The following is a 57478-nucleotide window of genomic DNA, read 5'->3' as shown; positions in this document are numbered from 1 at the left end:
GATTGCCCGACCTGAACCGCTCCTGGTCCATCACCGCCGCCAGGAAGGGCACGTTGTGGCCCAGGCCCGACAGGTGGGTGTCCTCCAGGGCGCGGGCCATGCCCTCGACCGCCGCCTCGCGCGTCGCGCCCCAGGCGCACAGTTTTGCGATCATGGGGTCGTAGAACATGCTGATCTCGTCGCCCTCGCGGACGCCGGAATCGTTGCGGACCACATAGCCGTCCTGCTCGCCCTCCTCCGGCTGCTCGTAGCGGACCAGTCGCCCGATGGAGGGCAGGAAGCCGCGATAGGGATCCTCAGCGTAGATGCGGCTCTCGATGGCCCAGCCGTCGATCTTCAGGTCGTCCTGTTTGAACGCCAGATGCTCGCCCCAGGCCGAACGGATCATCTGTTCGACCAGATCGACCCCGGTGATCAGCTCCGTCACCGGATGTTCGACCTGTAGACGCGTGTTCATCTCCAGGAAATAAAACGACTTGTCCTGACCCGCGACGAACTCGACCGTGCCCGCGGAGTCATAGTTCACGGCCTGGGCCAGGGCGACGGCCTGCGCCCCCATGGCGGCGCGGGTAGCCTCGTCCAGCAGGGGCGACGGCGCCTCTTCGATGACCTTCTGGTTGCGGCGCTGGATCGAGCATTCGCGCTCGAACAGGTGGACGACATTGCCGTGCTTGTCGCCCAGCACCTGAATCTCGATGTGGCGCGGGTCGACGATGAACTTCTCCAGGAAGACCCGGTCGTCGCCGAAGGCGTTCAGCGCCTCGGCCTTCACCGCCGCGAACCCCTCGGCCATGTCGGCGTCCGAATGGGCCACGCGGATGCCCTTGCCGCCGCCGCCGGCCGAGGCTTTGATCATGATCGGATAGCCGATCTGGTTGGCGATCCTGACCGCCTCCTCCGGCGTCTCGATCAGGCCCATATGCCCCGGCACGGTCGAGACCCCGGCCTCGGCCGCCAGCTTCTTGGAGCTGATCTTGTCGCCCATGGCCTCGATGGCCTCGGGATTCGGCCCGATGAAGGCGATCCCCTCGTCCCTCAGCCGCCGCGCGAACCCGGCGTTCTCGCTCAGGAACCCGAACCCCGGATGCACGGCTTGCGCCCCCGTCTGGCGCACCGCCTCGACGATCTTGTCCGTCAGCAGATAGGACTGCGCCGCCGGCGCCGGCCCGATCAGCACCGCCTCGTCGGCCATCTCGACCGCCAGCGATCCGGCGTCGGCCTCCGAATAGACCTGCACGGTCTGGATGCCCATGCGGCGGCAGGTCTTGATGATCCGAACCGCGATCTCGCCCCGGTTGGCGATGAGGATTTTGGAGAACATGTCTGGACCTACAGCGGAATATTGTCGTGCTTCTTCCAGGGGTTCTCCTGGACCTTGTTCTTCAGCGTCCGCAGCGCCTTCACCAGCCGCCGCCGCGTGCCGTGCGGCATGATGACGTCGTCGATATAGCCCAGGCCCGCCGCCACGAACGGATTGGCGAAGCGGTCCTTGTATTCGGCCTCGCGCGCCGCCAGCGCCTCGGGATCGCCGGCCTCCTTGCGGAAGATGATCTCGACCGCGCCCTTGGCGCCCATGACCGCGATCTCGGCGGTGGGCCAGGCGTAGTTGACGTCGCCGCGCAGGTGTTTGGAGCTCATCACGTCATAGGCGCCGCCATAGGCCTTGCGGGTGATCAGGGTCAGTTTCGGCACGGTCGCCTCGGCGTAGGCGAACAGCAGCTTGGCGCCGTGACGGATCAGGCCGCCGTACTCCTGCTTGGTTCCCGGCATGAAGCCCGGCACGTCCACCAGCGTCACCAGCGGAATGCCGAAGGCGTCGCAGAAGCGCACGAAGCGCGCGGCCTTGCGGCTTGAATCGATGTCCAGCACGCCCGCCAGCACCTGCGGCTGGTTGGCGACGATGCCGACCGTCTGGCCGTCCAGCCGGCCGAAGCCGCAGATGATGTTCTTGGCGAAGTCGGCGCCGATCTCGAAGAAGTCGGCCTCGTCGACCGTCTTCAGGATCAGCTCCTTCATGTCATAGGGCTGGTTCGGATTGGCCGGGACCAGGGTGTCCAGGCTGGGCTCGTCCCGCTCCGGCTCGTCGTAGCTTTCGCGCACGGGCGGCTTTTCGCGGTTCGACAGCGGCAGGAAGCCGATCAGGCGGCGCACCTCCGAAAGGGCCTCCAGGTCGTTCTCGAACGCCCCGTCCGCCACGCCCGACTTGCCGGCATGGACGCGGGCGCCGCCCAGGTCCTCGTGGCTGACGACCTCGTTGGTGACCGTCTTCACCACGTCGGGGCCGGTCACGTACATGTAGGACGTGTCCTTCACCATGAAAATGAAGTCGGTGATGGCCGGGGAATAGACGTCGCCGCCCGCGCACGGCCCCATGATCACGCTGATCTGGGGAATGACGCCACTGGCCAGGGTGTTCTGCAGGAAGATGTCGGCGTAGCCCGCCAGGCTCTCCACCCCCTCCTGGATGCGCGCGCCGCCCGCGTCGAACAGGCCGATGATCGGCGCGCCGGTCGTGAGAGCCATCTTCTGCAGCTTGACAATCTTGGCCGCGTGGGCGCCCGACAGCGAGCCGCCGAAGACGGTGAAGTCCTTGGAGAAGACATAGACCAGACGGCCGCCGATGGTCCCGCGCCCCGTCACCACCCCGTCGCCGGGGATGCGCTGCGTCTCCATGCCGAACTCGTGGCTGCGGTGCTCCACGAACATGTCGGTCTCTTCAAAGGAGCCTTCGTCCAGCAGCACGTCGATGCGTTCGCGCGCGGTCAGCTTGCCTTTGGCGTGCTGGGCGGCGATGCGTTTGTCGCCCCCGCCCTGTTTCGCGGCGGCGCGGCGGCGCTCCAGTTCCTCGAGGATGGCTTGGCTCATCGGTCGGCGGACCTCTCTCTATTCGTCGCCCCTGGATTGGCGCGTTGATCGCAACAAGGCAAACGCAACTTTGCAAATCGTGCGGACCTGTGCGCACTAGCAAAGCGACACCGCTCGATCTGCAAAACTGCGAATGGCCGAAAAACTCTTTCTGGGCGCCAAGCTGCGCAAGCTCCGCGAGGCGCGCGGCTGGACGCTGGAGGCCTGCGCCGAGCGTCTGGGCCTGTCGCCCTCCTACCTTTCGCAACTGGAGACGAACCAGCGGCCCGCGACGGCGCGCGTGCTGATCGCCCTGACGCGCGCCTTCCACGTCGACGCCAGCCTGTTCGATCTGGAAGGGGACGCCCGGCTGATCGCCGACCTGCGCGAGGCGACCACCGACATCGCCGGCCCCATCAGCGGCCAGGCCGAGCCGCCCACCGCCGCCGAACTGAAGCAGGCGGTCGCCAATACCCCGCGCCTGGCGCGCCAGTTCCTGGCCCTGCACCAGGCCTTCCGCCAGCTGGACGAACGGGTAAAGGCGCTGGACGACACCCTGGGTCGCGATGAACTGGGCGCCAGCGTCGCCCTGCTGCCGTACGAGGAAGTCCGCGACTTCTTCCATTACCGCGACAACTATATCGACACGCTGGATACGGCAGCCGAGGCGCTTGCGGCGACGCTGCCGAACGACGGCCAGATCGAACGGGCGCTGGAGGCCATGCTGGGCGACCGGCACGGCGTGCGCACCGCCTATGTCGCGGGTCAGGAGGCGCTGCGCCGCTACGATCCCGTCAGCCGCGTGCTGACGCTGGACGCCTGGCGGCCCGGCGCGACCCGGTCGTTCCAGTTGGCGCACCAGCTGGCCCTGCTGTCCTTCCACGATCTTATCGAGAGCGAGCTGGATCAGGCCGCCTTTCGCACCCAGGCGGCGCGCGACGTGGCGCGTGTCGGGCTGGCCAACTACGCCGCCGGCGCGCTGCTGCTGCCCTATCGCGCCTTCCTGGATGCCGCCCGGGCGGAAAAGCACGATATCGACCGGCTGCGGACGCGGTTTCAGGTCAGCTTCGAACAGGTCTGCCACCGGCTGTCGAACCTGCAGCGGCCGGGCTGGCGCGGCGTGCCCTTCTATTTCGCCCGCGTCGACATGGCGGGCAACATCACCAAGCGGCATAGCGCGACGCGCTTCCAGTTCGCCCGCTTCGGCGGCGCCTGCCCGCTGTGGAACGTGCACGAGGCCTTCGCCACGCCCGACCGGATCGGCGTCCAACTGGCCGAGATGCCCGACGGCTCGCGCTACATCTCCATCGCGCGCAGCGTGTCCAAGCCCAGCGGATCGTATCTGGCCAACGACCGCCGCTACGCCCTGTCCCTGGGTTGCGAGGTCGAGCACGCCGGCGCGCTGGTCTATGCCGCCGGTCTGGACCTGAACGGCCCCGCCGCCCGGATCGGCGTCAGCTGCCGGATCTGCGAACGCACCGACTGCACCCAGCGCGCCTTCCCGCCCATCGATCGCGCGCTGCAGGTGCCCAGAAACGAGCGTGACGTCGTACCCTACAGGATCGGTGGCGCAGCGAACGCCCTTTGACAAACGCCCGCTGTCGGCTAACGGTGCTCGCCAAGTGCGGAACGCTGTATTCCGTTGATCTTAAGTCAGATTTCGACATTGACGGCGGTCGTGCGGCATCTGAACCACGCTTGAGCACGTACACGCCGAATGTCCTCGACCCTGCTCGTCCTTCATGTCGACGACGACGCAGAAATGCGCCACGTCACGGCCCTGTGTCTTTTCGGGGCTCCCGACATCCGCGTGACATCAGCCGAGTCGGGACAGCAGGCTCTCCAGCTTCTCGAAGATGGCCTGCGGCCCCACCTGATCCTGCTCGATGTCACCATGCCGGAGATGGACGGGCCCGCCACGCTGACCGCCATACGAGCGCTGGACGGGCTGGCGGACACCCCCGTCGTCTTTCTGACGGGACGAGCCTCGGAACAGGAGCGCCAGCGTTACAGCGCCCTGGGGGCGGCCGGGGTGATCGTGAAGCCGTTCGATCCGGCGCAACTGGCCGATCACGTCCGTCTGCACGCGGCCTGACGCTGGCGCGCGCTGGCGCAGCCGCCTAGTCTCCAGCTTCAGGCGGGAGAATGGCATGCGACGGGTCGGATTGGCGGCGGTTTTGGCGGCGATGATGCTGGGCGGCGGCGCGGCGGCCCAGACCTCTCAAACGCCGTTCGACGCCGTTGATCCCTTCATCGGTACGGCGGGCAAGGGCCACACCTTTCCCGGCGCCGTCGCCCCCTTCGGCATGGTGCAACTCAGCCCCGACACCGACATCAAATATTTCCGCCAATCGTACGACTGGGCCTCGGGCTATCGCCACGACGACCCGACCATCCTAGGCTTTTCCCACACCCACTTCTCCGGCTCGGGGCATTCGGACCTGGGCGACGTCCTGCTAACGCCCCTGTCGGGCGAGGTCAAATGGGAGCCAGGCGAGGCGAATCAGCCCGGCTCGGGCTATCGCTCGCGCTTCGACAAGACGACCGAGACCGCCGAGCCTGGCTATTACGCTGTCAGCCTGATCGATTCCGGCGTCCGCGCCGAACTGACGGCGGGCACCCGCGTCGGCCTACATCGCTACAGCTTCCCGGCCGGACAGCCGGCCCATGTGCTGCTCGATTTCCGCCGCTCCATCTACGACTATCCGGGCAAGGTCCTGTGGTCGCGCATCCGCGTGCGGCCGGACGGCGTGGTCACGGGGTTCCGCGAGACGCGCGGCTGGGCCCCGGCGCGCCAGCTCTATTTCGCGATGCGCTTCTCCCAGCCCATGACCGGCCACGCGATCCGGAACGCCGAGACCGACGTCCCCTACAACGGCTTCAAGCAGCCGGGCAGGACGCCAGAGGAGAAGAGGGTGCTGGAGGGCCGGGCGCTCGAGGCCGCCTTCGACTTCGGCCCGCTGGACGGCCCGCTGCTGGTCAAGGTCGCCATCTCAACCGTGGACGAGGAGGGCGCAATCCGGAACCTGGACAGTGAGGGCGGCGATTTCGACTTCGACAGCCTGCGCGCCTCGACCCGGACCGCTTGGGAACAGGCCCTGGGCGCGATCGAAATCGAGGCGTCGCCGGACATGAAGACCAGCCTCTACACCGCCCTCTATCACGCGCTGATCGCCCCCAGCGTCTCGGGCGACGTGGACGGCCGCTATCGCGGGCCGGACAACCAGGTCCACACGGCCGAGGGCTTCACCTTCCACTCGTCCTTCTCGCTGTGGGACACCTTCCGCGCCGAACACCCGCTGCTGACCCTGGTCCAGCCGGAGTCCAGGAATGTGGACATGATCCAGTCCCTGCTGGCGTCCCAGGAGGCCAGCCCGCACGGCGTCCTGCCCGTCTGGCAGTTCGCCGGCCAGGAGACCTGGACCATGATCGGCTACCACGCCGTGCCGGTCATCGCCGACGCCTGGATGAAGGGGCTGCGCAGCTTTGATGGAAACGCCGCCCTGGACGCCATGATCTCCAGCGCCACCTATCGCCCCTACGGCGGTCTGGGCGACTATATGGACCTCGGCTACGTCCCCATCGACCGCGAGCCCGAGGCGGCGTCCAAGACGGTCGAATACGCCTATGACGACTGGACCATCGCCCGCATGGCCCGCGCGCTGGGCCGCCACGACGTGGCCGAGACGTTCGAGCAGCGGGCCGGCTTCTGGCGCAACACCTTCGATCCGGCCACAGGCTTCGTGCGCGCTCGCAAGGCCGACGGCGCCTTCCGCGAACCGTTCGATCCGGTCGCGATCAACTACGGCTCGGACTACACCGAGGGCAACGCCTGGCAATATTCCTGGTTCGCGCCCCAGGATCTGGGCGGCCTGGTCGGGGCCATGGGCGGCGACGCGGCCACGGTCGCCAAGCTGGACGCCATGTTCGACTACGACAACACGGGCCTGGACTATTCCCACGCCGAGGACATCGCCGGCCTGATCGGCCAGTACATCCACGGCAACGAGCCCAGCCACCACACGGCCTACATGTACGTCTATGCGGGCCAGCCGTGGCGCACCCAGGAGCGGCTGAAGCAGATCATCGAGACCCAGTACAGGACCACGCCCGACGGCTTGGCCGGCAACGACGACCTGGGCCAGATGTCGGCCTGGCTGATGTTCACCGCGCTGGGTTTCTATCCGGTGACGCCGGGGTCGAACGAATACGTCATCGGTCGGCCGTTCGTGGAGCGCGCCACGCTGAACCTGCCCAACGGCCGCAAGTTCATCATCCGCACCGAGGGCCTGTCGGACGCCCACCCCTACGTCGGCTCCGTCACCCTGAACGGCCGCCCCTTGGAGCGCTCTGTCGTGACGCACGAGCAGATATTGGCGGGCGGCGAACTCACATTCGTCATGAGCGCCGAACCCAACCGGGCGTGGGCGACGGACGTCGAGGCGCGGCCCTATTCGATGACGCCCTTCGGCCGCTGATCCCTGCTTTTCCTCATCCTCCGGCTCGCGCAGCAAGACCGGCGGATCGCGTGAGGCGCGGAGAGACGGCAGGCGCGGGTCGGCCGTCAGACCAACTCGACGCCCATGGCCGTGGCCTCGCCGCCCCCGATGCACAGGGCGGCCATGCCCCTGGTCTTGCCCTGCGCCTTAAGCGCCGACAGCAGGGTGGTCAGCACGCGCGCCCCGGACGCGCCCAGCGGGTGACCCAGGGCGCAGGCGCCGCCGTTGACGTTGATCTTGTCGTGCGGAATGCCGAGTTCCTGCATGGCGATCATCGGCACCACGGCGAAGGCCTCGTTGACCTCCCACAGGTCGACGTCGTCAGCGGACCAGCCTGCCTTCTCCAGCGCCTTGCGCAGCGCGAACACCGGGGCGGTGGTGAACAGGCTGGGCTCGTGCGCGTGCGCCGCCTGGCTGACCACGCGGGCGACGGGCGTCATGCCCAGCGCCTCGGCGGTCGACTGGCGCATCATGACAAGGGCGGCGGCGCCGTCCGAGATCGAGGCGGCCGAGGCGGCGGTGATCGTGCCGTCCTTGCCGAATGCGGGCTTCAGGTTCGGGATCTTGGACGGATCGGACTTGGTCGGCTGTTCATCGCGGTCGACGGTGACCACCCCCTTTCGCGTCTTCACCTCGACCGGAACGATCTCGGCGTCGAAGCCGCCGGACTCCTGCGCCGCCTTGGCGCGGGCGGCGCTGGCGGTTGCATAGGCGTCCTGCTGCTCACGGGTGAACTGATAGACCTGCGCCGTGTCCTCGGCGAACTGGCCCATCAGCTTGCCCGGATTATAGGCGTCCTCCAATCCGTCCAGATACATGCTGTCGGAGATGACGTCGTGACCGATGCGCGCGCCGCCGCGATGCTTCTGCATCAGGTACGGGGCATTGGTCATGGACTCCATGCCGCCCGCCACGATGACGTCGGCGGAACCCGCCAGCAGGGCGTCGCGCGCCATCATGGCCGCCTGCATGCCCGAGCCGCACATCTTGTTGATGGTGGTCGCCTCGGTCGAGACGGGCAGGCCCGCGCCCATCCCCGCCTGGCGCGCCGGCGCCTGGCCCAGGCCGGCGGGCAGGACGCAGCCCATGATGATCTGCTGGACCTTTTCAGGCTCCACGCCGGCCCGATCCAACGCCGCCTTCACAGCCGCCGCGCCCAGCTCGGTCGCCTTGGCGTCCGACAGCGCGCCCTGAAAACCGCCCATCGGCGTGCGGGCGTAGGATACGATGACGACGGGATCGGACGCGGACATGACGGTTTCCTCTTGGTCTTTCGCGGACAGTTAGGACGCGTAAGGCGTCATGAACAGGGCGGTCAGGCGAAGTGCAGCCGCCGATACTTGCCCCGGAAATAGAGCAGCGGATCGCGACGCGGCTCGAACCGCGCCCGCAGCACACGGCCGATGAAGACCAGATGGTCGCCGGCTTCGACCACTTCGTGGGTGGCGCATTCGAAACTGGCCAAGGAGCCCGACAGGATCGGCGCGCCGGTGTCCCAGCTCTCCCACGCGACGTCCTGGAACCGATCCTCGGTCGAGCGGGCGAAGACGCCGGAGGTCGGTTGCTGGCCGATGTGCAGAACATTGATGGCGAAGTGTTCGGCGGCCCGGAACCGAGCCAGATTGCTCGAGCTCTTGGCCAGGCAGAACAGGATCAGGGGCGGATCCAGCGACACGGCGCTGAAGGAGTTGGCGGTCAGGCCGATCGGCGACCCGGCGCCGTCGCGGGTCGTCACCACCGTCACGCCCGTGGCGAAGCAGCCCAAGGCATCGCGCAGCGTGCGGGCGTCCGAACCGGAATGATAGACCACCGCCTCGCGCGGCGCGTTCTTCTCCAGAAAACCCACCAGCGCGGTGTCGAACGCCTCGACCGGATCGGGACCGTCAAAGGGATCGATCGCCATGGCGGGCGCCCCGAAAGTCTCGACGATGTCGACGGCGCCGCCGACAACGATCACGGCCGCAGCCAGCGGCGGCCCCTTGGCGGCCAGAGCATGCGACAGCAGATCGACGGCCTGGGCGGCGCAGAGCACCGAGGGGCGTGAAGACATCTCCGCCAGCAGCCGGCGGAGCGCGACGACGGCGAGGTCCGGCTCGATCGGCGACAGCTCGGGCGCGATGACATGCCGGCCGGCCTCGACCAGGGCCTTCACGGAGGCGCGCCAGTCCGCCGACAGTCGGTCTCGCGGCCCCACCAGGACCACGACGGGATCATCCGCGTCGCCCCAGGATTCAACGTCCAGTTCGATGATGGCCAACGACGAAGACATGAAGGGGCGGGCGTCCCGGATCGGTGAAAAGGTCCGCCCTATTAAGGCGCTTCGACAGGCCTGCGCCAGCCGTGGGGTCAGCGCCCCTTGAAGTCGGGCTTCCGCTTTTCGACGAAGGCGGACATGCCTTCCTTCTGGTCTTCGAAGGCGAACAGACTGTGGAAGAGGCGACGTTCAAATCGCACGCCCTCGGCCAGGGTCGTCTCCAGCGCGACGTTGACCATCTCCTTGTTCATCATCACTGCCAGCGGGCTTTGCGACGCGATTTTCGCCGCCGCCGCGCGCGCTTCGTCCAGCAGCGCTTCGGGGGCCACCACGCGGCTGACCAGACCGGCCCGCTCGGCTTCGGCCGCATCCATCATCCGCGCGGTCAGGATCATGTCCATGGCCTTGGACTTGCCGACCAGCCGCGTCAGCCGCTGCGACCCGCCGATGCCGGGCGCGACGCCCAGGTTGATCTCCGGCTGGCCGAACTTGGCCGTCTCGGAAGCGATGATGAAGTCGCACAGCATGGCCAGTTCGCACCCGCCGCCCAGGGCATAGCCAGACACCGCCGCGATGATCGGTTTCCTGAACCGGGTGATCCGGTCGTGGCCCAGGGCGAAGAAGTTGCCCTTGAACATGTCGGCGTAGGACTGGTCCGCCATCTCCTTGATGTCGGCCCCGGCCGCGAACGCCTTGGCCGATCCGGTCAGGATCAGGCAGCGCACGCTGTCGTCGCCCTCGACCGCATCCAGGAACGCCGCCAGTTCACCGAAAAGGGTCGAGTTCAGCGCATTCAGCGCCTCGGGCCGGTTCAGGGTCACCACGGCATATCCGTCGGCGTGGCGTTCGATCAGCAGGGTCGAATAGGCGTCGGCCATCATTTGGTCTCCAGCGTCGAAAGTTGACCGCGCAGCATCTGCAGCATGGCGGAGAAATCACGTCCGCCATGACCCAGCCCGTCGAAAAGGGCGTACATGGCCTCGGCCTGGGCGCCGAGCGGGGTCGAGGCGCCGCTTTTGGCCGCCGCGTCCTGCGCCAGCTTCAGGTCCTTCAGCATCATGGCCGTGGCGAACCCGCCCTGATAGTCGCGGTTCGACGGCGCCGTCGGCACCGGGCCGGGCCAGGGATAATAGCTGCTGACGCTCCAGCACTGCCCCGAGGATTTAGAGGCGATCTCGAAGAAGCGCTCGGGGTCCAGCCCCAGCTTCTCGGCCAGGGCGATGGCCTCACAGGTGCCCATCATGCTGATCCCCAGCAGCATGTTGTTGCAGATCTTGGCCGCCTGCCCCGCCCCATGGTCGCCAGCGCGGATCGTGATGCGGCTCATCGGCTCCAGCGCCGCCTCGACCCGCGCGAAGTCACCCTCGTCGCAGCCGACCATGAAGGCCAGCGTGCCGGCCTCTGCCGCCGCCGTGCCGCCCGACACCGGCGCGTCGGCGAAGGCGTAGCCGGCGTCCCGCGCCAGGCCCGCGACCTTGCGCGCGGTCTCCACGTCGATGGTCGAACAGTCGAGCAGCAGGGCGCTGGACGGCGCCGCGCCGATGATCTGCTCCGAATAGACCTTCAGCACATGGGGTCCGGCGGGCAGCATGGTGATGACCACCTCGGCGTCCCTCACCGCCTCGGCGACCGATGCGACCGGCGTGCAGCCCGCGCCCCCCGCCCGCTCCAGGGCCTCGGCCGACAGGTCGAAGGCCGCGACCGCATGGCCCGCCTTCGCCTGGTTCGCGGCCATTCCGCCGCCCATGTTGCCCAAGCCGATGAAGGCGATCTTGGTCATGGTCATTCTCCCTTGGTCGGCGCCGTGGTCAGGCCAGCGGCGTCCATTCTTCAGTGTCCGGCAGCGGGGCGAACAGATTGTCCACCATGGCGTCGGTCACGCCCTCCAGGGTCGCGGGCGACCATTTCGGCGCATTGTCCTTGTCCACGATCACGGCGCGAACGCCTTCCTGGAAGTCGTGGGTCCGCACAACCCGGCCGCCCAACGCATATTCCATCGCCATATTCTGCGCGAAGCTGTCCAGCGTCCCCCCGGTCCGCAACTGGCGCAGGGTGACCTTCAGCGACTGCGGCGACTTGGTCTTCAGCGCCGCCAGCTGCGCCATCGCCCAATCCGACCCGTCGGCCTCCAGAGCGGCGAAGATCTCCTCGACCGTATCGAAGGCGAACAGCCGGTCGATCGCCTCGCGATGCGCGCCCAGAGGCGCCGTCCCTGCGTCGCCGGACATCCTGTCCGCCACAGCCTCAGGATCGGCCGGCGCGGCCAGCAGTTCCTCGGTCAGGGCGCCGATCGCCCCGCTGTCGACGAAATGCGTATGGATGCCCAGCGCCACGGTGTCCGCAGCCTTCAGACGCGCCCCCGTTAGCGCCAGCCAGACGCCCGTCTGTCCCGGCAGGCGCGGCAGGAACCAGCCCCCGCCCACGTCGGGGAACAGACCGATGCCCGTCTCCGGCATGGCGTAGGTCGTTCGCTCGGTCGCGATCCGCACCCTGGCCGGCTCCGAGATGCCGACGCCGCCGCCCATGACGATGCCGTCCACGATGGCGGTGATCGGCTTGGGGTAGTCGAACATCAGATGGTTCAGCCGATACTCGGCCAGGAAGAAGGCCTTGGCCTCTGACGCATCCCCCGCCCCGCTCTCGGCGATCATGCGGATGTCGCCGCCCGCGCAGAAGCCCCGCTCGCCTGCATGGTCGATCAGCACGGACTTCACGGCCTCGTCCCCGCGCCAGCCCAGCAGAGCCTGGGTCATGATCTCGCACATCGACCGGTTCAACGCATGGATCGCCTTGGGCCGGTTCAGCGTGATCCGACCGACGCCGTTCTCGATGCGGGTCAGGACTTCGGCTTCACTCATCCTCGCGCCATCTCCCGCGCGATGATCACGCGCATGATCTCGTTCGTGCCTTCCAGGATGCGGTGGACCCGGAGGTCGCGCACGATCCGCTCCAAGGGATAGTCCTTCAGATAGCCGTAGCCGCCGTGCAGTTGCAGGGCCTCGTCGGCGATCTGGAAGCAGGCGTCGGTGGCCATTCGCTTGGCCATGGCGCACCATTTGGTCTTTTCCGGATGATCGGTGTCGATCGCCCAGGCGCCCCGCAGCACTATCAGCCGCGCCGTCTCCAGATCCGTCGCCATGTCGGCCAGGCGGAACTGCAGCGCCTGGAACTCGCCGATCGGCCGGCCGAACTGTTTCCTGGTCGCGACGTATGCCTGCGCCGTCTCCAGCGCCAGCCGCGCCCCGCCCAGCGAACAGGCCGCGATGTTCAGCCGCCCCCCGTCCAGCCCAGCCATGGCGTAGCGGAAGCCCGCCCCCTCTTCGCCCAGCAAATTCGCCACCGGCACGCGGCAGTCGTCGAACTGGACGATGGCGGTCGGCTGGGCGTTCCAGCCCATCTTCCGCTCTTGTGCGCCAAACGACAGCCCCGGCGTGCCGGCCTCGACGACGAGGGCGCTGACGCCTTTCGGCCCCTCCCCGCCCGTGCGCACCATGACGACATAGACGTCGGACGTCCCTGCGCCGGAGATAAAGGCCTTGGAGCCGTTCAGCACATAGTGGTCGCCGTCGCGCACGGCCGTGGTCCGCAGAGCCGCCGCGTCCGACCCCGAGCCTGGCTCGGTCAGGCAGTAGGAGGCGATCTTCTCCATCGTCACCAGCGAGGGCACGAACCGCCCGCGCAGATCGTCCGAGCCGAACCGGTCGATCATCCACGTCGCCATGTTGTGGATCGAGATGAAGGCCGCCGTCGCCACGTCGCCGCGCGACAACTCCTCGAAGATCACCGCCGCCTCGACGCGGCCCAGGGCCATGCCGCCGTGCTCCTCTCCGGTGTAGATGCCGCAGAAGCCCATTTCGGCCGCCTGCTTCATCACATCGATGGGGAAATGCTTATCCTCGTCCCAGCGCGCCGAATGGGGGGCCAGTTCGGCGTCGGCGAAGGCGCGGGCCGCGTCCTGAATGGCGCGCTGGTCATCGTTGAGGGCGAAATCCATGACGACCTCAGCGCATCGTCGGAATGACGAAGGAGCTGTCCGAATGCTCCAGCGCCGAGTCGGGCCAGCGGGCGGTGACGGTCTTGGTCTTGGTCCAGAAGCGGACGCCCTCCATGCCGTGCTGGTTGATGTCGCCGAAAGCCGACCGCTTCCATCCGCCGAAGGTGTGATAGGCGACCGGCACCGGGATCGGCACATTGATCCCGACCATGCCGACATTGACGCGGGCGGCGAAGTCGCGGGCCGCGCGACCGTTCTGGGTGAAGATGGCGACGCCGTTGCCGTACTGGTGGTTCGACGGGAGGGCCAGCGCCTCCTCGAAGGTCTCGGCGCGGACGATCTGCAGCACCGGTCCGAAGATCTCCTCCTGATAGGAAGACATCTCGGGCTTCACATGGTCGAACAGCGATGGTCCGATGAAATAGCCCTTCTCGTGCCCCTGCAGGCTGAAGTCGCGGCCGTCGACGACCAGCTCGGCGCCTTCCTGCACACCCTTCTCGATCCAGCCGGCGATCCGGTCGCGGTGCTGGGCCGTGACGACGGGACCGTAGTGGGCGCCCGCGTCGGTCGAGACGCCGACCCGCATCGACGGGATTTCCGCCACCATCCGCTCGCGCAGTTCATCGGCCGTCTTCTTGCCGACCGGCACCACCACCGGCAGGGCCATGCAGCGCTCGCCGGCCGAACCATAGGCGGCGCCCGAAAGGTCCTTGATGACCTGGTCCATGTCGGCGTCGGGCAGGACGATCCCGTGGTTCTTGGCCCCGCCCATGGCCTGGACCCGCTTATGGTTGGCGGCGCCCGTCTGATAGACATAGTGGGCGATGTCGGACGAGCCCACGAAGCTGACGGCATGGACCAGCGGATGGGTCAGGATGGCGTCCACGGCCGTCTTGTCGCCGTGCACGACGTTCAGCACGCCGTTGGGCGCCCCGGCCTCGAGCATCAGTTCGGCAAGACGCACCGGCACCGACGGATCGCGTTCCGACGGCTTCAGCACGAAGGTGTTGCCCACCGCGATGGCGACCCCGAACATCCACATCGGGCTCATGGCGGGGAAGTTGAACGGGGTGATGCCCGCCACGACGCCCAACGGCTGGCGCATCGAATAGACGTCGATGCCGGGGCCGGCGCCCTGGGTGTATTCGCCCTTCAGCGCGTGGGGGATGCCGCAGGCGAACTCGATCACTTCCAGCCCGCGCTGGATGTCGCCCTTGGAGTCGGCGATGACCTTGCCGTGCTCGCTGGACAGCAGCTCGGCCAGTTCGTCCATGCGCGCCTCGACCAGGCGCTTGAACTCGAACATGACCCGGGCGCGACGCTGGGGATTGGTGCTGGCCCAGCCGTCGAAAGCGTTCTGGGCGGCCTGGACCGCGCGGTCGACCTCGCCCGTCGTCGCCAGTTGCACGCGCGCCTGCACCTCGCCGGTGTTCGGGTTGAAGACGTCGCCGAACCGGCCCGAGGCGCCGTCGAAGGCCGCGCCGTCGATGAAGTGGCGGATGTCGCGCATGGTTTCCTCCTTGTTTTGCCCAGACTCTAGCAGTCCCGTCGCCGACAGAGGAAGCCGGGCACCAAGAATTTTGCCGGAACCGCCGTTCGACGGCTCAATCTTCCCAAGGTGGGCGATCGCCGTAGAGTTCGGCCAGATAGGCGATGAAGGCCACGACCGAGGCCGGAACCAAATCCGAACGCGGATGCACGGCGTAAAGCCCCACCGATTGCGCGCCTTCGTGATCAGGCAGCACCACCTGCAACCGACCCGCGGCCAGATCCTCGTGAATGTCCCAGGTCGAGCGAAGCGCAATGCCCGCGCCGGCCACGGCCAGTTCGCGCACCACCTCGCTGGAGTTGGTGGCCACCCGGCTGTCGACCGTCACCGACACCGCGCCGTTGGGCCCGTGCAGCCGCCACGGCGACTGTCCCATCGCCGCCAGCAGCCGATGGTCTGAGAGGTCTCGCAGCGTCCGGGGCTCACCGTGTTCGGCGACATAGCCGGGACTGGCGCACAGCACCCGTCGGTTGGACGCCAGCCGCACCCCGACCATGGAGGACTCCACCCGCTGGCCGATGCGGATCGCCAGGTCGTAGCGTTCGCCCATCAGATCGACGTAGGCGTCCGACAGGTCCAGCCGCAGCGCCACCCGGGGGTGACGATCCAGAAAGCCCTTCAGATGGGGCGCGACGTGCATCCGCCCGAAGGAGGTCGGCGCGGTGATCCTGAGCGGCCCGGCCGCCATGCGCGCGCCGCCCGCGACCAGCGCCTCAGCCTCCCGCGAGGCCGCCAGTATCTCCACGACGCGGCGATAGAAGACCGCCCCCGCCTCGGTCGGGCTTTGGCGGCGGGTGGTGCGGTTCAGCAGCCGGGCGCCCAGCCGGTCCTCCAGCCGCGCCAGCCGACGCGACGCCATTGCCGGCGACAGGCGCAACGCCCGCGCCGCCGCCGACAGGCTGCCGTGCTCTACGACGGCGGCGAAAAGGGCGTATTCGTCGTCCATGGCTGATCTTTGCATAATCAGCACAACAGATCACTAATCTTTGCGTCTGGTGTTCGCGCCCCAGCCCCTTAGGATGACTTCGAAAGTGAGGACGCCCATGAGCACCGTCGACCGCGCCGGCCTATCCGTTGCCCAGGAACTGGCCGCCTTCGTGGAAGGCGAGGCCCTGCTCGGGCTGGGGCTGGACGGGGACGCCTTCTGGCGCGGGTTCGCCGCCCTGCTGGACCGGTTCACGCCCGAGAACCTGGCCCTGCTGGCTGAGCGTGATCGCATTCAGGCGCGGATCGACGCCTGGCACGACGCCAATCCCGGTCCCGTCGACGGCGCAACCTACGCCGAGTTCCTGACCGAAATCGGCTATCTGGTCCCCGAGCCCGCGCCGTTCCGGGTCGAAAGCGAGAAGGTCGACGCCGAGCTGATCGCCGCAGGGCCGCAGCTGGTCGTGCCGGTTCTGAACGCCCGCTTCCTGCTGAACGCCGCCAACGCGCGCTGGGGCAGCCTGTACGACGCGCTGTACGGCACGGACGCCATCGCACCGGCCCTGGCGGCGGGCGGCGGGTACGACCCGGCGCGCGGCGCCCATGTCATCGCCTGGGCTAAGGCCTTTCTGGACGAGGCCGTTCCCCTGGCCAACGGCTCGCACGCCGAGGTGTCCGGCTGGGCGGTCGAGGACGGCGCCCTGTCGCCCGCGCTGGCGGACCCGTCCGCCTTCGTGGGCTATCGCGGTAGTCCGGCAGCGCCAGAGGCGGTGCTGCTGCGCCACCACGGCCTGCATATCGAACTGGTGATCGACCGCGCCCATCCGATCGGCGCGACCAATCCCGCGGGCCTGGCCGACGTGGTGCTGGAATCGGCCCTGTCCACCATCGTCGATCTGGAGGACTCGGTCGCGGCCGTCGACGCCGCCGACAAGGTCGCGGCCTATCGCAACTGGCTGGGCCTGATGAAGGGCGATCTTTCGGCCGACTTCGAAAAGGGCGGCAAGACCCAGACCCGGCGTCTGGCGGACGACCGCGCCTATGCCGCCCCGGACGGCGCGCCCTTCGCCCTACCCGGCCGCAGCCTGCTGTTCGTCCGCAACGTCGGCCACCTGATGACCACGCCCGCCATTCACCTGTCGGACGGGTCAGAGGCGCCGGAAGGCCTGGTCGACGCCGTCCTCACCACCCTGGTCGCCAAGCACGACCTGGACGGCGCGGGCCGCTTCCGCAACAGCCGCGAAGGCTCGGTCTATATCGTCAAGCCCAAGATGCACGGCCCGGCCGAGGCCGCCTTCACCAACCGCGTCTTCGACGCGGTCGAGGACCTGCTGGGTCTAACGCGCCACACGATCAAGGTCGGGGTGATGGACGAGGAGCGCCGCACCTCCGCCAACCTGGCCGCCGTAATGGCCGAGGTCCGGCGCCGGATCGTCTTCGTCAACACCGGCTTCCTGGATCGCACGGGCGACGAGATACACACCTCCATGCGCGCCGGCCCCATGGTGCGAAAGGCCGAGATGAAGGCCTCGGCCTGGATCCAGGCCTATGAAGCCCGCAACGTCGCCATCGCCCTGACCGCCGGCCTGGCCGGGCGTGGTCAGATCGGCAAGGGCATGTGGGCCGCGCCAGACCGCATGGCCGCCATGCTGAAGGAAAAGATCGGCCACCCCCAGGCCGGGGCCAACACCGCCTGGACGCCCAGCCCGACGGCGGCGACCCTCCATGCAGTCCACTATCACAAGGTCGACGTCGCCGCGCAGCAGCGCGAACTGACCGGCCGGGAGCCCCCGCCCCTCTCCGACCTGCTGACAATCCCGCTGGCCACCAACACCAACTGGTCGCCCGACGAGGTCGCGCGCGAGCTGGACAACAACTGCCAGGGCATCCTGGGCTATGTCGTGCGTTGGATCGAACAGGGCGTCGGCTGCTCCAAGGTGCCCGATATCGACGACGTGGGCTTGATGGAGGACCGGGCGACCCTGCGGATATCGGCCCAGCATCTGGCCAACTGGCTGATGCACGGCGTCTGTACGCCCGAGCAGGTGGACGACGCCCTGGTCCGCATGGCCGCGAAGGTGGATACCCAGAATGCGGGCGACCCCGCCTATCGCCCCATGGCGCCGTCGCCCGCCGACAGCCTGGCCTTCCAGGCCGCCCGCGCCCTGATCTTCGAAGGCGCGAACCAGCCCAACGGCTATACCGAGCCGCTGCTTCACGCCTTCCGGGCCCGAGCCAAGCAGGCGTCAGGCTGAGGTCGTGCTAGACAGGCGGCGGAATCGTTCCGCCGCCCGAAGGCTTCGCCCATGTCCGTTCCCGTCCGTCTGAACCGCTCCCAGCTCTCGGTCCCGGCGTCTTCGATGCGGTTCATCGAAAAGGCGGCGACCAGCGATGCGGACGTCGTTTTTCTGGACCTGGAAGATTCGGTCGCCGCCGGCGACAAGGCCGAGGCGCGCGCCAATGCCGCCCGCGCCCCTTCGTCATTCGACTGGGGCGCCAAGACGCTGTCGATCCGCGTCAACGCCTGGGACACGCCCTGGACCTTTCGCGACGTGGTCGCCGTGCTGGAGGGCGAAGGGGAACGGCTGGACCTGCTGATGCTGCCCAAGGTCCATCGCCCGGCCGATGTTCATGCGCTGGAGGCCCTGGTCGCCCAGGTCGAGCTTGAACAGGGCCGCAAGAAGCGGGTCGGCCTGGAGCTGATCATCGAAAGCGCCGAGGGCGTGAGCAACGTCGACGCCATCGCGGCCGCCTCGTCGCGCGTGGAGGCCCTGCACTACGGCCCAGGCGATTACGCCGCCTCGACCGGCGCGCGCACCACCGCCATCGGCGAGCAGGATCCGGCCTATCCCGGTGATCTGTGGCACTATCCGATGTCGCGCATTCTGGTCGCCGCCCGCGCGAACGGCCTGCGCGCGCTGGACGGTCCCTGGTCGCGCCATGCAGATCTGGAGGGCCTCGAGGCCGCCGCCCGACGCACGGCGGCGATGGGCTTCGATGGCAAATGGGCCATCCATCCCGGCCAGATCGAGACCATCAACACCGTCTTCACCCCTCCGCAGGCCGAGGTCGAGCACGCCCGGCGCATCCTTGCCGCGATGGAAGAGGCGGCGATCGCAAAGCGGGGCGCCGCCACGCTCGACGGCCGGATGATCGACGTCGCCTCCATCCGCCAGGCTGAAGGCCTGGTCGCCCGAGCCGACCGGATCGCGGGCCGCTGAGCGAGACGATGGAGGTCGGGCTGTTCGCGGCCCTACCCGATCAATGAACATCGACTGAGAGTAATCAGGCGGTCCGTCCGGGCATCCCCCGATCTCCGAACGAACCGCCGCATCGCAGGGCGCGAAGCCGCAGCGTCCCCCAACGCCTTGGCTAACGAAGTCCTAACGCCTCGCGGATCTGCATCTGACGCCGCGACCCGGCCCGTGTCGAGAGGGTGCCTCCGTGCTCTCAAGAAATTGGGCGAGACTGTGTCTTTCACGCCGCGACCCGTCGTGTCGGGTGGCTCAGCGGCGGCCGAACGGCACCACCTTGTTGTCGCCGTCATGACCGATGTCGGCCAGGCCGAGGTAGGGAATGCCGGAACGACGGCACCAATAGCGCACGATGTCCTCCGGCGTCTGGCCGAAGTCCGGATCGTTCGCCGGCACGTCGGAGACGCGACCCAGCCGGATGCCGGCGACCCGGCGGATCGACGCCTGACTGGTCAGGTGGAACATCATTCGATCCACGCGGTAGAGGGCCTCTGACACCTCCTCCAGCATCAGGACGTGGCCGGTCAGGTCCGGCTCCAGCGGGGTGCCGAGCAACTGGTCGATGATGGTCAGGTTGAACGCCACGGCCGGACGCGGATCGTTCAGAAGCGACGGCTCAAGCGACGCGGGGTCGCCCTTGAGGAACCAGTTCAGCGCGCGATACGCGGTCGCGTCGCTGCGCACGGCGTCCGACGCCATGGGCCCGTGTGCGAGGTGCGCGAAGCCGGCCTTGTAAAGCATCGCCAGCAGACTGCCCGCGTCGGAGTACCCCATGTATTTCTTCTTGCGGGCCACGGCGGTCAGGCGCGGCGCTATGGCCTCGGCGATCCGGCAGGCGCCGTAGCCGCCCCGGCCGAACCAGACGGCGTCCAGCCGCGGATCGTTGGCGAAGTCCACGAAGGCGTCGGCGCGCGCCTTGTCGTCACCGGCGAAATGGCCAGACTTCAGGAAACACGACGGATGAAAGACGACCGAGACCGAGCGGTCCGGGAAATGAGCCGCCATCCAGGCGTCCACGGCGTGGGCGCGCTCTGGGGCGAATCGGCTGCTGGCGACGACGACGCCGATCTTCATGACAACTTCCGTCTGGCCCCTCGCCGCGCCCGTGCTAGTCAGGCCGTCCAGTCCTTCCCGGTTTCGCCTCCATGAATCAAGACAGCTCCTACTTCTTCTGCGGCGTCGGCGGCTCGGGCATGCTGCCGCTGGCCCTGATCGTCCAGGCGCGGGGGAACCGGATTGAAGGCTCGGATCGGGCGCTGGACCAGGGGCGCACGCCCGAGAAGTTCGACTGGCTTCGCGCGCACGGAGTGACGCTGCACCCTCAGGACGGATCGGGCGTGACCCGCCCCGACCAGATCGTGGTGGCGACCGGCGCGGTCGAAGAGACGGTGCCCGACATCGGCGCGGCGCGGCGCGTCGGGGCGATCATCAAGACCCGGCCGGAGCTGCTTAGCGAACTGTTCAATGAAGCCGGGACCTCCGTCGGCGTGGCGGGAACTAGCGGCAAGTCCACCATCACAGGCATGGTCGCCTGGATCCTGCACCACGCGGGACGGAAACCCACCGTGATGAACGGGGCGGTGATGCGGAACTTCGTGGACGCCGATCACCCCTTCGCCAGCGCCCTGATCGGCGACCCGAGCCTGTTCGTCGCAGAGGTCGACGAATCTGACGGTTCGATCGCCCGCTATGACCCGACGGTGGCGGTCGTTTCGAACATCTCGCTGGATCACAAGTCGATGGAGGAACTGCGCGATCTGTTCGGCGGCTTCGTCGCCCGCGCGCAGACGGCGGTGCTGAATCTGGACAATCCGGAGACGGCGGCGCTGGCCCAGACCCTGCCTCCCGGCACGGCCATCACCTTCGGCCTGGGCGAGGAGGCGGCGGACCTGTCGGCCCACGACCTGGAGGCGCTGCCCGCGGGCATGCGCTTCACCTTGGAGGCTGACGGGACGCGGCGGCCCGTGACGCTGAACGTCCCGGGCGCGCACAATGTCGCCAACGCCCTGGCCGCCCTCGGGGCCGTGCGGGCGCTGGGCGTTCCGACGGACCAGGCGGTCGCCGCGCTGGAGACCTTCGCCGGCATCCGTCGACGCATGGAAGTGGTCGGCAGCGCCAACGGGATCGCCGTCCTCGACGACTTCGCCCACAACCCGGACAAGATCGCCGCCACGCTGAAGACCCTGCACGCCTTCCCCGGCCGGCTGCTGATCCTGTTCCAGCCGCACGGCTTCGGTCCGCTTAAGCTGATGAAGGACGACTTCATCGACGGCTTCGTGGGCCTGATGCGCGAGGATGACGTGCTGCTTATGCCCGAGCCTGTCTACTACGGGGGCACCACGGACCGCAGCGTCGGATCGGACGACATAGCCTCGGGCGTGCGCGCGGCGGGCCGCCGGGCGGAAGCGCTTGCGGACCGGGCGGCCTGCGGCGACCGCATCGTGGAACTGGCGCGACCGGGCGACCGGATCGTCGTCATGGGCGCCCGCGACGACACCCTGTCCACCTTCGCGGCCGAACTGCTGGCGCGCCTGGGTCAGTCGGCCGGCTGATAGACACGCACGTAATCGACTTCCATCCGCTGGGGCAGCGCGGCGTCGTCGATCCCCTCGGCCCCGCCCCAGAAGCCGCCGACGGCGATGTTCAGGATAAGGTGGAAGGGCTTGTCGAACGGCCAGGTGGCGCTGTTCCCCGTCCCGTCGTTGGCGAAGCGGTGGTAGGGCGCGTCGTCGACCAGGAAGACGATCTCGTCCGGCGTCCAGCGCACCTGGTAGCGGTGGAAGGCCGTGCAAGCGTCCGGTGTTTCGATCGTCGCCGTGCTCTGGGTTCCCTTGACGTGGTTGTAGGCCTCGGTGTGGATCGAGGCGTGGACGACGCCGGGGCGGTGGCCGACGTGCTCCATGATGTCGATCTCGCCGCCCGCCGGCCAGTCGGACGCGTCGCGCGGCAGCATCCAGATGGCCGGCCAGGTTCCCCGCCCGCACGGCAGCTTGGCCCGGGCCTCGATGAAGCCCTCGTCCCAGGCGGCCGTCGAGACCATCCGCGCCGAGGTGTAGGCCTGTCCACCCCAGTCCGCGGGCGCTGGGTCCATCGTCTCGCGCCGGGCCTCGATGATCAGAACGCCGTCTTCGATCCGCGCGTTCTCCGGGCGTGCGGCGGCATAGTACTGGGCCTCTTCATTGTACCAGCCGGTGCGGTTGGCGTGGGTGTCGTAGGTCCATTTGGAGGCGTCCGGCAGGCCGTCCGCTTCGAACTCATCGGCCCAGGCGAGCACATGACCGGCGGGCGCCGGGTCAACCGTGGCCAGCGCCGCCGTCAGCAGCATGGAAAGCATCGGATCCTCCTCGTTTTCAACATTGATGGCAGGAAGTCCCGGCGGACGGCAGCCCTAATAGACGTCGCGGCGGTAACGACCGGTTTCGAGCAGATCCAGCACGGCGTCGGCGCCCAGCGCCTGCTCAAGGGCCGCATGGACGCCCTGGGACATCCCCTCCAGACTGCCGCACACCAGGATTGTGGCGCCGCGGGCGACCCAGTCGCGGATGTCGTTGCGACCGGCCGCGACCATCTCTTGGACATAGCGGCCGTCGCCGGGATCGCGGGAGAAGCAGCGATCCAGCCGCGTGACGACGCCTGCGGCCAGCCACGCCTGCAGTTCGGCGTTGAAGAAGGCGTCGTGAGCCCGGGTGCGCTCTCCGAACAGCATCCAGGCGCCGCCGCCCGAAGCGCTGCGCGACTTCAGATGAGCGCGCAGGCCGGCGATGCCGGTGCCGTTGCCGATCAAGATCAGCGGCGTCGCGTCATCGGGGCCATGGAAGCCGCGATTGACGCGCACGCGAAGGCCGACCGTACCGCCGATTGGCACCTCCCCGGTCAGCCAGCCGGACGCCAGACCCGGCGTGCCGTCCGGTCGGCGCATCAGGCGCACCAGCAATTCCAGCCGACCGTCTGACGGCAGGGAAGCGATGGAATACTCGCGCGAGCCGGGCGTGACGCCGTCGCGATCCGGCAAGCTGATCTCGGCGATGTCGCCTGCCGCCCAGTCCGGCAGAGCGCCGACCGGCTCGAACGCCAGCCGCCAGGCCTCTCCGCCCGGGCTTCCCGGGTTGATCAGAGTGCGCGCGACCAGGCGCCAGGGCTCGTGGGCGGGCGGAGTCCAGTCCGGCGTGGAGACAGCGCCTGTGATCTGGTTCAGCTGGTGCTGCCAGTGGCGGACGGCTCCGGCGTCCCCGTCGTCGACCTCGACCGTGTCGAACAGGGGCTTGGCCCCCGAGCGACGCAGCCAGCCGTCCACCGCGTGGCCGAAGCCGCAGAAACGGTCGTAGCTGCGGTCGCCCAGCGCCAGCAGGCCGTAGCGCAGCCCCTCCAACTTCGCCGGCGCCCCCATCAGCCGGCGCACGAAACGGGCCGCAGGATCGGGCGGATCCCCCTCGCCGGTCGTGGACACGATCAGCAGGGCGCGGCCGGCGTTCTTCAACATACCCAGATCAAGGTCGGCGAAGGACAGGACACGCGCGCCGACGCCGCCTTCGCTCAGCGCCCTGGCCGTCATCCAGGCCAGCGCCTCGCCAAAGCCCGTCTGGCTGGCGAAGGCGACAAGCACGGCCTGCCCCTCCCCCGCCAGCGTCGCCGACTGGGCCCGCGCGGCGGCGCTGGCTTGCCGTAGGCGCCAGACGATGACGGCGATCAGGGCCAGCCACAGGGCGACGGCCCCGGCGGCCCAAAGCCAGCGGATCGGGTCGGTCGTCACCCGGGGTTTTCATCCATCATGGCGCGCCAGGCGGGGGTCATGATCTCGACCAGACCGCGCTCGGTGCGGTGGACGAAGTGCGCGGCCAGGCCGATCGCCTCCGCGAACTCCGGCCCCTCATACGGTCCCATCACGGTCAGGGCGGTCGCGTAGGCGTCGGCCCGCAGACCCAGCGGATGCAGCACGCTGACCGAGGCCAGGCCGTTGTCGACCGGCCGACCCGTGGAGCCGTCGATGGTGTGCGAATAGCGCCGGCCCTGGTGCACGAAGGCGCGGCGGTAATCGCCGCTGGTGGCCAGGGCCAGATCGTACAGGGCCACGACCGTGCGCGGCGCCGGGCTGTCGTCGACCCGCTCGATCTCCGCCCACCACGGCTGGGCGTCCGGCTTGACGCCTCGGCCCTTCAACTCGCCGCCGATCTCGACCAGATGCGAGGTCGCGCCCATCGCGGCTAGTCGATCCGAGACACGGTCCACGGCGTGGCCCTTGGCCAGGCCCGAGAAGTCCAGCTTCATGCCCCCCATCTGCATCGCCGCGCCCGCCTCGCGGTTGGTCCGCAGCTTCTGCCAGCCGGACACCTTCAAGGCGTCGACGACTTCTTCGTCGGAGGGCGTGGGCAGCAGGGGCGAACGCGGGCCAGGGGGGCCAAAGCCCCAAAGGTCCACCAGGGCGCCCAGGGTCGGATCAACCGCGCCGTTTGTTTCGTCGCCCAAATCCATCGTGGCGTCCAGGAACGCCCAGAACGGCTTCGACAGCGCCCACATTCCCTCGGGCGCGGCGTTGAAGCGGCTGACCTCGCTGGCGCGCTCCCATGGGCTGAACAGTCGGACGATCTCGGCCAGTTCGGCCTCGATCGCCGACTGGAAGTCGGCCTGGTCGGCGCCCGGCGGGGCGATCACCCGCGCGTTCCAGGTCGTGCCCATGGTCGGACCGCCCAGCGACCAGACGATGTCGCTGGGCGGACGCGGCGGAGCGCCCTCGATCACGGGAACCAGCACGCGGTTGTCGGCGCGGTCGGCCAGAGGAACCGCGTCCCCCAGGGTGACGGCGGGCGGAGCGGCGCGGGAGCCGCGTTGGAAAGGACTGTCGTTCATCCGATCCGCTTAAGGCAGGACTTCGACCACCGCCACGTACTGCGCGTTCGAGGCGATGGTTTCGCCCTGGGCCGGCGTCCGGAGCGAGGCGTTCAGCCAGTACATGCCTGGCTCCGGCCAGGTTACGGTGAAGGATCCATCGGCGCCGGTGGTGACCGTCGATTCCTCGGGATTGTCGCGATACCGCAAGCCGCCGCGCGCGACCGTGACCTCGACGCCCGCCGCGGGCGCGCCGTCGTTCGACAGCTTGAAGGTCGCCGCCTCGCCCGCCACCAGATCGTTGGGGTGGGTGACCGGGATCATCTCCAGGCCGCTGGCGGAGTTGGTGAAGACCGTGTCGGTCGGATTGTTCAGGGTGACGAAGGTCTCGATCCTGTTCGAGGTCCGGGTCGCGACGACATCGCTCGCGCCCTGCGGCAGGGCGCCCGGGAACTCCGCCGCCTGCCCGCGCCAGCGCTTCTGTTCCCCGTTCAGCGTGTAGCTGGCCATGACGCCGCTCATGACGTTGGCGATCTTGTACGTGCCGTTCTGCGTCAAGTGCAGGTCGAAGGTCGAACGGTACTGGCCGCGCATGACGTTCTCCGGCTGGGCGGTGGAACCATCCGGCGCGGTGATGACCAGGCCTTCCAGGCGCATGGCGGCGTGGTCGGGAATGAACACGCCGTTCGACATGCCGCCATCGAAACCGACCCAGGCGTCCGTGCCCGACAGGACGGTCGAAGTCGGCGCCAGCCAGGCGCGGTGGGCCTGGGCCGCCATCGGCGCCGCCAGGGCGGCGGTCAGGGCGATGAGGGCGATCGTCGTCTTCATGGTTCTGCTCCTTTTAACGGGTGACGTTGACGCGCACGGCGCCCAGTTCAGTGGACCCTGAAGCCTGGCCGCTGTTGGCCGCGCCCCAGCGGAAAGGCACACGCACCACCTCGCGGCCGCCCAGTTCTCGCGCCGCCTCCACGACGACGTTGTACTGCCCCGGCTGCAGGCCGTTCAGACGTGCGCCCGGCACACGGATCGTGTGGGTACCCGGCGCGCGGGTCGCGCCCGAGACGCCGTCGGCCGGAAGGGTCATGGCGCGGCCGCCCTTTCTCCACCAGGTGCGCATGTCCTTCAGCCAGTCCTTGCCGTCCCCCTCGTTGTTGCGGGTCAGCTGATACCAGACCGCCAGGGTGCGCACCGCGCTCTGGTCGGGCCGCTCGATCCAGATGGCGACATAAGGCCGGTGGTAGGAGGCGGTGTTCAGACGCGGAATGTCGACCGAGACCGACAGGTCGGCGGCGAAGGCCGGGGCGGCGGCGGCAAGACCGACGGTGGTGACGACGACGGGGAGGAGACGCATCGGAGAACTCGGTCAGTGAATGAAGATCAGGGCGATGATGACGGGGATCAGCAGGCCCAGGCCCACGAGCGGCCAGGTCGAGGGCCGGCCCCGCGCATGAAGCCACATCAGCCCCAGGCCGGTGACGGCGAAGACCACGCAGGCGACGGCGAATACGTCGATGAACCAGTACCAGACCGGACCGGCGTTCCGGCCCTTGTGCAGGTCGTTCAAGTAGGCGACCCAGCCGCGCGTGGTCTTTTCCTGGAACGCCTCGCCCGTCTGCCGGTCGATGGTCAGCCATCCGTCGCCGCCGGGCATCGGCAGTGCGACATAGATCTCGTCGGGCGTCGTCTCGGTGGGCTTGCCGGAGATATCGACGTCGAACGCGCCCGCGGCCCAGCGCGCCACGGACCCCGGCACGGGGTCAGTGGTCTCGTCAGGGAAGGCCGACAGCCGCTGCAGCAAGGGCTGCGGCAAGATCGCGGTCCGTTCGACGGTGACCGGCTCGGCCGGGATCTGGGCCGCATGGTTCAGGGTGATCCCGGTGACGGCGAACAGGATCATGCCGACCAGACTGAGCGCCGCCGAAATCCAGTGCCAGGAGTGCAGTTGCTTCAACCAGAAGGACCGCGCGCCGTTCAGCGCCGCCTTGGGCTTGGCGTGCGTTTCGGCCTGGCGCTGTGCGGCGAGATCGGTCACGGCCCCGCTGTGCCATTCTTGCGAACGGTTTTCAATAGCGATTAGTGCGACCGTTTGATCAGTAGGTGAGCCGCACCCCCGCCCGCACGGTCCGGGGCGGACCATAGCCGGCGACGCCGGTCCCCGTCTCGGCCGTTTCAACGTCTTCGTCGAACAGGTTGTCCGCCGCCAGCCACAGCATGGTCCGATGGGTAAGCGCCCACTCCGCCCGCGCGTCCAGGGTGACAGCGGCCCCCAGCGTCCGGCTGTTCAGATCGTCGTCGAACCGGGCGGATTCATAGCGGGCGGCGGCCGCCAGGGTCAGGCGGTCCGTGGCGCGCCAGTCCAGGCCGGCGGTCGCGCTCCATTCCGGCGCCTGGGCCGGGCGCAGCCCCGTCAGCTGCGGCGCTGCGGATCCGCCGTCCAGTTCAGCGTCGGTCCAGGCGACGGCGGCGTCCAGCGAAAGCGCCGGCGACAGGCGCGCCGAGCCGTTCAATTCGACGCCCCAGGCCTGGATGGTCCCCGCGTTCTGGCGCTGGCGCAGCACGCCCCCCGCAGGCACGAAGCCCGCGCGCGGGAAGGCGCCGGGGCCCTCGCCGATGGTGACGTTGACGATGGCGTCCTGGATCTCGTTGCGGAACACGGTGGCGCCCCAAGCCAGGCCCGCCTGGTCGAAGGCCAGGCCCGCCTCGATCCCTCGCAGGGTCTCGGGCTCCAGCGCCGAATTGGCTTCGGTGATGTCATCCCCGACGCGGAAGGGTCGGTGCAGTTCGTTCAACGTCGCCGGGCGAAATCCGGAATAGGCGGCGACGCGGGCGGCGTAACCTTCGCCCAGGTCACGCCGCATCGCCAGCCGCGCGCTGACGACATCGCCGTCTCGGTCGGGATCGCGCTCGTCCAGCGAGATCGCGCCGGTGGAAAGAAGATACTCCCGCCGGAAGCCCGCCGAATTGCTCCAGCGGTCCAGACGCACCCCACCGGCGGCCAGCCACGCCCCCCCAGTCCAGGAACCGTCGACATAGGCGCCCACGATCGACGTCTCGCCCCCCGCTTCCCGCCCACGTGGGGTGAAGGCCAGACCGAATCGCTCGTTCGTCTCGCCCTCGTTGAAGCGGCCGTCGGCGCCCACTTCCCATTGCAGACGCCCCCCGCCCAGGTCCTGTGCGCCGCGCCGAAGCGCCGCGTTCAGACCCCAGCCGGTCGCGGGGGTGCGATACTGGTCGTTCACCAGGGTCGTGCCCGCGCGGCCCTCGTCGACCGAGGCGGAGCTGTTGGCGAAGTTGCTGTCGATCCGCCAGGCCTGAAGACGCCAGCCGTAGCCGCCGCCTTCGGGCGCCTTGGCCGCCGTGGCGCTTAGCGCATGGCCGCTGGCGTTGGCGCGCGCCTTGTCCAGACCCGAGCCACGATCCTCCTCCCAGGTCGAGGCGCGCAGGGACAGGGTCGCGGCCCCCAGCGGCGCGTCCGCCCGGATCGCGGCGGCGCGGCTGTCGAGGTCCAACGGCGTGTCCGCCGCGCCGGCCGCCGCGCCGCGAACGGGAACGTAGCCGTCGCTGATCTCATAGAGGCCAGAGGCGGTCAGGCGCACCGGCCCGACCAGGCCCGACGCCGAACCGGACGTCCGCGCCCCGCCCCGTTCGGCGACGGAGAGGTCCAGCACTCCGCCGGAACTGCGCTCCCTCAGTTGGATGACACCGGTCAGGGCGCCAGCGCCGTAAGGGCCAGCGCCCGCGCCCCGTACCACGTCCACCCCCTCCAACCCTTCGGGCGCCGCCTGGGACCAGATGACCCAGCCGCCGAACGGGTCGTTCAGCGGCACGCCGTCAAGCGTGACCAGCGTTCGCCCCGCCCCTGACGGCCCGATGGCGCGCAGCGATATGCCCTGGGTGGTCGGATTGGCCGCCAGGCTGCTGGTGCGCCGAAACAGCGACACGGCCGGAACGCTGCGCAGCGCCTCGTCCAACCGGGTGGAGCGCTCCAGCACCTGCGGCTCCAGCCGCGTCACCGAAAAGGCCGCATCGGCGGCGGCGGGGGGCAGGCGCGCGGCGGTGACCACCACTTCGGAAACCTGGGTGGGCGGAGCGGGGGGCGGGGAATCCTGAAACATCAGGCGTAAAAATAGCCACGCTTCGATCCGGTTCACCCGCGCGCGGCGATAAAGCCTCAGCGTCGCGTGAAAGTCACACCTCGGCCCAGCGACGCAGAAGGTTGTGATAGACGCCGGTCAGTTCGATCACCGCCTGATCCTTCGGCCCCTTCTCCAGGGCGACGCGCTGGATCGCGACGTCCATGCGGAACAACGTCTCGCGATCGGCGTCGTCACGCACCAGACTCTGCAGCCACATGAAGGACGACACCCGGGCGCCGCGCGTCACCGGCGTGACCCGGTGCAGGCTCTTGGACGGATAGAGCACCAGGTCGCCGGCCGGCAGCTTGACCGTCTGCGGCCCGTACATCTCTTCGATGACCAGCTCGCCGCCGTCGTAGTCTTCCGGTTCGGACAGGAACAGGGTCGCCGACAGGTCGCTACGGATGCGCAGGGCGCCGCCGCCGCGCTGCTGGCGGATGGCGTTATCGACGTGCGTTCCGAACTCGCCCCCGCCCTCGTAGCGATTGAACAGCGGCGGGAAGACGGTGTGCGGCAGGGCGGCCGAGACGAACATCGGATTGGCGTTCAGCGCCTGGACGACCAGGGCCGAGACTTCCTTCGCCTCGGCGCTGTCCTCCGGAAGCTGCAGGTTCCGCTTGGCGGTGGCCGACTGATGCCCGGAGGTCATGTTGCCGTCGGCCCAGGGGCCGGCGTCCAGCTTGCCGCGCAGCACGGCCACCTCGTCCTTGGTGAAGACCTCGGGGATATGCAGCAACATGTCTGCCTCGCAGAGAAGACGGCCCCGCCGCAGGGACGAGGCCGTCGGAGAATAGGTCGGCGACAGGCCCTTTAGAAGCGCACGTTCAGCTTCAGGATCGCCTGGCGCGCGGGCGCCGGGTCGGCGTGGTGCACGCCGTTGGTGCGCAGGATGTATTCCTCGTCCGTGGCGTTCTGGATGTTCAGCTGCAGGCTTGCGCGGTCGGTGAGGTCATAGCTGCCGAACAGGTCGATGCGAGTGTATTCGGGCGCATAGACGCGGGCCGTTCCGCCCCCTGCCCCGCCCTGGTTGCCGCCGAAGCGGTCGGACACATAGTAGACGCCGCCGCCCAGCGTCAGGCGCGGCAGAACGCGATAGGTCGAGAACAGGCTGACGCTGTGCTCGGGCGTATTGGCCAGCGGATCGCCCACATTGACATTGTTGTAGGCGCCCCGCACCAGTTCGGAGTCCATGTAGGTGTAGCCGCCGAACACGGTCCAGGCCGGGGTGATGTTGCCCGAGACGCCCAGTTCGAGGCCGCGCACTTCGGCTTCACCGGCCTGCTCGTAGACGCCGTCCTCGACCAGGATCTGGGCGTTCTTGCGGGTGGTCTGGAACAGGGCCGCCGACAGGGACAGGCGCTCGCCGAAAAGATTGGCCTTGGCGCCGATCTCGTAGCTTTCGGTGTCCTCGGGATCGAGCACATCGCCGTTGAGGTTGCCCGAGCCGTTGGACGGCGCACCGTTCTGGTCGCCGCCGCTGATCGTCGGTGGGGTCGAGGAGGTGGCGTATGAGGCGTAGATACTGGTGTTTGCCGTGGGCTTGTAGACCAGGCCGACTTGATAGTTGACGAAGTCCCAGCTGGCGTCCGACGGGGTCGAGGTGGGGCTTTCCACCGAATAGTCGTCGTAGCGCAGGCCGAGGTTCAGCAGCCACTTCTCGCCGAATTCCATCGAGTCGAAGGCGTAGACCGCGACGGTGTCGGTGGTGTTCTCGGTCACCGCCCCCCGAGCGATCGAGCCGGTCCACGGATCGCTCGGATTAGGGTCATAGACCAGGGTGCAGTCGAAGCCGGTCAGCGGCGCCGGGCAGGCCGTTCCGCCGGTCGTGGTGATGACATAGGAGGCGTTCCGGTTCTCTTCGGTTGACAGCTCCAGGCCGATGTCGAAGTTGTGCTTGATCGCGCCGGTCTGGAACGAGCCGTACAGGTCGGTGACGTTGGCCAGCGTATTGGTCGGGTTCCAGCGCGACTTCAGGCCCCGCTTCATCCACCATTCGCCGTCGATCAGGACCGCTGTGCCGCCGTCGCCGGGGTTGGTGACGACATAGTCGTTCAGCGTCTCGGAGTAGCGGATGACGTTGCGGATCACGAGGGTGTCGCTGAAGCGGTGCTCCAGCTTCAGCGTCACGCTGTCGACCTCGTTGCGCAGATAGTCGCGCGCCTTCAAGCCGTAGAAGGTGTCATAGGGGACGTTCAGGATGCGGCTGTCCGTGGTCTGGATCGCCCAGTTCGCGTCCAGCTTGCGGTCCAGCGGGATGCCGTAGTCGGGCATCGAATCCGCCGTCAGGTGGTAATAGCTGAGGGTCGCGGTCGTGTCGGTCCCCAGGCCGGTGGCGAACGACATGGCCAGGCCGTACTTCTCGAAGTCCACGGCGTCGCGGCCGGGCACGTCGCCCTCGGTCGCCAGCAGGTTCAGGCGGAAGGCGGTGGTGTCGTTGAAACGCCAGTTGCCGTCGACGGTGGCGCGGTAGTAGCCGTCCGTCCCCGCCGCAGCCCCGACATCGACCGAGTCCGACAGGCGCGGCGCCTTGGAGCCCAGGTTGATGCTGCCGCCGCCCGAACCGCGACCGGAATAGACCGAGTCCGGCCCCTTGATGACCTCGACCTGCTCCAGGTTGAAGACCTCGCGCGATTGGCCGCCGGTGTCGCGCACGCCGTCCACGAAGATGTTGTTGGCCGAGGACTGGCCCCGGATGAAGGGGCGTTCGGCCAGCGGCTGGCCGCCCTCCCCGGCGCCGAAGGTGATGCCCGGCGAGGTGCGCAGCAGGTCCTCCAGCGAGGTGGCGGCCGTCTGCTGGATGATCTGTTCAGGGATGATGGTCACGGCCCGGGGCGTATCGACCAGCGGCGCGACGAACTCCGGAGCCTGCGGCTCCCGATTTTGGGTCTGGCCGTGCACATCGATCGTGCCGAGGTTGGCCGGCTGCGGCTGATCAGCCGTGAGGACGACCCCGTCCGCCGTGATTTCGGCGGCCACGGCGGGCGTGGCCATCAGCATGCCGGCGGCGCTGGAGGCGAAGAGGAGAGCGCGAACGGAAGAGGCGCGGGATTCGGACATTTTCGGTGCGACCTTGTGGCCTGATTTTGCGATGCGGTCGCAATAACCAGCTTCACAATGTCCCACAAGACAAATTGCGAATTAATCTCAATCGCGTCAGCTGACGATGGTCATATTCCGGGGCGCAGGCTTCAGATCCAGATCCAGCCAGGTTGGATCGGGCATGTTGCGATGGGCCGCCGCCAGCGCCTCCGACCACCGTCGGCCCAGGTCGCGGAAGTACGGATCCTCGCTGTCGATCCGCCGCTCCATCCCGACGATCTTGTCACGCGGCACGACGATCAGATCGAAAGGCGGCCCGACCGCGATGTTCGAGCGGATGGTCGAATCGAAAGAAATGAGCCCCAGTTTCACCGCCTCCGACAGCGGCGTGTTTGGTCGCAGGGCGCGGTCCAGGATCGGCTTGCCGTACTTCAGCTCACCGATCTGCAGATAGGGGGTGTCGGGACCGCACTCGATGAAGTTCCCCTGCCCGTAGATCAGGTAGAGCGCCATCTTGCCGCCGGCGATCTGGCCGCCCAGCAGCATGGACGCGCTGACGTTCAGCCCGTCCGCCGTTGGTGTGGGCGGGGTGTTTATGCTGGCGCGGACGCTGGCCAGCGCATGGCCCAGGATCTGGGCGGCGCGAAACAGGGTCGGCGCGGTCTCCAGTGTCTCGGGACCGGTCGAATCCGGCAGCTTGACGCCCTCGGCCACCAGCGACAGGGCCGTCTGCGTCACGGACAGATTGCCCGCGGTGGCGACCGCAAGGACCCGTTCGCCCGGCGTCTTGAAGACGTGCAGCTTGCGGTAGGACGAGATGTTGTCCACGCCCGCATTGGTCCGGGTGTCGGCGATCATCGCCAACCCCTCGTCAACCAGCATGCCCACGCAATAGGTCACTTCGCTCTATCCGCTCCCCGCGTTGCGAATCGCCTGACGCTAGCAGATTCGGGCGACATGACGATCAGGACCACCCCTTGGTCTGGTGTTGCTGTTGGCCCTGTTGCACAGGGCGCACATGCAGGGCGACCGTCAGGCTTTCGACCCCGCCGCCGTAGCTGGTTCCCCGGATCGGGGTGGCCCCCAGCGCGTCCAGCCCCACTGCTACGCGAACGTACTGATCCGTTGGACAGATTCCGTTGGCGGGGTCGAAGCCGACCCACCCCAGGCCGTCCACCCAGGCTTCAGCCCAGGCATGGGCGGCGTCCTGATCGTGCTGGCCGTCCAGGCGGTTCAGGTGGCCGGAAACGTAACGAGCCGGAACACCCAGCTTGCGCGCGCAGGCGATGAAGATCTGGGCATGGTCCTGACAGACGCCGCGCTTCTGGGCGAAGGCGTCTGCGGCCGTATGCGTGGCGGACGTCGAGCCGACCTCGAAAGCCACGTCCCGGTGAATCGCCCCCATCAGGCGATGCATCCGGTCCAGCGTTTCGCCCTCCGGAATGGCCTTGGCGAAGTCCACAATGCCGCCGTCGGCGTGGGTCAGCGGCGTATCGCGCAGATAGACCGTCGGGGGGAGCCTTTCGTTCTGCCCCCGGATCACGCCGCCGGTGTCGACCGTCGCCACCTCGCCCGTCACGCGGATGGTCAGGGCGTCGGTCGGCCGTTCGGTGTACAGGCTGTGGACCACATTGCCGAAGGCGTCCTCTCCCCGTCGCAGTCGCGCGTCCACGTCCGTTTCGATGCGCCAATCCCGCACCTGCTGGCTCTCGCATGACTTGGGCGTAAGGCGCAGCATCTGCACGATGAACCGGGCCGGGCGGGCGTAGGCGTATCGGGTGGAGTGATCGATCCGGATCCGCATGGTCACACCAGATACTGTTCGTGCACGGCGGCGGCCAAGGCGTTGTTCTCACTCAGAAAGCCTTGGATGTACTCGTGCAGGCCGGACTGGAAGATGTCCTCGATCCGCGCCTCGTTGAACTGGGTCAGGCGGTTGGAGGCCAGCCTCTGGGCGGGCCCGCGCCGGCCATAGTCGGTCGCCAGACGCTCCAGATAGCTCACGATCATCCCCTGGCATGACGCCAGCGACCGCGGCATCTGTCGGTTCAACACCAGCAGGTCCGCCACCAACCAGGGTCGTACGGATTCGCGATAGACCCAGCGATAGGCGGTCAGCGCCGAGACCTCGCGCAGCAGCGTCGTCCACTGGAAATAGTCCAGTTGCCCCCCCACCCGCTCGCCCGGCGGCAGAAGCAGGTGATATTTGACGTCCAGCAGGCGCGCGGTGTTGTCGGCCCGCTCGATCGCCATGCCCAGGCGCAGGAACCAGTAGGCGTCGTTGCGCAGCATCGTCCGCGACGAGGCGCCCTCGACCGCCAGCGACGTCGATTTCACGAAGTCGAGAAAGTTGGTGAAGTCGTCGCGCCGGGTCGGCTCCCCCAGTTCGTTCAGACCATTCCAGGCCCCGTTGATGGCCTCCCAAAGTTCGATCGTCAGGGCCGTCCGCACCGAGCGGGCGTTGGTCCGCGCCTTGGTGATGCAGGCCTTGATCGAGGTCGGGTTGTCGTAGCCGAAGGCCAGGTATTCCCGGACCGACTTCTCCGAGATCGTCCGCCCCGAGGCGTCGAACCCGCTCTTGACCCCCGATGAGGCGATGGCGCCCGCCCAGGCCGTGACCGTCGCCTGGTCCTTGGCAGGCAGGGCGGCCAGCCGGATGGCGGCCTCAAGGATGCGGGCGAGGAAGTCCGCCCGCTCCATGTAGCGGCCGGTCCAGTACAGGCTGTCTGCGGTGCGAGAAAGCATCAGTTGTCCAGCACCCAGGTGTCCTTGGTTCCGCCGCCCTGGCTGGAGTTGACCACCAGCGACCCCTCCTTCAGCGCCACGCGCGTCAGGCCGCCGGGCGCGACCCGCACGCCGGCGGGGCTGGACAGGACGAACGGGCGCAGATCGACGTGACGGGGCGAAAGGTCGCCGCCGTTCAGCGTCGGCGCTGTCGACAGGCTCAGCGTGGGTTGGGCGATGAAGTCGTCCGGGTCCGCGATCAGCTTGGCCCGGAAAGCCTCTATTTCGGCCTTGGTCGAGGTCGGGCCGACCAGCATGCCGTAACCGCCCGATCCGCCGACCTCCTTGACCACCAGCTCGTCCAGCCTGCCCAGGACCTCCTTCAGCGCATCGGGCTCGCGGCAACGCCAGGTCGGCACGTTCTTCAGGATGGCGTCGTCGCCGGTGAAGAACCGGATGATCTCCGGCATGTAGGTGTAGACGGCCTTGTCGTCGGCCACCCCCGTCCCCACAGCATTGGCCAAGGTCACGTGACCGGCGAAATAGGCCGACATCAGACCCGGAACCCCCACCGCCGAGTTGGGCATGAAGGTCAGCGGATCGATGAAGTCGTCGTCGATGCGGCGATAGATGACATCGACGCGTTTCGGCCCTTCGGTCGTGCGCATGAAGACCGTGTCGTCATTGACGAACAGGTCGGTGCCCTGAACCAGCTCTACCCCCAGCTTGTCGGCCAGGAAGCTGTGCTCATAGTAGGCCGAGTTGAACGGCCCGGGCGTCAGCACCACAATGGTCGGATCCTCGCCCGCCCCCGAGGGCGCCGAGGCCTGCAACGAGCGCAGCAGCATGTCAGTGTAGATCTCGACCGGCCGCACCGGATGTTCGGCGAACAGGTCCGGAAACAGCCGCATCATCATCTCGCGGTTCTCCAGCATGTAGGAGACGCCGGACGGCGTGCGGCAGTTGTCTTCCAGAACGTAGAAGCCATCCTCGCCCGTGCGGACCAGATCGACGCCCGAGATGTGGCACCAGACGTCGCCCGGCGGCCGGCGCCCCTGCATCTCGGGCCGATAGTGCGGATTGGTCAGGATCAGGTCGGCCGGGACGATGCCCGCCCTGATGCACTCCTGCGCGCCGTAGATGTCCTTCAGGAAGGCGTTGATGGCGGTGACGCGCTGCTTCAGCCCCTTTTCCAGGCTGCTCCATTCGTCGGCGCCGATGATGCGCGGAACGACGTCGAAGGGGATCAGCCGTTCGTTGGATTCCTCGTCGCCATAAACGGCGAAGGTCACACCCATGCGGCGAAAGAACAGCTCCGCCTGGCGCGAGCGCGCCTGGAGAAGGTCCGGAGGAGCGTTCTCCAGCCACGCCGCCAGGGTCTTGTAGCTGTCGCGGACCGCACCCGATCCGCCGCCGCTCATTTCGTCGAAAGCTCTCGTCATTCGCCCCCGCCGCGTTGAGATCGCAGCTTGATCCCCGCACAACGGAAAGCGCAACAGATTTGTTGCACTGCGGCGACGACGGCCGAAATCAGACCCCCACCGCCTTCATAGACACCGTCTGGTCCGCCAGCTTCGCCACATCCACCGGGGTCGCCTTGCCGATCAACTGCTTGCCGGCCATGAATTCCGGCGGCGCATTGACCGCCTCGACGCAGACCACCTGATCGCCCTTAATGTGAAACACCGCGAAACCCGCGGCGGACGGATCGCCGCGCACCACTTGGCGGTCCGCATCGAACGGCAGGCCGGCGATCTGAAGCTTGAAGTCATACTGATCCGACCAGAACCACGGAACCTCGGGCGCAGGACCCGGCCGCCCGACGATGGCCGCCGCGGCCTGCTTCGCCTGCTCCAGCGCATTGGGCACGCTCTCCAGCCGGTGATGCACGCCGCCGTGAACTGGGATCGGCCTACGCGTCATGTCGCCGACGGCGAAGACGGACGGGTCGCTGGTCCGCGCCTGATCGTCCACCACCACCCCGTCGTCGCATCGCAGCCCCGCCGAGCGCGCCAGGCTGTCGCAGGCCATCGCCCCCACGCCGATCAGCACCGCATCGGCCTGCACCACCGATCCATCCGCCAAGGTCACGCCGTCATGGGCGACCGCGACGACTTCGGCTCCCGTCAGGATCTCGACACCGCGCGCGCGATGCTGGGCGGTGAAGAAGGCCGACAGGGTCTCCGACGCCACCCGCGCCAGCACGCGCGGCGCCCGCTCGATCACCACCGCCTCGGCGCCCAGGGCCCGGGCCGAAGCCGCCGCCTCCAAGCCCACATAGCCGCCGCCGACCACCGCCAGCCGTTTGCCCGGCCCCAGCACGGCCTTCAGCCGCTCGGCGTCCTTCAGCGTCCGCAGCTCCAGCAGGTCGGGATGGTCCCCGCCGGGCGCCGGCAGTTTCCGCGCCGTCGAGCCCGTCGCCAGCACCAGGACGTCATAGGTTTCGCTCGAGCCGTCGTGGAAAGCGACCGTCCTGGCCTCCGGGTCCACCGACACGGCCACGGTCGATGGCCGGAACTCGATCCCCTGCTCCTCATAGAAGCTCAGCGGCCGCAGCAGCAGCGTCTCCAGATCGGCCTCTCCCTTCAGCCAGGCTTTCGAAAGGGGCGGCCGCTGATACGGCGGCGCATCCTCCTCGCCGACCAGCACGATCGGCCCTTCATGGCCGTATTGCCTCAAGAAGGCGGCGACGGAGCCTCCGGCGTGTCCGGCGCCGATGATCAGAACCTTGCTCATGGGCAGACAGATAGAGCGGTGCGCGGGCGGGCGTAAGTCGTGATTGGTGAATCGCCATCGTGATTGACCGCGGGCCGATCGAGTCACGAGTCACCGCTCACGGCCCTCGGCCCTTGACCGTTTCATCGTTACAGCATAGTGGAACGCGCATGACGACCTCGCCCGCCCGCGACGCCCTCCATGACGCCCTGCTGTCGATGCAGACGCGCGAGGAGATCGACGCATTTCTCGCCGACCTGTGCACCCCGGCGGAACTGCGCGCCTTCGCCGAGCGCTGGCAGGTGGCGCGCCTGTTGGACGCCGGCGGCAAGTCCTATCGCGAGATCGCGGCAGAGGCCCACGCCAGCCCCACAACCGTCGTCCGGGTCGCCCGTTATCTGAAAGACATGCCGCACCAGGGCTACCGCCTCGCCCTGGACCGCCTGAAGACCAAGAATTGAGTATCCGAACATGAGCACCGTCCAGGGCCGGCTTCGCATCGCCGTCCAGAAATCCGGCCGTCTGGCCGACCGCAGCCTCGACCTGATCCGCGACGCGGGTCTGAAGTGGGTCAAGGGGCACAACGACCTGCTGTACCGGGTCGAGAACTATCCGATCGACCTGCTGCGCGTCCGCGACGACGACATTCCCACCTTCGTGGCCGACGGCGTCTGCGACCTGGGGATCGTCGGCGAGAACGTGCTGGAGGAAGGCCGCAACGGCGGGGCCAACGCCTCGGTCGTCATGCCGCTCGGCTTCGGCCGGTGCACCCTGAAGATCGCCGCGCCCCCGACCCTGGCCTATGAGGGCCCGGCCTCGCTGGAGGGCCTGCGTATCGCCACCTCCTATCCCAAGATCCTGCGCCGCTTCCTGGACGAGCGGGGGGTCGAGGCGGACATCGTCGTCATGCGCGGCGCCGTCGAGGTCGCGCCCCGGCTGAAACTGGCCGCGGCCATCTGCGATCTGGTCTCGACCGGCGCAACGCTCGAAGCCAACGGCCTGGGCGCCAAGGATACGGTGCTGGAAAGCCAGGCCGTCCTGATCCAGTCCCCCGTCGCCCCTGAGCCCGCCCTGCAGCAACTGCTGGACAGCATCATCGAGCGGATGTCCGGCGTCGTGTCCTCTCAGGGCGCGAAATACGTGATGCTGAACGCGCCGCGTTCGGCGCTTGATGAGATCACCGCCATCCTGCCCGGAGCCGGCTCGCCCACCGTCATGCCGCTGATGGGTCGCGACGACGCGGTCGCCGTCCACGCCGTCTGCCAGGAGGCCGTCTTCTGGGAGACGCTGGAGAAGCTGAAGGCCGCCGGCGCCTCGGCCATCCTGGTCCTGCCCATCGAGAAGATGATGTGATGAAGCGCATCTACTGGTCTTCCCTCGACGCCGCCGGGAAAAAGGCGGCCCTCGCCCGCCCGGCCCAGCGCACCGCCGGCGACGTGACCGACGTGGTCCGCTCCATCCTCGACGACGTGCGCGCGCGCGGGGGCGCTGCCGTCACAGAGTGGTGCCTGAAGCTAGACAAGGCGCCGCCCCGTCGCATCGCCATAACGCCCGAGGCCGTGGCCGAGGCCCGCAACGCCCTGCCGCCCGCCGACGCCCGTGCGCTCCGCATGGCGGCCGAGAATGTCCGTGTCTTCCACCAGGCGACCAAGCCGGAGGACACACCCTTCATCGAAACCACGCCCGGCGTGCGCTCGAAACTGGCCTGGCGTCCCATCGCCTCGGCCGGTCTCTACATCCCCGGCGGCACCGCCCCCCTGTTCTCGTCCCTGTTGATGCTGGCCATCCCGGCCGGCGTCGCGGGCGTGAGCCAGCGCGTGGCCGTCACGCCGCCGAACAAGGATGGCGGCGTTCACCCCGCCATGATCCTGGCCGCCGCCGAGGCCGAGCTGGACGCCATCTGGCTGATGGGCGGGGCCCAGGCCATCGCCGCTCTGACCTTTGGCGTCGAGCTGGAGGACGGGGTCATCCCCGCCTGTGACAAGCTGTTTGGCCCCGGCAACGCCTACGTCGCCGAGGCCAAGAAACAGGCCTCCGCCCTGCCCGGCGGTCCCGCCGTCGACATGCCCGCCGGCCCCTCCGAACTGATGGTGATCGTCGACCGCGACGCCGCCCCGGAGATCGCCGCCGCCGACCTGCTGAGCCAGGCCGAGCACGACGCCGACGCCCAGGTCATCCTGGTCTCCACCAGCCGCGCCACCATCGACTACATCCTGTCGGAAGTTGAGGTTCAGGTCGCGACGCTGCCGCGCGAAGCCATCGCCCGCGCCTCACTGAACGAAGCCCGCGCCATCCTGGTCCGCGATCTCGACGCCGCCGCAGAGGTCGCCAACCTGTATGGTCCCGAACACCTGGCGATCCAGATCGACGATCCCGAGCCCCTGGTGGACTCCATCAAGGCCGCCGGCGCTGTCTTCGTCGGCCGGTTCGCCGCCGAGACCCTGGGCGACTACGCAGCCGGACCCAGCCACGTCCTGCCGACAGACGGCGGCGCCCGCACCCTGGGCGGCGTCACCACCGCCAGCTTCATGACCACCATGTCGGTCCAGCTGGTCAGCGAGGCCGGCGCCCGCGCCCTGGCCCCCATCGCCGCCCGCCTGGCCCGGATGGAGGGCCTCGAAGCCCACGCCCGCGCCGCCGACCTGAGGAGCGAGGGATGACCCTGCCCGCCCCCTATCCCCCGCTGGTCTCTGGCGGAGAGAGTCTGGACCGCTATCCCGGCGAGCCTGCCGCCCTCGCCGCCCGCATGGCCGCGATATACGCCGTGCCCGCCAACCAGATTCTGCCTGTGCGCGGCCTGACGCACGGGCTGGAGTTGGCCTGGCGCCTGGCCGCCCGCGACGGCGGTTCGGTCGAGGCGCCCAAGGCCGAACCCTACGACAGCCTCGCCGCCATCTATCCGGCCAAGGGCGAACCGGCCGTCGTCGTCATCCGGGCCCTCGGCTCGCCCGAGGCCGTCGCCGAAATGGCCGCCCGCGTCGCCCCCGCCCTGCTGGTAGTGGACGAGGGCCTGATCGAGTTCTCCGACAGCGTCTCGGCCGCCACCGTCGTCGCCAAGCTGCCGAACCTGGTCGTGCTGCGCAGCCTGTCCCTGGCCTATGGCCTGGCCGGCGCCCGCGTCGGCGCGGCGATCGCGCAAGCCCCGACCCTGGCCCGCCTCGCCTCGGTGCTGGAGCCCTACGCCCTGCCCGAACCCCTGGTCCGGCTGGCGCACCAGGCGCTGGATCCATCGCGCATGATCGAGACCGCCGAACGGATCGCCTCGGTCCGGCGCGAGCGCGAGCGGATCGCTCGCGAACTGGGCCGCCAGATGCCGGTCGAGCCCGGCGTCGGCCCCATCGTTATGGCCCGGCCGGAAGACCCCGCCGCCACCCTGGCCGCCCTGTCGGCCTATGGGATCGAGGCCGACCTGTCCGGCGACCGGCTGCGCCTGCCCGTCGCGCTCAAGCCCGAGGTGAACGACCGCCTGCTGGCCGCCTTCGGCCTGACGCCCGGCAAGCGCCGCCCGGCCCGCGTGGGCCAGGCCGTGCGCGACACCAAGGAGACCCGCATCGTCTGCGCCGTCGACCTGGACGCCTCCGGCCCCGTTCGGATCGAGACCGGCGTCGGCTTCTTCGACCACATGCTGGAGCAGATCGCGGCCCACGGCGGCTTTTCCCTGCGCCTCCAGTGCGAGGGCGACCTGCACACCGACCCGCACCACACCATTGAGGACAGCGCCATCGCCCTGGGCCAGGCGCTGAAACAGGCGTTGGGCGAGAGGAAGGGCATCGCCCGGTACGGCTTCGTCCTGCCGATGGACGAGGCCAATGCGACCGTCTCCATCGACCTGTCGGGCCGTCCCTATCCGATGTTCGAGGGCGCGTTCGAAACCCCCTTCATCGGCGACTACCGCACCGACCTGACGGCGCACGTCTTCCGCTCATTGGCTGAAGCGATGGGCGCGGCCGTCCACATCAAGGTCACGGGCCAGGACGACCACCACAAGACCGAGGCCGTCTACAAGGCCTTCGGCCGCGCCCTGCGCCAGGCGATCCGCATCGAGGGCGACGCCGTGCCGTCCACCAAGGGGGTGTTGTGACCGAGGTCGCCGTCATCGCCTATGGCGCCGGCAACGTCGCCTCGGTCCAGTTCGCGCTCGAGCGTCTGGGCGCCACCGTGCGCCTGACCGACGATCCCGCCGCGATCGTCGAGGCCGAACGGGTCATCCTGCCCGGCGTCGGGGCGGCCGGCTACGCCATGCGCCGCCTGTCGGAACTGGGTCTGGTTGAACAGATCCGCGCCTTCCCCCGACCGCTTCTTGGCGTGTGCCTGGGCCAGCAACTTCTGTTCGGTTCAAGCGAGGAGGGCGACGGCGTCGATCTGCTGGGCTTCATCCCCGGCGCCGTGACCCGGCTGGAGCCGGCGGGCGCCCTGCCCGTCCCGCACATGGGCTGGAGCCGACTGACGCGCGACCGCGACGACCCGCTGCTGGAAGGGGTCGCCGATGACGCCTACGCCTATTTCGTCCACGGCTATGTCTGTCCCGACGGCGCCGCCACCCTGGCCCGCGCCGACTACGGCGGCCCCGTGCCCGCCGTGGTGCGTTCCGCCAACCGCTGGGGCTGCCAGTTCCACCCCGAACGCTCGGCCGAGGCCGGCGCGACCATCCTCAAGAACTTCCTGGGCCTGTCATGCTGATCTACCCCGCCATCGACCTGAAGGACGGCGTCTGCGTACGCCTGATGCACGGCAAGTTCGACCAGGTGACCCGATACGACGAACAGCCGGCCGCCCGGCTGACCGCCTTTGCGGCGGAGGGAGCCGAGTGGATTCATATTGTCGACCTGGACGGCGCCGAGGCGGGCGAGGCGCGCCAGCATGCACTGATCGGCGAACTGACCCAGGCCATCGACGTCCGCATCCAGTCCGGCGGCGGCGTTCGCGGCGCCAACGACATCGCCCGGCTCCTGGACGCGGGCGTTTCGCGCGTGGTCGTCGGGTCGCTGGCGGTGACCCAGCCGGGCGACGTCGCCGCCTGGCTGAAAGGCTTCGGTCCGGAACGCGTCACCCTGGCTCTCGACGTCAAGATCGAGGACGGCGTTCCCGTGCCCGCGCTGAAGGGCTGGACCCAGTCGTCCGGCGTCACCCTGTGGGACGCGCTGGACCGCTATCCCAAGGGCGTGGCCAAACACCTGCTCGTCACCGATGTCGGCCGCGACGGCGCCATGACCGGACCCAATCTGGAGCTGTTGTCGGAAATTCGTCTGCGGCGGCCCGATCTCGTGCTTCAGGCGTCCGGCGGCGTCTCATCGTTGGAGGATATCCTGGCGGTCAAGGCGCTGGGCTGCAACGGCGCCATTGTCGGCCGCGCCCTGTACGAAGGCCGGTTCACCCTGCCCGAAGCCATCGCGGCGGCGGAATGACCGCGCGGCGCATCATCCCTTGCCTGGACGTCAAGAACGGCCGGGTGGTCAAGGGCGTCCGGTTCGTAGGCCATACCGACATGGGCGACGCCGCCGAGCTGGCCGGCCGATATCGCGACGCGGGCGCCGACGAACTGGTCTTCTACGACATCACCGCCAGCCCCGAGGGGCGAACGCTGGACTACGGCTGGATCAAGGATATCGCCCGGCTGCTGGATATCCCCTTCTGCGTCGCCGGCGGCATCCGCAGCGTGGAGCAGGCGGCGCGCTGCCTGGACCACGGCGCGGACAAGGTGTCGATCAACTCCCCCGCCCTGGAACGCCCTGAGCTGATCGCTGAAATGGCTGCGCGGCTGGGCAGTCAGTGCGTCGTCGTGGGCGTCGACAGCCGTCTGGAGGACGGAGAGTGGGTGGTCCACAAATACACCGGTGATCCCGACGCCCGCCGCCGCGCCGGCAAACGCACCCTGGACTGGCTGGCCGAGGCGCAAGGGCTCGGCGCCGGCGAGATCGTGCTGAACTGCATCGACCAGGACGGAGTGCGGAAGGGCTATGATGTCGAACAACTGTCCGCGGCTCGCGCGCGCCTGACCATCCCTTTGATCGCGTCAGGCGGCGCCGGCGCGCCCGAGCATTTCAAGGACGTCTTCGAACAGGCCGACGTCTCCGGCGCCTTGGCCGCCAGCGTCTTCCACACCGGCGCCATCGCGATACCGGATCTGAAGCAGTATCTGACGCAGCAGGGACTGGAGATGCGCCTATGACCATCGACCCCGACACCATCGACTTCGCCAAGGGCGGCGGCCTGGTGCCAGTGGTGGTTCAGGACGCTGCGACGCTGCAGGTCCTCACGCTGGCCTATATGGATCGCGCCGCGCTGGAAGAGACGATCGCGTCCGGCCAGGCGACCTTCTTCTCGCGCTCGCGCGGCGGGCGGTGGAGGAAAGGCGAGACATCCGGCGACCGGCTGCATGTCGTGGGCGTCACGCCCGACTGCGACAACGACGCGCTCGTTCTGTCGGTCAGGCCGGTCGGCAACGCCTGCCACCTAAACCGCACAAGCTGTTTCGGCGTGGCCGATGCGCCGGGCCTGGGCCGCATAGCGCAGCTGGAAAAGACCATCGCCGAACGGGCCGCAACGGATCCCTCTAAGAGCTGGACCGCCAGGCTGATCGCCGAAGGCCCCAAGCGCATCGCGCAGAAAGTCGGCGAGGAGGGCGTGGAGACCGCACTGGCCGGCGTGGCCGGGCCCGACGAGGAACTGGCCAGCGAAGCCGCGGACCTGATCTACCACCTGCTAGTTCTTCTCCATGCCCGTAACATGGTGTTTCAGGACGTGCTCGACGTGTTGGCCTCACGCGCGGAAGCGGGCAAAGGCGCGGGCTAGGCCGCAAAGGCAACTGGTCCCGACAACGGGACTCTGAAAGGGAAGACGGCATGGCGGCACTCATTCTGTTCGGCGGCGGCGGCGACCTCGCCATGCGGATGCTGCTGCCCTCGCTCTATTTCCTTGAGCATGACGGCCTGCTGCCGGAAGACCTCAAGATCATCGGCGCCGCGCGATCGGAAGAGACCCCCGCCGAGTACGTCGCCAAGGTCCACGACGCCGTCAAGGCTCGCGCCGAGGCCGACCGGGTCTGGGACGAACACAGCTGGTCCAAGATGCGGGCCCGCCTGGATTACCTCGCCGTCGATGCGACCAGCGCCGACAGCCTGAAGGGTCTGAAGGACAAGGTCGGCGACGGCGACGTCACCTCTTTCCTGGCGGTGTCGCCCTCACTCTATGCGCGCATCGTCACGGCGATGAAGGCCGCAGGCCTGGCGGAGACGAACTGCCGTATCGTGCTTGAAAAGCCGGTCGGCCGCGACCTGCAGTCCTTCCTCGAGATCGACGACGCCGTCGCCCACGCGTTCCGCGAGAACCAGGTGTTCCGCATCGACCACTACCTGGGCAAAGAGACCGTCCAGAACCTGATCGCCTTGCGGTTCGGCAACACCATCTTCGAACCGCTGTGGAACAACCTGACGATCGACCACGTGCAGATCACCATCGGTGAAACGGTCGGGGTCGGCGACCGCTGGCCGTATTACGACGAGTACGGCGCGCTGCGCGACATGCTGCAGAACCACATGCTGCAGCTGCTGTGTCTGGTGGCCATGGAGCCGCCCAGCGACCTGGATCCGGACTCGGTCCGCAACGAAAAGGTCAAGGTGCTGCGCTCCTTGCGCCCCATCACCCCGGACGAGGCCGAGCGGGTCACCGTGCGCGGCCAGTACGTTTCCGGCGTCAGCGAGGGCAAGCCGGTCAAAGGCTATGACGAGGAGCGCGGCGCCGACTCCGACACCGAGACGTTCGTCGCCATCCGCGCCGATATCGACAACTGGCGCTGGGCCGGGGTGCCGTTCTTCATGCGCACCGGCAAGCGGCTGCCGGAGAAGCGCACCGAGATCGTGATCCAGTTCAAGCCGGTCCCGCATTCCATCTTCGACCGCGACGACCGCGGCGAGGTGCAGGCGAACCGCATGATCATCGAACTGCAGCCCGAGGAAGACATCTCGCTGACGGTGATGAACAAGCGTCCCGGCCTGGACCAGCGCATGCAGCTCCAGCCGATCCAGATGAGCCTGTCCTGGGGGGTCGACGGAAAGAGCGTCCATCCGCCGCGACGCCGCATCGCCTACGAACGGCTGCTGCTCGACGCCATGGCTGGCGACTCTACCCTGTTCGTGCGCCGGGACGAGGCCGAGGAGGCCTGGAAGTGGGTCGACGAGGTCGCCGAGGCCTGGGCCGAGTCCGGGCAGAAGCCGCATGAATATGTCGCCGGAACGTGGGGGCCGGACGCCGCAGAGATGCTGATGGCCCGCTCGGGCCGCGACTGGAACACGACCGATGTCTGACGCACTTCTGATCGAGGCCTTCCCGACCGTCGACGCCTGGGCCGAGGCCATCGCCGCACGCCTGGGTGAAAGCCTCGGCGCGGCCGTCCGCGACAACGGCCGGGCGCTCTTCGCCGGTCCAGGCGGCACGACGCCGGCGCCCGTCTATCGGCGCTTGGCCGCCATGGACCTGGACTGGTCGAGGATCGCGGTCACCCTGGTGGACGAGCGCTATGTCCCCGAAACCTCCTCGGAATCGAACGCCCGGCTGATCCGGGAGGTCCTGCTGCAGGACCGGGCCGCCTTGGGCCGCTTCATTCCCCTCTATACGCCCGAAGTCACCGTCGACCGCGCGGCCGCCGTCGCGGCGCACGCTCTCGCGGCCGAGGGTGGTCGTTTCGACGCGGTCCTTCTCGGCATGGGGGAGGATGGCCATATCTGCTCCATGTTCCCTGACAGCCCCACCCTGAAGACCCTGCTGACCCCGACGTTGAGGCCCACCGTGCTGGGCGTGCCCCACGGTCGCGATGGCCGCGCGCCGACGCTGGAGCGACTGTCCATCAACCTGCCCTATCTGATGCAGGCGGGTCGCGTGATCCTGGGCCTGAAGGGCGACGCCAAGCGCCGCGTGTTTGAGGCGCAGGCCAAGGGCGACCCGAAGACACAGCCTATCGCGGCGCTGATCGCCAACGACGTTCCCCTTGAAGTCCTGTGGACGGAGGAAGGCTGATATGGCGCTTCATCCCACCGTCGCCGCTGTCACCCAGCGCATCATCGACAAGAGCCGCGAGACGCGCGCCGACTATCTGCGTCGCATGGACGCCGCGCGCGATTCCGGCGCCGGCCGCGCCAAGCTGTCCTGCGCCAACTGGGCCCACGCCTTCGCCGGCCAGACCATCGCCGACAAGCTGACCGCCATGGACGGCTCCAAGCCGAACCTGGGCATCGTCACCGCCTATAACGACATGCTGTCGGCCCACCAGCCGTTCGAGCGCTTCCCCGGCGTCGTGCGCCAGGCGGTGCGCGAGGTCGGCGCGACGGCCCAGGTCGCAGGCGGCACGCCCGCCATGTGCGATGGCGTGACGCAAGGCCGCCCAGGCATGGAGTTGTCGCTGTTCAGCCGCGACCTGATCGCCATGTCGGCGGGGATCGCCCTGACGCATGACGCCTTCGACGCCGGCCTGATGCTGGGCGTCTGCGACAAGATCGTGCCGGGCCTGTTCATGGGCGCCCTGGCGTTCGGTCACCTGCCTGTCGTCTTCGCCCCCGCCGGCCCCATGCCCTCGGGCATTCCGAACGCCGAAAAGGCGCGGGTCCGCGCCGAGTACGCGCAGGGGCAGGTCGATCGGCAGACGCTGCTGGAAAGCGAGATCGGCAGCTATCACTCGCCGGGCACCTGCACCTTCTACGGCACCGCCAATTCCAACCAGATGATGATGGAGCTGGGCGGGCTCCACATGCCCTCGACCGCCTTCGTCCACCCCGACACCGGCCTGCGCGACGCCCTCACGGCGGCGGCGGCCAAGCGGGCGGTCGAACTGGCCCGCAGCGGCGAATGCCGCATGGCCGACGTCATCAGCGAGAAGTCCATCGTCAATATGATCGTGGCGCTTTTGGCCACCGGCGGTTCGACCAACCACGCCATCCACCTTGTCGCCATGGCGCGGGCGGCGGGCGTGCTGATCGACTGGACCGACATGGACGAGCTGTCGTCGGTCACGCCGCTGCTGGCGCGGGTCTATCCCAACGGTTCGGCCGACGTGAACGCCTTCCAGGCCGCCGGCGGCGTCGCCTTCGTAGCGCGCGAGCTGGCGATGGCGGGCAATATCCACTCGGACGTCGTCACCATCATGGGCCAGGGCATCGAGGCGTACTTCCAGGAACCTTCGATGGTCGACGGCGAACTGGTCTGGCGCGACGGCGTGACCGAAAGCCTTGATCGCGACATCCTTCGTCCAGCCTCTGATCCGTTCGACAAGGAGGGCGGGCTGCGCCTGGTTCAGGGCGACCTCGGCCGCGCGGTCATCAAGGTCTCCGCGGTCAAGCCCGAGAATCGCATCGTGGAGGCCCCGGCGGCGGTCTTCGAGACCCAGGAGGATGCGCTCCAGGCCTTCAAGGACGGCAAGCTGAATCGCGACGTGGTCGTGGTCCTGCGCTTCCAGGGCCCCAAGGCCAACGGCATGCCGGAACTGCACAGCCTGTCGCCGGCCCTGTCGGTCCTCCAGGACAAGGGCTTCAAGGTCGCCTTCGTCACCGACGGCCGCATGTCGGGCGCCAGCGGCAAGACGCCGGCGGCCATCCACGTCTCGCCCGAGGCGCTGGCCGGCGGCCCCCTGGCGCATGTCCGGGACGGCGACATCATCCGCCTGGACGCCGAGGCGGGCGTGCTCACCACCGTCGGCGTCGACGCCCTGACCGCTCGCCCGGCCGCCGCCCGATCCGCCGCCAACGCCGAGGGGTCGTCCTGGGGCTATGGCCGTGAACTGTTCGGCGCCTTCCGCCATGTCGTCACCACCGCCGAGGAGGGCGCGACAGTCTGTTTCGCCGTCGGCGGCCCCAGCGGCGCCGTTCATGCCGACACCCCGCCGAACCCCAACTTCGTCGACCGGACGGTGGACGCCTGATCCGCCGAACCGAGCGCAGGAAACGACCCAAAATGAATGACAAGACCCTTCTCGTCGGCGACGTCGGCGGCACCAACGCTCGTTTCGCCGTGGCCCGAATGGTCGACGGCAAGCCTGTGCTGGACCATCACGAAAGCTTCCCGGCGGAACAGTACCCGACCTTCCTGGAAGGCGTTCAGGCCTTTCTCGACGGGTGCGAGGTCAAGCCTTCGGGAGGCGTCATCGCCGTGGCGGGGCCCGTCACCGACGGCGCGATCGACCTGACCAATTCGCCCTGGGCCGTATCTGAGAGCGAACTGCAGACCCTGGGCCTGAAGCCCGTGAAGCTCATCAACGATTTCGAGGCCCTGGCGTGGGGCGCGCCCATCGTGCCGGAGGATCAGCTGGAGAGCCTGGGCGGTCCCGTCGACGGCGACCCGCATTCCACCGTGGCCGTCCTGGGCCCCGGCACCGGCTTCGGCGTCTCGGCCCTGGTGCGCGACGCCCACGGCAAGGAAATGGCCATGCCGTCGGAAGGCGGCCATGCCTGCTTCCCCCCCGGCGATCCGGTCGAGGACGAGATCCTTCGCATCCTGCGCCGCCGCTACGACCGCGTCTCGATCGAACGCCTGATCTGCGGTCCGGGCCTGTTGAACATGCACCGTGCGCTGGCCGAAATCGACGGACGCGAAACCCACATCGATGATCCGGCCGAGATCACCGAAACGGCGATGAGGGATCCGAACAGTCCCTGCGGCGCCACCCTGGCCCGTTTCTGCGCCATCCTGGGCGCCGTGGCCGGGGACATCGCCCTGACCACCGGCGCGCGAGGCGGCGTGTACATCGCAGGCGGCATCGTCCCGCGCATCCTGCCCTTCATCAAGACCAGTCCCTTCCGCCAGCGTTTCGAGCGCAAGGGCCGCTTCCAGGAGTATATGAGGGACATCCCGACTAAGGTGATCATGCACAAGCACGCGGCCCTGCTGGGCGCGGCGCGGGTCGCCTTCGCCGAGGCGGGCGAGTAACGGCGTTTCACAGAAAACTCACGGCGGCGTGAACCGATTTCGTACGGCGACGTTTCCTCTGCTCCACAACGGAGGAATTTCCATGAAGAAGATCGCTATCGCCGCCGTCTCCCTGTTCGCCCTGGCCGGCGTCGCCGCCTGCGGCGAAAGCGCCACGGACCAAGCCGCGGAAAGCCAGGCTGACGCCATCGAAGCCCAAGGCGAAGCCACCGCCGATCAGTTGGAAGCTCAGGCCGCCGCCACGCCGAACGAAGCGCAGGAGCAGGCGCTCAACGAGCAGGCCGACCAGGTTGAGGAAAACGCCGACCGTCGCGCCGATCAGGTCGAGCAGCAGGGCGGCAACGCCGACGGCGGCATGACCACCTCGAACACGCCGACCCAACACTAAGGCTCGGCCACCATGTCAAAAGGCCCCGCCGGCGACGGCGGGGCCTTTTTTCCATATCTGGTCAGTCTATGCAGAGTCCGACGTCGATCTTGCCGTTCTTGATCGTCGTGTGGCAGCCGAAGCGGTTGCTTGTCGGTTGGCAGACGCCGGCTGCGGCTTCCCCCGGCTTTGAAGAGACGCCGTCCTCGGCCCAGCAGTCGCCCTGGCATTGGTCACCGTCGGTGCAACGTTTGCCCGCGTCGGCGTAGGCGATCACGCACTGCCAACTTTGCATTCGGCCGACCTGCTGCATGGTTCCGCCGCGCGTGGCGCAGGCGCCCGCATCGGCGCTCTGCACCGGCGCATCAGGCGCCACGCCGCCTGCCGGCTGCGGGGCGCAGGCGGCCGCGAGAAGCGCGGCTGCGGCCAGAAATCCAATACGGATCAAGGGACCTGTCCTTTCTGGAAGCCCGACCAGACGTCGTCGTAGTCGAGCTGCATCTGCGGCGATTCCTGCGCCCACTTGGTGACGCGGATCGGCATGCGGGTCTCGAACATGAAGGCCAGGGTGCTCTCGATCTTGTGCGGCTTCAGCTCGGCCCTGACCGCGCCGTCGTAGCTGGCCTGATCGGGTCCGTGGCCGCTCATCCGGTTGTGCAGCGAGGCGCCGCCGGGCGCGAACCCCCCCGCCTTGGCGTCATAGGCGCCAGTCACCAGCCCCATGAATTCGCTCATGACGTTCCGGTGGAACCAGGGCGGACGGAAGGTGTGCTCGGCCACCATCCACCGCGGCGGGAAGATCACGAAGTCGATGTTGGCCGTTCCCGGCGTCTCTGACGGGCTGGTCAGGACCGTGAAGATCGACGGATCGGGGTGGTCGAAGCTGACCGTGTTGATGGTGTTGAACCGGGCGGTGTCGTAGCGGGAAGGCGCCAGATCACCGTGCCAGGCGACCACGTCCAGCGGACTGTGATCGAACGTCGTGGCCCACAGGCGGCCGCCGAACTTCTGAACGCACTGGGTCGGGCGATCCACGTCCTCATAGGCAGCGACCGGGGTTTCGAAATCGCGCGGATTGGCTAGGCCGTTCGATCCGATCGGCCCCAGATCCGGCAGTCGGAAAGGGGCGCCATAGTTCTCGCAGACATAGCCGCGCACGGGGCCCTCGACCTCAACGCGGAAACGGACGCCGCGCGGGATCAGGACGACATGGCCGGGCTCGGCCTCGATCACGCCCATCTCGGTGACGAAGCGGTGCGACCCTTGCTGCGGCACGATCAGCAGTTCGCCGTCGGCGTCGTAAAAGACCCGGTCGGTCATCGACCGGTTGGCGGCGTACAGGTGAATGCCGGCGCCCGCGCCCTGGTCCGGATCGCCGTTGCCGCCATAGGTGACCAGCCCCTCGACCCAGTCGGTCGGCGCCTCGGGGAGCGGCAACGGGTCCCAACGCAGGCGGTTGGGGTTGGGCGGCGTCTCGTCGAACGGGCCGGAACGGACGCGTCCCTGGTCGAACGGCTCATATGGGCCGTGCTGGGCCGATGGGCGCAGGCGGTAGAGCCAGCTTCTGCGGTTTTCAGCGCGCGGGGCGGTGAAGGCGGTGCCCGACAGCTGTTCGGCGTACAGGCCCATCGGCGTCTTCTGGGGCGAGTTCTGGCCCACCGGCAGGGCGCCGGGCGCCGCCTCGGTGGCGAAGTGGTTGCCGAAGCCGGACATGTAGGCGGGCGCGTTGGATCGCGTCGTCATGAAGCATCTCCCTTGGCGTGCAGGTTTAGGACCTAAGCCTACGCGGGGCTAGGTTTGACTTGCCGGCGGACCGCCGGGCGGTCCGGCGCGACCCGCGCCGCCAGCGCCTGCGGAAGGGGCGAAGGCGTATCCAGCGCCAGAGCGGCGACATGCTCGCCCAGCAACGGCGCCAGACACAGGCCGCGCGAGCCGAGGCCGCCGATCATCAGCAGCCCCTCGCCCAGCCATCCCGCGATCGGCAGGCGATCCGCCGTGGTCGCCCGGACGGCGGCGCGCGCATGGGTTCGCGGCGCGACCTCGACCTGATCCGCCAGCCCCGGCGCTCGCGCGCGCAGGGTCGCGCGATTCCGGGCGCTGTCCTCGTCTTGCACATCGACGTCCGTACGCCCCCGATCATGGGTCGCCCCAAACAGAAGGCCCTCTCCCGTCGGCGCGATATAGCCGCCCCACGCCGTCGCGCCCGCCGTGACGCCCTCGACCCAGTCGACCTGACCGCGCACCGGCGACAGGTTGGGCCCGCCCTTGTCCGGCAAGAGCGCGGCGGCGCCCCATCCCGCCGCCAGAACCACGACCTCCGCCTCGGCCGCCACGCGCCCGTCCGCGCTCAGCAGGCGCCAGGCCCCCTCCGCGTGCTCCATCCGCTCGACCCGCGCCGTGACGTGCTCGGCGTTCGCCAGCCAGGCCTCGAGCGCGACCAGCGGCCGAACGACCCTTGCCTGGCTCATCATCAGTCCGCCGACATCGACCCGCCCGCCGATCCAGTCGGAGGCCGATTCGGAATCGACGACGGCCATCGCGTCGGCGGCCCAGAGGGGCTGGTCCGCGACCTTCTCGAACCGCGCCGGGTCGCGCGGAGCCTGCGGCAGTTGCAGGACGCCCTCGGCGATCACCGCGCCCGGCACGCCGTCATAGAGGTCCGTCGCCCGCTCCAGCGCCTGGGCGTAAAGCGCCGCCAGGGCCTTGTCTCCTGCATCCAGCCGAGGGGTGACCAGGCCCGCGGGAAAACCCGAGCCGCCCGCGCCTGCCTGCTCCGCCTCGATCACCACCGGCCGCGCCCCGGCCGCCGACAAAGCCCGCGCCACCGAGGCGCCGGCGATCCCGACGCCCACGATGGCGATGCGGGGCCTCGCGGCCCGCACAGGCGCCAATGTCGGCAGGCGCGCCTCCAGCCTTTCGCGCTTCCGGCCGTGACCCGGGCGCTTGTCGACCACGAAGCCTCGCTCCGAAAGGCCGCGCCGCACAGCGCCGGCGACGGTGAAGGTCGCCACGCGGGCTCCCGGCGCCGATCGGGCGGCGATTAGGTCCAGCACCTCCGGCGACCACATGCCGGGGTTCAAGGCCGGCGAAAACCCGTCCAGAAACCAGGCGTCCGCCCTCCCCGCCCAGGCGTCCAGAGCCCAGACCGCGTCTCCGACGGCGACATCCAGGACCGCGTGGAAATCGGGCAGGTCCACCCGGTGAAATCCCGGCGTGCGCGGCGGCCACGCGGCGACCAGGGCCTGCGCAGGCTCAACCAGCTCCGGCCAGGTCGCCAGGGCGCGCGCCGCCTCGGCGGCGGCCAGGGGAAAGCCTTCGATGGAGAAGATATGCAGGCGACCGCCGTCCGGACGATGGTTGCGCCATAGGTCCAGCAAGGCGACGATGTTCAGGCCCGTCCCGAACCCCAGTTCGGCGACGGTGAAGGTTTCACGGCCAGCCCAGGCCTCGGGCAGGCCGCATCCCTTCAGGAAGACAGCTCGCGTTTCGGCCAGTCCGTCGTCACGCGAGAAATAGACGTCTCCGAAACGACCAGAGCGGGGTTCGTCATCCTCGGTCCAGGTCAGTTGTGGTGAATTGTCGTCAGTCGTCATCGCCCGGCTTCTAGCACGCGCCATGAAAAAGGGCCGCTCCCGAAGGAGCGGCCCCCATTTCCCGCACGGAGGTCGGGATTAGTGCGCCGGCGCCATGGCGGTCGGGGTCTCTTCGGTCTGTTGCGGAGTCATCGCCGCGCCGTCCGGAGCAGCGGTGTCAGCGGCGGCCGCAGCGGCCTCGCCAGCGGCGGCGGCGGCGTCGGTCGCGGCCTGGTCGGCGGTCACGGCCGCGTCGGCGGCGGTGTCGGCGGCGGCGGCGGCGTCGCTGGCGGCGTCTTCGGCCTTGTCTTCCGCGGCGGGCTGGCAGGCGGCCAGGGCCAGGGCGGCGGCCGAGGCGGCGATGAGAGCGGTGATGCGCATGGGAATTCCTCCGAATGCTGTTGCGAGGTCAAAGCCTCGGACCAACGATAACGCCGCCGTGATCACAACGGCAAGCCGTGATCACGGCGGCGTCATGACGCGCTCGGCTCGCTGCGGCGCCCAGCCGCCAGGCGATCCTAGTCGCTGAGGTTGTTCAGCGTCTCTTCCATTTCCGCGAAGGACGGCTGGGCGGTCGAGGGAATGTCGCCGCGGCCGATCTCCACCGAGATCTGGGCCGCATTGCCATGCAGGTGGGCGACCAGCACCGACTGGATGATTTTGTAATAGGCGCCGTCCTGCTCGACGATATCCTTCAAACGCGTGGCGAACGGGCCGATCATGCCATAGGCCAGGAACACGCCCAGGAAGGTGCCGACCAGCGCGCCGCCGATCATGCCGCCCAGCACCTCGGGCGGCTCGGTGATCGAGCCCATGGTCTTGATGACCCCCAGAACCGCGATGACGATCCCCAGCGCCGGCAGGGCGTCGGCCATGTTCTGCAGCGCGTGCGCCCCGCCCTGGGCCTCGTGATGGTGCTTCTCGAGCTGTTTCTCCATCGCGTCCTCGACCTGGTGGGGGTCCTCCAGGTTCATGGTCATCATCCGCAAGGTGTCGCAGATGAAATCGACAGCGAAGTGGTCCTTCAGCACCTTGGGGTACTTCTGGAAGATCGTGGATTCCTTGGGTTTTTCGATGTGGCTCTCGAGGGCGACCACGCCCTTGGATTTCATCGTCTTCGTCAGTTGGAACAGCAGGGACAGCAGTTCCTTGTAATCCTGCTTCTTCCATTTCGGGCCGCCGAAGATCCTGCCGAATCCGGCCAGGGTCGCCTTGATCACGTCCATGCTGTTGGCGATCAGAAAGGCGGCGATGCCCGATCCAAGGATGCCCATCAGTTCGTACGGCAGCGAATGCAGGATGACGGCCATCTTGCCGCCGGCCAACAGGTAGCTGCCGAACACCATGCCGAACAGCATGACGATGCCGATGATCTGAAACATGAGACGGGTAGGTCCTGACGCGAAACGCCGGAACCATGGCCGTTAATGATTAAGACCCCGTTTCGCGAACGGCGTCCGGTCAGTTAGAGCCGGGTCTCGCCGTCCAGTATCTTCGCGCGCGCCGCGGCCGTCAGCTTGGCGTAGCCCGCCTTGCCGCCGCGGACGTAGAGCGCAGCCCCCGCCTTTTCAGGATCGAAGCCGTCCGCCACCAGATCGGCCTTGCGGTACTTGAACGTGCCGGTGGTGTCGGCGGCCTTGATCAGGCGCAGGAAGACGGGCTGGGCGTAACCAGGCAGCTTTCCATCGACATGGGCGGCGAAGCTCTCGGGATCGAACGCTCCGTCCACGACCAGGGCCGCCATTCCCGCCTTGCCGTCATGGCCCGGCACGTGAACGCCATAGACGATGGCCTCACTGACGCCGGGCGCGTCCATCAGCACCTGCTCGACCTCTGACGTGGAGACGTTCTCGCCCTTCCACCGGAAGGTGTCGCCGGTGCGGTCCATGAAGTAGAAATAGCCCTCGGCGTCCTGACGCATCAGGTCGCCGGTGCGGAACCAGCGGTCGCCCTTCTTGAAGACGTCGGTCAGGATCTTCTTCTCGGACGCGGCCTTATCGGCATAGCCCGAGAAATCATGGCGGATGTCATTGCCGATTTCGCCGATCGCCTCGCCCACCTCGCCGACGCGGACGGCCCGGCACAGACCGTCGGGCCCGCGCACGGGCTGCTCGCTCTCGACGTCGAACTGGATCAATCGGATGTTGATCTGCGACTTCAGATAGGACGGCACCCGGCCGATGGCGCCCTGTTTGCCGTCGAAGTTGAACAGCGAGACGTTGCCTTCGGTCGAGCCGTAGAACTCCAGGATCTCGGGAATCCGGAACCGGCTCTGAAACTCGGGCCAGACGTCGGCGCGCAGGCCGTTTCCGAACGCATAGCGCAGCTTATGCGACCGCTCGTCTTCATTCGGCGGGCAGTTGATCAGGTAGCGGCACAGTTCGCCGATGTAGACGAACATCGTGGCCTTGGACGCCTTCACGTCTGGCCAGAAGTTGGTGGCGGAGAACTTCTTGCGGATGATGGTGCGCGCGCCGTTCAGGAAGCCGGCGCCGATCCCGACCAGTCCGCCGGTCGAATGATACAGGGGCAGAACGTTGAAGACCCGATCCTCGGGCGTCGATCCGGTCGCACCGGCGAAGGCCCGCATGTAAGTGCGCGCGCGGGAATGCGGAATGCGCGCCGCCTTGGGCATGCCCGTGGTGCCCGAGGTGTAGATGAACAGGCAGGTGTCGCGGTTGGTCAGGCCTTCGCGCGCCGACTTGGCCGGCCTCACGGACGACGCGCCACGGACGGCGTTGTCCAGGCCCCGGCGATTGCTCGCCTCTTGGTCCTCCGGCAGGCCCAGCACCCAAAGCATCAGGTCGCGATCGACGTGGGGGCGCGCCTCCTCGATCTGGCGCCAGCAGTCCTCGTCGGCGACGACGTTGAAGCCGCCCGAGATCGACAGGCAGTGCGCCAACGCCGGCCCGGCCAGGTTTGTGTTGATCAGGGCGGCGGCGACACCAACCTTGGAGAAGCCGATCCAGGCCGCCAGATATTCGATGCGGTTGGTCATCATGACCGCCACCGCGTCGCCCCGGTGCAGGCCCCGCCCCTTGGCCCAATGCCCGAACCGATTGGCCATGGCGTCGAACTCGCGGAAGGTGACGCTGCGACGCTCGTCCTCGAATGCGACGTGATCGGCGAACTTGTCGACAGCTTCCTCGATGTCGTCACACAGCAGGACGTCGCTATCGAGCTGGATCGGCTTGATGCGCTTGAGCAGGCGGAACAGGCCGCGTGCGAACCGGACATCACGTCGGATATTCGCCACCAAACCCATGTTCGCCAATACTCCGCTCTATCGATTCAGGCCTTCATCGGTGATGACCGATGGCGCCCGCCCGGGTCAACCGCGCGGGGCGCGGCTTCCACCCACTGTGGACCTGTTTGCCAAAAAGGCGTGACCCATTTGTTCGGGTGACGTCGGGGAAATCCAGAGGCCGACGCCAAATTGCGGCGGAACGCGCACCTCCCGCGCCAATTTGGCGCGGATTTCGCCCCAGTCGGTACCACAACGGTGTTTCTTCAAGGTTTTCCGGCTCGGCGAGGAACGCGCCGGCGAGGCGGACGGTTGGTTGATCAACGTTATGGAGGACCGATCATGTCGATGACCTACACCACGCCTGAGGCCCGCGCCGCCGCTGCCGACGACAGCGTCTTCGTGCCCCGCTACGCCCGCTCTTCAAAGGCACGCAACAAGCCGGTGAAGACCTGGATGATCCTGGCCCCCATCGGCGCCGTCGTGGTGATCGGCGGCGCGGCCGCCCTGATGATGGGCGGCGGCGAGCCGGAGCCGACCGCGGCCATGGAGACCTCGCCCGCCCCGGCCGAGGCGGCGTCCATTCAGGCCGCGCCGGCCGCGATGGCCGCCGCCGAAACGCCGGTC

51 protein-coding genes (1 of these 51 cut by a window edge) are annotated in these 57478 nt (G+C 68.4%); 20 read left to right on the top strand and 31 right to left on the bottom strand.

Annotated elements, in window-relative coordinates; genetic code table 11:
• Together ACE3PU_RS07815 and ACE3PU_RS07810 are read right to left on the bottom strand one after the other, a co-directional pair.
• Positions 1-1321, bottom strand: partial view of an acetyl-CoA carboxylase biotin carboxylase subunit gene (locus ACE3PU_RS07815; RefSeq protein ID WP_374388396.1) — the 5' portion only. Its footprint begins 659 nt before the window's first position; only the first 1321 of its 1980 coding nucleotides appear in the window; it begins with the start codon at positions 1319-1321; its stop codon lies off the left edge, out of view.
• A gap of 8 nt (positions 1322-1329) precedes the next feature.
• Entirely contained in the window at positions 1330-2865 is a 1536-nt protein-coding gene (locus tag ACE3PU_RS07810) for an acyl-CoA carboxylase subunit beta (RefSeq protein WP_374388394.1), read from the bottom strand.
• Between the two features lie 133 nt (positions 2866-2998).
• On the opposite strand from ACE3PU_RS07810, the gene ACE3PU_RS07805 reads away from it, so the two are divergent.
• The 3 genes from ACE3PU_RS07805 to ACE3PU_RS07795 all read left to right on the top strand — a co-directional run bounded on the left by ACE3PU_RS07805 (position 2999) and on the right by ACE3PU_RS07795 (position 7322).
• Positions 2999-4432 (top strand): short-chain fatty acyl-CoA regulator family protein, encoded by a 1434-nt coding sequence (locus ACE3PU_RS07805; protein WP_374388391.1) that lies wholly within the window; start codon positions 2999-3001, stop codon positions 4430-4432.
• 129 nt (positions 4433-4561) lie between these two features.
• On the top strand, positions 4562-4939 hold the full coding sequence (locus ACE3PU_RS07800; RefSeq protein WP_374388389.1) for a response regulator: 378 nt from the start codon (positions 4562-4564) through the stop codon (positions 4937-4939).
• A gap of 55 nt (positions 4940-4994) precedes the next feature.
• Positions 4995-7322, top strand: a complete 2328-nt coding sequence (locus tag ACE3PU_RS07795) for a GH92 family glycosyl hydrolase (protein ID WP_374388386.1) — start codon at positions 4995-4997, stop codon at positions 7320-7322.
• Positions 7323-7408: 86 nt separating this feature from the next.
• Here the strand turns inward: ACE3PU_RS07795 and ACE3PU_RS07790 are convergent, their stop codons facing one another.
• The 8 genes from ACE3PU_RS07790 to ACE3PU_RS07755 all read right to left on the bottom strand — a co-directional run bounded on the left by ACE3PU_RS07790 (position 7409) and on the right by ACE3PU_RS07755 (position 16101).
• The gene (locus tag ACE3PU_RS07790) at positions 7409-8596 is read right to left on the bottom strand and encodes an acetyl-CoA C-acyltransferase (protein ID WP_374388384.1); all 1188 of its coding nucleotides are present in this window, start codon (positions 8594-8596) and stop codon (positions 7409-7411) included.
• A gap of 62 nt (positions 8597-8658) precedes the next feature.
• Entirely contained in the window at positions 8659-9612 is a 954-nt protein-coding gene (locus ACE3PU_RS07785; protein WP_374388382.1) for a flavin reductase family protein, read from the bottom strand.
• Positions 9613-9689: 77 nt separating this feature from the next.
• Positions 9690-10475: an enoyl-CoA hydratase gene (locus ACE3PU_RS07780; RefSeq protein WP_374388379.1), complete on the bottom strand. Its 786-nt coding sequence runs from the start codon at positions 10473-10475 to the stop codon at positions 9690-9692.
• Positions 10475-11377, bottom strand: coding sequence for a 3-hydroxyisobutyrate dehydrogenase (gene mmsB / locus ACE3PU_RS07775; RefSeq protein ID WP_374388377.1), 903 nt, complete (start codon positions 11375-11377; stop codon positions 10475-10477). The genes ACE3PU_RS07780 and mmsB overlap by 1 nt, the downstream gene beginning before the upstream one ends.
• 28 nt (positions 11378-11405) lie before the next feature.
• Positions 11406-12455, bottom strand: coding sequence for an enoyl-CoA hydratase/isomerase family protein (locus ACE3PU_RS07770; RefSeq protein ID WP_374388375.1), 1050 nt, complete (start codon positions 12453-12455; stop codon positions 11406-11408).
• Entirely contained in the window at positions 12452-13591 is a 1140-nt protein-coding gene (locus ACE3PU_RS07765) for an isobutyryl-CoA dehydrogenase (protein ID WP_374388373.1), read from the bottom strand. Before ACE3PU_RS07765 ends, ACE3PU_RS07770 begins: the two co-directional genes overlap by 4 nt.
• Before the next feature lie 7 nt (positions 13592-13598).
• The gene (locus ACE3PU_RS07760) at positions 13599-15101 is read right to left on the bottom strand and encodes a CoA-acylating methylmalonate-semialdehyde dehydrogenase (RefSeq protein ID WP_374388371.1); all 1503 of its coding nucleotides are present in this window, start codon (positions 15099-15101) and stop codon (positions 13599-13601) included.
• A gap of 94 nt (positions 15102-15195) precedes the next feature.
• Positions 15196-16101: a LysR family transcriptional regulator gene (locus ACE3PU_RS07755; RefSeq protein WP_374388369.1), complete on the bottom strand. Its 906-nt coding sequence runs from the start codon at positions 16099-16101 to the stop codon at positions 15196-15198.
• Between the two features lie 82 nt (positions 16102-16183).
• On the opposite strand from ACE3PU_RS07755, the gene ACE3PU_RS07750 reads away from it, so the two are divergent.
• Positions 16184-18319: a malate synthase G gene (locus ACE3PU_RS07750; RefSeq protein ID WP_374388367.1), complete on the top strand. Its 2136-nt coding sequence runs from the start codon at positions 16184-16186 to the stop codon at positions 18317-18319.
• A 51-nt stretch (positions 18320-18370) separates the two neighbouring features.
• On the top strand, positions 18371-19285 hold the full coding sequence (locus ACE3PU_RS07745; RefSeq protein ID WP_374388365.1) for a CoA ester lyase: 915 nt from the start codon (positions 18371-18373) through the stop codon (positions 19283-19285).
• Between the two features lie 285 nt (positions 19286-19570).
• Here ACE3PU_RS07745 and ACE3PU_RS07740 read toward each other — a convergent pair whose 3' ends face one another.
• A complete protein-coding gene (locus ACE3PU_RS07740; RefSeq protein ID WP_374388363.1) occupies positions 19571-20392 on the bottom strand; it encodes an LD-carboxypeptidase in 822 nt (273 codons plus the stop codon).
• 71 nt (positions 20393-20463) lie between these two features.
• Between ACE3PU_RS07740 and murC the strand changes: the two genes are divergently transcribed.
• Positions 20464-21870: a UDP-N-acetylmuramate--L-alanine ligase gene (gene murC / locus ACE3PU_RS07735; protein ID WP_374388361.1), complete on the top strand. Its 1407-nt coding sequence runs from the start codon at positions 20464-20466 to the stop codon at positions 21868-21870.
• Here murC and ACE3PU_RS07730 read toward each other — a convergent pair.
• The 14 genes from ACE3PU_RS07730 to ACE3PU_RS07665 form a co-directional block, all read right to left on the bottom strand.
• A complete protein-coding gene (locus ACE3PU_RS07730; protein ID WP_374388359.1) occupies positions 21855-22652 on the bottom strand; it encodes a glycoside hydrolase family 16 protein in 798 nt (265 codons plus the stop codon). The two genes, murC and ACE3PU_RS07730, sit on opposite strands and share 16 nt — an antisense overlap.
• A gap of 54 nt (positions 22653-22706) precedes the next feature.
• Positions 22707-24068, bottom strand: a complete 1362-nt coding sequence (locus ACE3PU_RS07725) for a sulfite reductase subunit alpha (RefSeq protein ID WP_374388357.1) — start codon at positions 24066-24068, stop codon at positions 22707-22709.
• Positions 24065-25162, bottom strand: coding sequence for an FAD:protein FMN transferase (locus ACE3PU_RS07720; RefSeq protein ID WP_374388355.1), 1098 nt, complete (start codon positions 25160-25162; stop codon positions 24065-24067). Before ACE3PU_RS07720 ends, ACE3PU_RS07725 begins: the two co-directional genes overlap by 4 nt.
• A gap of 9 nt (positions 25163-25171) precedes the next feature.
• Positions 25172-25972 carry a DUF4198 domain-containing protein gene (locus tag ACE3PU_RS07715; protein WP_374388353.1) on the bottom strand — a complete coding sequence of 267 codons (801 nt, stop codon included), beginning with the start codon at positions 25970-25972 and terminating at the stop codon, positions 25172-25174.
• Between the two features lie 13 nt (positions 25973-25985).
• On the bottom strand, positions 25986-26495 hold the full coding sequence (locus ACE3PU_RS07710; protein WP_374388350.1) for a DUF2271 domain-containing protein: 510 nt from the start codon (positions 26493-26495) through the stop codon (positions 25986-25988).
• 12 nt (positions 26496-26507) lie between these two features.
• Positions 26508-27176 carry a PepSY-associated TM helix domain-containing protein gene (locus ACE3PU_RS07705; RefSeq protein ID WP_374388347.1) on the bottom strand — a complete coding sequence of 223 codons (669 nt, stop codon included), beginning with the start codon at positions 27174-27176 and terminating at the stop codon, positions 26508-26510.
• A 58-nt stretch (positions 27177-27234) separates the two neighbouring features.
• The gene (locus ACE3PU_RS07700; protein WP_374388345.1) at positions 27235-29259 is read right to left on the bottom strand and encodes a TonB-dependent receptor; all 2025 of its coding nucleotides are present in this window, start codon (positions 29257-29259) and stop codon (positions 27235-27237) included.
• A gap of 73 nt (positions 29260-29332) precedes the next feature.
• Entirely contained in the window at positions 29333-30019 is a 687-nt protein-coding gene (locus ACE3PU_RS07695; RefSeq protein WP_374388343.1) for a Fe2+-dependent dioxygenase, read from the bottom strand.
• Positions 30020-30090: 71 nt separating this feature from the next.
• Entirely contained in the window at positions 30091-32337 is a 2247-nt protein-coding gene (locus tag ACE3PU_RS07690; RefSeq protein ID WP_374388341.1) for a TonB-dependent receptor, read from the bottom strand.
• A 96-nt stretch (positions 32338-32433) separates the two neighbouring features.
• Positions 32434-33201 (bottom strand): peptidase, encoded by a 768-nt coding sequence (locus ACE3PU_RS07685; protein ID WP_374388339.1) that lies wholly within the window; start codon positions 33199-33201, stop codon positions 32434-32436.
• Positions 33202-33283: 82 nt separating this feature from the next.
• Positions 33284-34123 carry a transglutaminase N-terminal domain-containing protein gene (locus tag ACE3PU_RS07680; RefSeq protein WP_374388466.1) on the bottom strand — a complete coding sequence of 280 codons (840 nt, stop codon included), beginning with the start codon at positions 34121-34123 and terminating at the stop codon, positions 33284-33286.
• Positions 34124-34125: 2 nt separating this feature from the next.
• Positions 34126-35064 (bottom strand): alpha-E domain-containing protein, encoded by a 939-nt coding sequence (locus ACE3PU_RS07675; RefSeq protein WP_374388337.1) that lies wholly within the window; start codon positions 35062-35064, stop codon positions 34126-34128.
• A complete protein-coding gene (locus ACE3PU_RS07670; protein ID WP_374388335.1) occupies positions 35064-36485 on the bottom strand; it encodes a circularly permuted type 2 ATP-grasp protein in 1422 nt (473 codons plus the stop codon). Before ACE3PU_RS07670 ends, ACE3PU_RS07675 begins: the two co-directional genes overlap by 1 nt.
• 88 nt (positions 36486-36573) lie before the next feature.
• Positions 36574-37779, bottom strand: a complete 1206-nt coding sequence (locus tag ACE3PU_RS07665) for an NAD(P)/FAD-dependent oxidoreductase (protein ID WP_374388333.1) — start codon at positions 37777-37779, stop codon at positions 36574-36576.
• A gap of 149 nt (positions 37780-37928) precedes the next feature.
• Between ACE3PU_RS07665 and ACE3PU_RS07660 the strand changes: the two genes are divergently transcribed.
• From ACE3PU_RS07660 to ACE3PU_RS07600, 13 genes are all read left to right on the top strand, one after another.
• Positions 37929-38219 carry a YerC/YecD family TrpR-related protein gene (locus ACE3PU_RS07660; protein WP_374388331.1) on the top strand — a complete coding sequence of 97 codons (291 nt, stop codon included), beginning with the start codon at positions 37929-37931 and terminating at the stop codon, positions 38217-38219.
• A 10-nt stretch (positions 38220-38229) separates the two neighbouring features.
• Positions 38230-39111, top strand: a complete 882-nt coding sequence (hisG, locus tag ACE3PU_RS07655; RefSeq protein WP_374388329.1) for an ATP phosphoribosyltransferase — start codon at positions 38230-38232, stop codon at positions 39109-39111.
• A complete protein-coding gene (gene hisD, locus ACE3PU_RS07650; RefSeq protein WP_374388327.1) occupies positions 39111-40418 on the top strand; it encodes a histidinol dehydrogenase in 1308 nt (435 codons plus the stop codon). Before hisG ends, hisD begins: the two co-directional genes overlap by 1 nt.
• A complete protein-coding gene (gene hisB, locus ACE3PU_RS07645; protein WP_374388325.1) occupies positions 40415-41839 on the top strand; it encodes an imidazoleglycerol-phosphate dehydratase HisB in 1425 nt (474 codons plus the stop codon). Before hisD ends, hisB begins: the two co-directional genes overlap by 4 nt.
• Complete coding sequence (gene hisH, locus ACE3PU_RS07640; protein WP_374388323.1) at positions 41836-42438, top strand: imidazole glycerol phosphate synthase subunit HisH; 603 nt, start codon at positions 41836-41838, stop codon at positions 42436-42438. Before hisB ends, hisH begins: the two co-directional genes overlap by 4 nt.
• Positions 42432-43163: a 1-(5-phosphoribosyl)-5-[(5-phosphoribosylamino)methylideneamino]imidazole-4-carboxamide isomerase gene (gene hisA, locus ACE3PU_RS07635; protein WP_374388321.1), complete on the top strand. Its 732-nt coding sequence runs from the start codon at positions 42432-42434 to the stop codon at positions 43161-43163. Before hisH ends, hisA begins: the two co-directional genes overlap by 7 nt.
• Positions 43160-43927: an imidazole glycerol phosphate synthase subunit HisF gene (gene hisF, locus ACE3PU_RS07630; protein WP_374388319.1), complete on the top strand. Its 768-nt coding sequence runs from the start codon at positions 43160-43162 to the stop codon at positions 43925-43927. The genes hisA and hisF overlap by 4 nt, the downstream gene beginning before the upstream one ends.
• Positions 43924-44550, top strand: a complete 627-nt coding sequence (hisIE, locus tag ACE3PU_RS07625; protein ID WP_374388317.1) for a bifunctional phosphoribosyl-AMP cyclohydrolase/phosphoribosyl-ATP diphosphatase HisIE — start codon at positions 43924-43926, stop codon at positions 44548-44550. Before hisF ends, hisIE begins: the two co-directional genes overlap by 4 nt.
• Before the next feature lie 50 nt (positions 44551-44600).
• Complete coding sequence (gene zwf, locus ACE3PU_RS07620; RefSeq protein ID WP_374388315.1) at positions 44601-46061, top strand: glucose-6-phosphate dehydrogenase; 1461 nt, start codon at positions 44601-44603, stop codon at positions 46059-46061.
• The gene (gene pgl, locus ACE3PU_RS07615; protein ID WP_374388313.1) at positions 46054-46770 is read left to right on the top strand and encodes a 6-phosphogluconolactonase; all 717 of its coding nucleotides are present in this window, start codon (positions 46054-46056) and stop codon (positions 46768-46770) included. The genes zwf and pgl overlap by 8 nt, the downstream gene beginning before the upstream one ends.
• 1 nt (position 46771) lies before the next feature.
• The gene (gene edd / locus ACE3PU_RS07610; protein WP_374388311.1) at positions 46772-48664 is read left to right on the top strand and encodes a phosphogluconate dehydratase; all 1893 of its coding nucleotides are present in this window, start codon (positions 46772-46774) and stop codon (positions 48662-48664) included.
• A 32-nt stretch (positions 48665-48696) separates the two neighbouring features.
• The gene (gene glk, locus ACE3PU_RS07605; RefSeq protein WP_374388309.1) at positions 48697-49668 is read left to right on the top strand and encodes a glucokinase; all 972 of its coding nucleotides are present in this window, start codon (positions 48697-48699) and stop codon (positions 49666-49668) included.
• Between the two features lie 82 nt (positions 49669-49750).
• Complete coding sequence (locus tag ACE3PU_RS07600) at positions 49751-50056, top strand: hypothetical protein (protein ID WP_374388307.1); 306 nt, start codon at positions 49751-49753, stop codon at positions 50054-50056.
• 61 nt (positions 50057-50117) lie between these two features.
• Here ACE3PU_RS07600 and ACE3PU_RS07595 read toward each other — a convergent pair whose 3' ends face one another.
• The 6 genes from ACE3PU_RS07595 to ACE3PU_RS07570 all read right to left on the bottom strand — a co-directional run bounded on the left by ACE3PU_RS07595 (position 50118) and on the right by ACE3PU_RS07570 (position 56872).
• The gene (locus ACE3PU_RS07595; RefSeq protein ID WP_374388305.1) at positions 50118-50483 is read right to left on the bottom strand and encodes a hypothetical protein; all 366 of its coding nucleotides are present in this window, start codon (positions 50481-50483) and stop codon (positions 50118-50120) included.
• Entirely contained in the window at positions 50480-51778 is a 1299-nt protein-coding gene (hmgA, locus tag ACE3PU_RS07590) for a homogentisate 1,2-dioxygenase (protein WP_374388303.1), read from the bottom strand. The genes ACE3PU_RS07595 and hmgA overlap by 4 nt, the downstream gene beginning before the upstream one ends.
• A 38-nt stretch (positions 51779-51816) precedes the next feature.
• The gene (mnmC, locus tag ACE3PU_RS07585; RefSeq protein ID WP_374388301.1) at positions 51817-53628 is read right to left on the bottom strand and encodes an FAD-dependent 5-carboxymethylaminomethyl-2-thiouridine(34) oxidoreductase MnmC; all 1812 of its coding nucleotides are present in this window, start codon (positions 53626-53628) and stop codon (positions 51817-51819) included.
• A 78-nt stretch (positions 53629-53706) separates the two neighbouring features.
• The gene (locus ACE3PU_RS07580; protein ID WP_374388299.1) at positions 53707-53988 is read right to left on the bottom strand and encodes a hypothetical protein; all 282 of its coding nucleotides are present in this window, start codon (positions 53986-53988) and stop codon (positions 53707-53709) included.
• Positions 53989-54125: 137 nt separating this feature from the next.
• A complete protein-coding gene (gene motA, locus ACE3PU_RS07575; protein ID WP_374388297.1) occupies positions 54126-54989 on the bottom strand; it encodes a flagellar motor stator protein MotA in 864 nt (287 codons plus the stop codon).
• Between the two features lie 83 nt (positions 54990-55072).
• Complete coding sequence (locus tag ACE3PU_RS07570) at positions 55073-56872, bottom strand: long-chain-acyl-CoA synthetase (RefSeq protein WP_374388295.1); 1800 nt, start codon at positions 56870-56872, stop codon at positions 55073-55075.
• 321 nt (positions 56873-57193) lie between these two features.
• On the opposite strand from ACE3PU_RS07570, the gene ACE3PU_RS07565 reads away from it, so the two are divergent.
• On the top strand, positions 57194-57478 hold a 285-nt coding region (locus tag ACE3PU_RS07565; RefSeq protein WP_374388293.1), incomplete at its 3' end, for a hypothetical protein.

Source organism: Brevundimonas sp. (genome assembly GCF_041911375.1).
Lineage (GTDB): Bacteria > Pseudomonadota > Alphaproteobacteria > Caulobacterales > Caulobacteraceae > Brevundimonas.
The sequence above is the reverse complement of the archived record's forward strand: the minus strand, read 5'-3'. Positions and strand labels throughout refer to the sequence as shown.

Coding starts and splice junctions, on each gene's coding strand:
- ACE3PU_RS07810 (WP_374388394.1), bottom strand. CDS start 2,865: ATGAGCCAAGCCATCCTCGAGGAACTGGAGCGCCGCCGCGCCGCCGCG.
- ACE3PU_RS07805 (WP_374388391.1), top strand. CDS start 2,999: ATGGCCGAAAAACTCTTTCTGGGCGCCAAGCTGCGCAAGCTCCGCGAG.
- ACE3PU_RS07800 (WP_374388389.1), top strand. CDS start 4,562: ATGTCCTCGACCCTGCTCGTCCTTCATGTCGACGACGACGCAGAAATG.
- ACE3PU_RS07795 (WP_374388386.1), top strand. CDS start 4,995: ATGCGACGGGTCGGATTGGCGGCGGTTTTGGCGGCGATGATGCTGGGC.
- ACE3PU_RS07790 (WP_374388384.1), bottom strand. CDS start 8,596: ATGTCCGCGTCCGATCCCGTCGTCATCGTATCCTACGCCCGCACGCCG.
- ACE3PU_RS07785 (WP_374388382.1), bottom strand. CDS start 9,612: ATGTCTTCGTCGTTGGCCATCATCGAACTGGACGTTGAATCCTGGGGC.
- ACE3PU_RS07780 (WP_374388379.1), bottom strand. CDS start 10,475: ATGGCCGACGCCTATTCGACCCTGCTGATCGAACGCCACGCCGACGGA.
- mmsB (WP_374388377.1), bottom strand. CDS start 11,377: ATGACCAAGATCGCCTTCATCGGCTTGGGCAACATGGGCGGCGGAATG.
- ACE3PU_RS07770 (WP_374388375.1), bottom strand. CDS start 12,455: ATGAGTGAAGCCGAAGTCCTGACCCGCATCGAGAACGGCGTCGGTCGG.
- ACE3PU_RS07765 (WP_374388373.1), bottom strand. CDS start 13,591: ATGGATTTCGCCCTCAACGATGACCAGCGCGCCATTCAGGACGCGGCC.
- ACE3PU_RS07760 (WP_374388371.1), bottom strand. CDS start 15,101: ATGCGCGACATCCGCCACTTCATCGACGGCGCGGCCTTCGACGGCGCC.
- ACE3PU_RS07755 (WP_374388369.1), bottom strand. CDS start 16,101: ATGCAAAGATCAGCCATGGACGACGAATACGCCCTTTTCGCCGCCGTC.
- ACE3PU_RS07750 (WP_374388367.1), top strand. CDS start 16,184: ATGAGCACCGTCGACCGCGCCGGCCTATCCGTTGCCCAGGAACTGGCC.
- ACE3PU_RS07745 (WP_374388365.1), top strand. CDS start 18,371: ATGTCCGTTCCCGTCCGTCTGAACCGCTCCCAGCTCTCGGTCCCGGCG.
- ACE3PU_RS07740 (WP_374388363.1), bottom strand. CDS start 20,392: ATGAAGATCGGCGTCGTCGTCGCCAGCAGCCGATTCGCCCCAGAGCGC.
- murC (WP_374388361.1), top strand. CDS start 20,464: ATGAATCAAGACAGCTCCTACTTCTTCTGCGGCGTCGGCGGCTCGGGC.
- ACE3PU_RS07730 (WP_374388359.1), bottom strand. CDS start 22,652: ATGCTTTCCATGCTGCTGACGGCGGCGCTGGCCACGGTTGACCCGGCG.
- ACE3PU_RS07720 (WP_374388355.1), bottom strand. CDS start 25,162: ATGAACGACAGTCCTTTCCAACGCGGCTCCCGCGCCGCTCCGCCCGCC.
- ACE3PU_RS07715 (WP_374388353.1), bottom strand. CDS start 25,972: ATGAAGACGACGATCGCCCTCATCGCCCTGACCGCCGCCCTGGCGGCG.
- ACE3PU_RS07710 (WP_374388350.1), bottom strand. CDS start 26,495: ATGCGTCTCCTCCCCGTCGTCGTCACCACCGTCGGTCTTGCCGCCGCC.
- ACE3PU_RS07700 (WP_374388345.1), bottom strand. CDS start 29,259: ATGTTTCAGGATTCCCCGCCCCCCGCTCCGCCCACCCAGGTTTCCGAA.
- ACE3PU_RS07695 (WP_374388343.1), bottom strand. CDS start 30,019: ATGTTGCTGCATATCCCCGAGGTCTTCACCAAGGACGAGGTGGCCGTG.
- ACE3PU_RS07690 (WP_374388341.1), bottom strand. CDS start 32,337: ATGTCCGAATCCCGCGCCTCTTCCGTTCGCGCTCTCCTCTTCGCCTCC.
- ACE3PU_RS07685 (WP_374388339.1), bottom strand. CDS start 33,201: ATGCTGGTTGACGAGGGGTTGGCGATGATCGCCGACACCCGGACCAAT.
- ACE3PU_RS07680 (WP_374388466.1), bottom strand. CDS start 34,123: ATGCGGATCCGGATCGATCACTCCACCCGATACGCCTACGCCCGCCCG.
- ACE3PU_RS07675 (WP_374388337.1), bottom strand. CDS start 35,064: ATGCTTTCTCGCACCGCAGACAGCCTGTACTGGACCGGCCGCTACATG.
- ACE3PU_RS07670 (WP_374388335.1), bottom strand. CDS start 36,485: ATGACGAGAGCTTTCGACGAAATGAGCGGCGGCGGATCGGGTGCGGTC.
- ACE3PU_RS07665 (WP_374388333.1), bottom strand. CDS start 37,779: ATGAGCAAGGTTCTGATCATCGGCGCCGGACACGCCGGAGGCTCCGTC.
- ACE3PU_RS07660 (WP_374388331.1), top strand. CDS start 37,929: ATGACGACCTCGCCCGCCCGCGACGCCCTCCATGACGCCCTGCTGTCG.
- hisG (WP_374388329.1), top strand. CDS start 38,230: ATGAGCACCGTCCAGGGCCGGCTTCGCATCGCCGTCCAGAAATCCGGC.
- hisD (WP_374388327.1), top strand. CDS start 39,111: ATGAAGCGCATCTACTGGTCTTCCCTCGACGCCGCCGGGAAAAAGGCG.
- hisB (WP_374388325.1), top strand. CDS start 40,415: ATGACCCTGCCCGCCCCCTATCCCCCGCTGGTCTCTGGCGGAGAGAGT.
- hisA (WP_374388321.1), top strand. CDS start 42,432: ATGCTGATCTACCCCGCCATCGACCTGAAGGACGGCGTCTGCGTACGC.
- hisF (WP_374388319.1), top strand. CDS start 43,160: ATGACCGCGCGGCGCATCATCCCTTGCCTGGACGTCAAGAACGGCCGG.
- hisIE (WP_374388317.1), top strand. CDS start 43,924: ATGACCATCGACCCCGACACCATCGACTTCGCCAAGGGCGGCGGCCTG.
- zwf (WP_374388315.1), top strand. CDS start 44,601: ATGGCGGCACTCATTCTGTTCGGCGGCGGCGGCGACCTCGCCATGCGG.
- pgl (WP_374388313.1), top strand. CDS start 46,054: ATGTCTGACGCACTTCTGATCGAGGCCTTCCCGACCGTCGACGCCTGG.
- edd (WP_374388311.1), top strand. CDS start 46,772: ATGGCGCTTCATCCCACCGTCGCCGCTGTCACCCAGCGCATCATCGAC.
- glk (WP_374388309.1), top strand. CDS start 48,697: ATGAATGACAAGACCCTTCTCGTCGGCGACGTCGGCGGCACCAACGCT.
- ACE3PU_RS07600 (WP_374388307.1), top strand. CDS start 49,751: ATGAAGAAGATCGCTATCGCCGCCGTCTCCCTGTTCGCCCTGGCCGGC.
- hmgA (WP_374388303.1), bottom strand. CDS start 51,778: ATGACGACGCGATCCAACGCGCCCGCCTACATGTCCGGCTTCGGCAAC.
- mnmC (WP_374388301.1), bottom strand. CDS start 53,628: ATGACGACTGACGACAATTCACCACAACTGACCTGGACCGAGGATGAC.
- ACE3PU_RS07580 (WP_374388299.1), bottom strand. CDS start 53,988: ATGCGCATCACCGCTCTCATCGCCGCCTCGGCCGCCGCCCTGGCCCTG.
- motA (WP_374388297.1), bottom strand. CDS start 54,989: ATGTTTCAGATCATCGGCATCGTCATGCTGTTCGGCATGGTGTTCGGC.
- ACE3PU_RS07570 (WP_374388295.1), bottom strand. CDS start 56,872: ATGGGTTTGGTGGCGAATATCCGACGTGATGTCCGGTTCGCACGCGGC.